Here is a 57,391-nt window from a genome sequence, read left to right as displayed (position 1 = left end):
CTTCCTCATCGTGCTGCTGGGCACCGCCACCGTGCTGCTCATCCGCAACATGAACTCCCGGCTGCGCCGCCTGCCCGACCACTTCCCCGCGCCCGGCGAGCCCGCGAACGCGGGCCGGGTCGACGGCGTCGGGGGCGGGCCGACGGCCGCGGAAGCGGGGCGGGCCGACGCCACAGTCGTCGATCCGACAGACGGGACCTTGGGGCACGACTTACGCTCGACCGCCCCGAAGGGCCCCCAGCAGCACGGAAACGGGTGATCGGGGCGTGATTCACGCCGAAGCCGGCCGTCGCCCCCTGTTGCGCTCCCCGGCTTTGGCTTAGCCTTCCGCCGGGGGACCAAAAGTCCCCGGGCCGCGCGGGAGGGGGCACCGATGACCGGGTCAGCGACGGCTGCCCGTTGCGCGGTGCGACGGGCTGCCCGTCATGCGGCGCGCCGCCCGGCTGCCCGCCGTGCGCCGCGCCCGGCCGCCCGCACGGCGGCGTGGCGACCGGTGGACGGGGGAGGTCGGTGACCTCCGCCAGGGCCGACGACCCGCTCGACCCGCCGGAGCCGGTCAGCGCCGTCCCCGGCCCGCCGGAGCCGGTCAGCGCCGTCCCCGGCCCGCCGGAGCCGGTCGACGCTCACCCCGACCGGTCGGCGGAGCGGAGCACCCCGCACCGGGTCCTCGTGCTGACCGTCGCCGTGGCGCTCACCGCCCTCGTGGCCGCCGCGATCGGCCTCACCCTCCCCACCCACCTGCCGCCCGACGACCCGCTCCCGCCGCTCGCCCGGTTCGGCATCGGCGTCGCCGTCGTCGTGGTCGCCCAGCTCGCCCGGCTGCGGTTCCGCACCGCCTCGGGCATGGTCAGCACCACCTGGGGCGAGGCCGCCCTCGTCGTCGGGCTCCACCTGGTCCCCGCCGGCTGGCTCCCGGCCACCACGCTCGTCGGCGCCGGGCTCGCCTGGGCGCTGCTCTCCCTGGCCGCCGACCGCCAGCCGCCCCTGGAGACGGTCCGCATCGCCGCCTCGCTGAGCGCCGGCACCGCCCTCGCCGTCGCGGTCACCACCACCCTCGGCGCGCCCCTGCTCGCCGCCCCCACCCCGGAGCTGGCGCTGGCGCTGGCGGCCGGCGCGGTGACGTACCTGCTCGCCACCGCCTGGCTCGGCGGGGTCGCCGTCGCCCTGCGGCACGGCGTGCCGATGGGGCCGCCGCTGCTCGCCGCGCTGCGCGGCAAGCTGCTCATGTTCGTCGGGAACGTGGCCGTCGGCCTGGCCGCCGTCGCCCTGCTCGAACTCGACGCCCGCTGGCTGCTCGCATTCCCGCCGGTGCTCTGGCTGCTCCAGCAGACCTACCGGCACCGGCTCCGGGCCGACCAGGAGCGGCGCACCTGGCGGGCCTTCGCCGAGGCCACCGCCGCGCTCAACCAGCTCGACGAGCGGGGCGTCGCCACGGCGGCGGTCACCGGCGCGCTGACCCTCTTCGGCGCCGAGCTGGTCGACGTGGACGTGGCGCGCGGCGACGGCCGGTGGCGACGCTACCGGGGCGACAGCGGCGGCCGGGTGACCGACCGCGAGATCGACCCGCCCACCGGCGCCGCCGCCGGCCCGCACGAGCTGGTCCGCCCGCTGACCGTCGGCAGCACCCAGGTCGGCGAGCTGCGGGTCCGCTTCCCCCGCTCGGCGCCGCCCAACGCCCGCGAGCAGGACGCCGCCGCCGCGTTCTCCGACGCCCTCGCCGCCGCCCTGCACGACGCCGCCACCCACCGCGAACTGCGCCTGGTCACCGCCCGTTCGTCGTACGAGGCGGTGCACGACCCGCTGACCGGCCTGCTCAACCGGGCCGCCATGCTCGGCAAGGGCGACCAGGCGCTGCGGCAGCGCGCGCACGACCACCCCGTCGCCCTGCTGCTGCTCGACATCGACCAGTTCAAGGAGGTCAACGACACCCTCGGGCACGCCGCCGGCGACCAGCTGCTGCGGCTGACCGCCAACCGGCTCGGCGCGCTGACCCGCTCCGGGGACCTGCTCGGCCGGCTCGGCGGCGACGAGTTCGCCCTGCTGCTGACGTCGGTCCCGGTGGTCGGCGGCCGGACCGCACCCATGGCGTACGCGCTGCGCCAGGCCCGGGAGATCGCCGAGCGGCTCGCCGCCCCGACCGAGGTGGCCGGAGTGCGGATGTCCATCGAGGCGTCCGTGGGGGTGGTGGTGGCCGACGCCGGCACCGCCGACCTGACGGAGCTGCTGCGCCGGGCCGACATCGCGATGTACCAGGCGAAGGAGGGCGGCGGCAGCGTCGCCGCGTACGACAGCTCGAAGGACGCCGCGAGCACCGACCAGCTCGCGCTGCTCGCGGAGCTGCGGGAGGCCCTCGCCGCCGACGACCAGCTCGTGCTGGCGCTCCAGCCGGCGGTGGACCTCGCCACCGGCGCGCCGACCGGCGTGGAGGCGCTGATCCGCTGGCGGCACCCGCGCCGGGGCTGGCTCGGCCCCGCCGACTTCATCCGGCCGGTGGAGAACAGCGAGCAGCTCGGCACGTTCACCCGGTACGTGCTGGACAAGGCGCTCACCGTGGCCGCCGACTGGGCCCGCGCCGGCCTCGACGTGCCGATCTCGGTGAACCTGTCGGCCCGCAGCCTGCTCGACCCCCGGCTGCCCGTCGAGATCGGCGAGGCGCTGCGCCGCCACCAGGTGCCGCCGCACCGGCTGGTGCTGGAGATCACCGAGACGGTGGTGATGAGCGAGCTGGAGGTCATCGACGAGGTGCTGGCCACCCTGCGGTCGATGGGCGTGCAGCTCGCCGTGGACGACTTCGGCACCGGCTTCTCGTCGCTGGCGTTCGTGACCCGCATCGCCGTGGACGAGCTGAAGGTCGACCGGTCGTTCGTGATCCGGATGGCGGACTCACCGGAGGCGGCGGCCATCGTCCGGGCCACCGTCGGGCTCGCTCACGAACTGGGCCTGCGGGTGGTCGCCGAGGGCGTGGAGACCGCCGAGCAGCGGCTCGCCTTGGCCGAGCTGGGCTGCACGGCCGCCCGGGGCTACCACTTCTTCAAGCCGATGCCGGCCGACAAGATCAGCGCCGTGCTCGGGTCCCTGGTGGACACGTCCCAGGCGAACGTCGTGCCGCTGCGCGCCGACGGCGCCTCCTGACCCGGACGTGAAGCGGCCCCGCGCTCGTCGAGCACGGGGCCGCCATGTTCACACCGTGGAGCGGCCGCTGCCGGGGCAGGTGCCTCGGCTGCCCTGCGCCTGGTGGGACGGGCAGGACCTGCCGACAGCTACGCCGACGCGGGCTCCGCAGACGGAGCACTGACTCTGAGGTGCCATGACTGGACTCCTTCGGGGATCAGATAGTCCGGGTGAGGGTCCTGTGCCGGCTCGGCACCCGCTCCGCTGGCGGACGTGCCACGAAGGTAGATCACCGATTTGTCGTGGGCGGTGATCCGGAGCGCGGCGGCGACCGGCACGTCGACGCCGGGCTGACGGCACAGCTCCCAGCCGGCGAACTGCTCTGGCCGTGCGGCGTCGAGAAGCCGGTGGGCGAACACGAGCACCCGTGCCGCGCGCAGCCTCGGCGGCGGCATCTCGTCGGGCGGCGGCACCGCTGCGGCTTCCCGCGGCGGCACGGCGGCCCAGAGCATCCCGGTCGATCCGGACCGGTGGACGACCTTCACGCCCGGCGGGGACTGGCCGCCGGGCTGGTCGTCCCGGCCGTACCGCTCGACGGCGGTGATGTCCGGGTGCTCGGCGGCCCGAAAGAGGGCTTCCATGATGTCCAGGGCCTGGGATACCTGCACGGTTGCGCTCTCCTGGTGATCGGGAATCGGGGCAGCTCACGGGCCGGGTAAGTCTACCGACGGGTGGCGGAGCCCGGCCCCGGCGCGTGGCCGGCGTACCGGACGGCGCGTCGTCGATCATGTGACCTGCGCTCCCTCGGCTCGCCACGAACTGTCTTCCCCAGTCAGCTTCGGATCGGTGCCGGGTCAGGTACAGGAGGTTCGCGTCCGCCTGCTGTCCGCGCCGTCCGGAGACGGACGGCGCAAGTAAGGTGAGCTTGATGACCGACTATCTCCAGGTGGCCACGGCGACGGACAGCCGCGATAGTGGCGTACTTCTCGCCGAGGGTGCGGTGGCTGGCCGGCTTGCCGCCGCCGCTCAGGTCGTGGGGCCGGTGACGAGCGTGTTCTGGCACCACGGTGAGCGGGGCGTCGGCGAAGAGTGGCAAATCCTGTTCTTCACCACCGCGGCCCGCTACCCGGAGTTGGAGCGGTATCTGCTCGACGAGCACTCGTGGAGCAACCCTCAGGTGACCGCCGTGCCGATCGTGCGTGGTTCTACCGATTATCTGGCGTGGGTGGCGCGGTCGGTGGACGTTTAGCGGCCTCGGCGACCAGAGCGCTGAGTTCGACGACGCAGGGCAGCGCCGCGTGTGGCGACAACCGGTTGAGGACGGCTTCCAGCCGCTGGCCGGGCCGGGGCGAGCCGACATCGGCGGACAGCCGTGCCGCCAGGACGGCGGTTGCGCAGGCCTGCTCGATCTCGTTGGCGTCGAGGTAGGCGTCCGCCAACCAGGACAGGTAGAGGGCCTTGTCCCTGGCGTACGTGTCATCGAAGCGCAGCATCGCCCGCTCAAGGGCGGGGACTGCTCGGACTGGCCGGTGCAACACCGCCCAGCAACGGCCGGTCATGATCTCGCCCTCTGTGGCGTCGACCCAGTACACCCAGTCGGGTTCGGCGTGACCATCGTGCTCGGCGAGACAGGCGATTCCGAGATCGAGATGGCGGTGGGTGGCCCCATCGTCACCAGCGAGAGCCTGGGCCCAGGCGGCACGTAAGTGCAGCAGCGCCCGTACCCGTGGCGTGGCGGTTGTGCCTGCCCTTTCACAGGCCGCAGTGGCGGTGTCGGTGGCCCGGCCGGTGAGAGCGAGCTGCTGATAAGCCAGAAGCGCCAGCCCGTTGCCGGCGAGTGCCGCGTCGTCCGCGTCATGCGCGGCGGAGAGGCTCAGCCGGTAGAGCCGCTCGGCGTCATCGTGACGGCCGGCGTCGAAGGCGGACCAGCCAGCGAGTTGGGCCTGCTCGGCAAGAACGGCAAGGAGTTGACGGCCGGTGTCGTCGCGGTAGGACCCTTCGCGGACAAGGCGCGCGGTCGCATCGACCTCGGCCGCGTACAGGTGGTAGGTGTCGGCACCGCCGAGATGATTGTCCAGGCGGCGCAGGCGTGCGGTGCGTTCGAGGAGTCGAGCGGGGGTGGCCGTGCCGATGCGTCGACCGTGGGTGAGCAACGAGTGGGGCAGCGCTGCGGCCAGGCCGGCGGCGACGAGTTCGCGGCGGCGCAGGCCTGGGCGGGTGCCGGCCAGCGCGACGAGTTCTCCCATGGCGCCCAGGGCGTCGTCGAGCCGGCGAGCCACCTGCGGGCTGGGTGCCTTCGCACCGGTTTCCAGCTCGTGCAGGTAGGACTTCCCGTGGTACGTGAGCTTTGCCAGGCCGCGCAGCGACAGTCCACGCTCGTGTCGGAGCTGCCGCAGGCGGGCGGCGAACGACTGTTCGGTCATGACCGCTCCAGGTAGGGGGCTGGGTGGTGCCCGTCGCCACTGTCGACAGGCACCACGTCGCACGTTACGCGCAGAGCGATCGAACGGCTGCCCTCGGTAGCGTTGTGGCGCGGATGGGTCAGCCGCGGGGGAGGACGTCGTCGACCACGCTGGGCAGGGCCGCCCAGTCGGCCGAGGCGATGCTCGCGTGCGCCCGCGCCAGTTGCGCCACCCGGGCCGCCGCAGCGGTCGCGTCCGTGTTCCCCACGGCCGGGGGGACGTTCTGCGCGTCGGTCATCACCAGCAGGTAGTGGTTGGTGTCGTACCAGGCGGTGTCGATGCCGCCGGTGACGTACGCCGACGCGTCGCCGTCGAAGACGACGAACCAGGGGCGCAGGGCGGTGTCGGCGTAGCGGGTGCGGGGGTCGCCGGCCTGGGCGCGGTGCACCGCCGGGAACGCCTGCGCCGAGCCGAGGGTGCCGGCGGCGGCGAGCGCGGCGAGATGCTGGGCGTACTCGATGTCGGTCCACAGCTTGTCGGTGGGGTTGCTCTCCTCGACGGTGCCGGGGATGAGGTGCACGACGACCCGGCCGGCGAGCTGCTGCCGGGCGGGCCAGTTGTCGGCGCGGGCGGCGGCGTCGAGGGTGGCGTGCCCGCCGAGGAGGTCGGCGGGGCGGAACACGGCCGGGCCGAGCCGGGCGGCGAGCAGCGCGTCGAGCTGCGCCGGCCCCTGCCCGGTGCGGGCGCTGAAGCCGGTCTTCAGCTCCAGTTTGAGGTGCAGCGGGCCGGCGTCGGGGTGGGCGGTGAGCCAGAGCCGGATGTCGTCGAGGCAGTGTTCGAGGTTCTTGTTGCGGGTGCCTGTGTAGAGCTGGGCGGCGCTGGTGGCGGCGACGCAGTTGTTGTTGTTGCCGAGCGGGTTGGAGTGGCTGACCCGCCACTGGTTGGCCACAATGTCGGGCCACACGTCCAGCTCGATCATCCCGGGCCGGTCGTCGAGGGCCTGCGCCAGGTAGTCGTACGTTCCCTTGTCGTACGCGTTGTGGGTGCCGACGGCGGTGGTCGCCGAGAGCCGGGCCCCGGGGTCGACGGCGGCCTCGGCGGGGCCTGCGGCGACGAGCGCCGCGAGCACCGCGATCGACGTGAGCGCGGGCAGGGAACGGGGTCGGCGCATGCGGGTCTCCTCGGCGGGGCGTGCGATGGAACCCGTCGCCACGCCTGGCGTGGCGACGGGCCCCGGCTTCCCGTCGATTGAAGTACAGCGATGGGTCTACTGTCGACCGGTTCCCGGGCGGAGCATGGCCGGATAGAGCAGGGTGGCGTCGCCGCGCCGGTACAGCGCGGCCGGGCGGCCGGTGGGCGGGCTGCGCCGCTGGCCGGTGGGCAGCACGAACCCGTTGACCCCGGTCACCTTGCGGTGGAAGTTGCGTGGGTCGAGGCGGACCTGCCAGACGGCCTCGTAGACCGCGCGCAGCTCGCCGATGGTGAAGGTGTCGCCGCAGAACGCCGTGGCCAGCGGGGAGTATTCCAGTTTGGCCCGGGCCCGCTCCAGGGCGTCGGCCAGGATGGTGTCGTGGTCGAAGGCGAGCCAGCCGTGGCCGAGCCGGTCGTGGTCGATCGGCTCCCACCGGGCCCGCGCCGCGTCGGTGCCGGCCACCGGCACCGGCAGGTCGGGTGCGATGGCCAGGTACGCCACCGAGGCGACCGGGCCGCGCGGGTCCCGTCCCGGCGTCGCGTACGTGCGCACCTGCTCCAGGTGCAGCGTCCGGCCGTCCAGGCCGGTCTCCTCCGACAGCTCCCGCAGCGCCGTGTCGTCCAAATCCTCGCCGGCCCGGACGAACCCGCCGGGCAGCGCGGCCCGCCCCGCGTACGGCGGCTTGCCGCGCTCTATCAGCAGGACCGCCAGCCGCTCGTCACGGATCGTGAGGATCGCCAGGTCGATGGCGATCTGGAAGGCGGTGCGCTGGTCGGACACACCGGAAGGGTAGCGGCCGCGCCACGAGTCGACGCGGCCATCCCGATCAGGCGCGGCTTCGGTCATCGCCGCTGCGGCCGGCGGCCCAGACCCGGTCGAACTCGCGCACGAAGTGCCGGCACCAGACCGGATCGCGGTCGGCACGCAACGTCACCGTCGCTTCCCGACCGTCGGGCCGGTGCGAGTAGATGTCGATCGAGATCCGCCCGGTCGGGTCCTCCGGGTCGACCAGCACCATGCCGAAGGCGGGGACGAAGTGGAGCAGCCGGACCTCCAGCCGCCCGCCGCCGGTCGCCTGCGCCGCCAGGTAGTCCAGCAGGTCGATGGTGGGCTGGACCCGGCGCGCAAACACCTCGCCGCCGTTGGCGTCCAGCCCGTTGCGGCGGGCCGCCTCCTCCGGCGCCGGGCCGGTCGGGTCGATGAGCGCGACCCGCACCGTCGCCCCGTCGGCCAACTGCTGCCGCAGGACGTCGAGCTGGCTGCGGATCGTCCGGCTCAGGGTCACCCCGACCAGTCGGATGTCCCGCGCGCCGGCCAGCACCGCCGCCTCCGGCGCGGCGGCGGTGAGGAGCGGGTCGACGGAGCCGGCCCCCGAAGGGCGCAGGCCGTCGGCCACCCCGCGGAGGACGGACTCGACGCGCCGCAGCCGGCGTCGCCCGGTCAGCAGGTCGAAGGTGATCACGCCGAGCACGGCCAGGGTGGCGGCGGCGACCACGTCCGGGCTGGTCACGTTCAGCAGCCCGAGCGCGCCGACGACCAACGCCGTCCCGGAGACGAGGTACGCCTCCAGCTCCCCGCCGGTCAGCCTGCGGGCCAGGGCAGCCGTCCGGGCGGAAGATCGCCCGGAGCGGCGTACGCCGTCGGCGTCGCTCACCGGTCCTCCTCGACCAGGCGCAGGTAGGGCAGGAGCCGCTCGACGACGAGCGCCGCGTGCCGCGCCGCGAGCTCGTGGTCGGCGTGCCCCTTGTGCCGGTCGGCCCGGTCCGAGATGCCCCGGACGGTCATCCAGCCCCGCAACGCGTGGTCGTCGGCGATCTCCTCGTAGAACGCCTGGGCCACCCCGGCCGCCTCCGTCTCCACGGCCAGGGTCTTCTCGTGCACCTCGGCCAGCCAGGAGCGGATGCCCGAGCCGGCATCGGTCACCACCGCGTTGCCCGAGCCGATCGGCCCCCGGTGGACGCGGAAGGCGCCGTCGGGCCCGGGGCGCACGACCGGGCCGTGCCGGACGAGGAAGTCGTTGATCCGGTGCCGCAGCACCGGCGCGGTCGCCTGGATCCGTCCCCGGCGGCGGGGCCCGTCCTCGGTCTCCCGGCGGCTGTCGTACCAGATCACCTCGTCGGCGAGGACCACGTCGCCGACCGGGACGTCGGCGCGGACCCCGCCGGCGATGCCGACCAGCAGCACGAGCGGCGGCGCGAACCGTCGGCGCAACTCCTGGTAGGCGGAGGCGGCGGAGTGCGTGCCGGGTTCGAGGGCCTGGGCGGCGACCACACGGACCGGGCCGCCGTCGGCTGCGAGGGTGGCCCGGTGCACGGTCCGGCCGCCGTACGTCTGCTCGACCCGGTGGTCGGCCGCCCGGCCCAGCATCTCGACGACCGCCGCCATCTCCTCGGCGAGGACCGTGAGGATCCCGATGTCGGTCGGCCGCTGGGCCCGGCGGTCGGCCGCCGCCAGGGACTCCCGCGCGGCGGCATGGTGGTGCTGGTGCTGGACGGCGTTGACGTTGCCGCCGACCGAGACGGTCCCGCCGGTGACGTGCAGGCCGGTGTTGCGGGCCCCCTCGGCGCTCATCGCCCCGCCCCCGTGCCGAGGTGCGTCTTGTTCGTCTGGGCGCTGGTCACGTTGCCCTGCACCGTGAGGCTGCCGCCGGTGACGACGGCGCCTGCGTTGAGCAGGGTCGCGGCCCGCTGGCGGTACTCGCTGGTGTCCACGCCCCGGTCCTCCAGGAAGTCGAGGACGGCGGCGAGCAGCCGACGCTCGATGATCTGCTGGTGCTTGTCGACCTCCTGGGTCTGGAGGTGGTGCCGGGTGTCGGCGGCCATCCCCAGCTCCCGGACGCTGACGCGGGCCCCGTGGTCGTACCCCTGTCGGGGTGGCCCGGCGGAGCCGAACCAGGAGGAGTTGGCGAGGGCGTCGAGCCCGGCCCAGAAGAGGTTGAGCGGGGCGCGGCCGATGGTCGCGGGAGCGTCGACGAGACCCCGCACCACGGCCCGCAGGTATGCCGCGGGGCCGGTCCCACCGACCTGGTCGACCACCCGGAACCGCTCGTCGCAGGGCGGCAGCGCGGTCGAGGTGAAGTCCATGTAGAGCGACCGGCCCTGGACCGCCACGTGCACGTAGACGGTGGTGACCAGCTCGCCGCGCCACGAGATCATCTGGCAGACCAGGAAGTGCCGGGCCGGCGCGGTGGGCTGGCGGATGATCTCCGGGATCCACTCGGGCCGGGTGTACGGCACGAGGTACGCGACCTCGGTGCCGGCGAGGAAGATCCGGTCGTCGACGGTCAGGCCGGGCAGTTGCCCCTCGGCCTGCCGTTGGTTGGCCAGCGTGCCGAGTTCGTCCCGCAGGTGGGCGATCAGCTCGGCCGCGCCGAAGGGTGCGGTGGGGAACTCCCGTTCGGCCTCCGGCGTCGGGCCGGCCAGCGGGTTGCCGGCCCGGACCAGCCGCTGGGCGAAGCTCCAGTTCTTCAGCACGATCCCCGAGCCGACGAACGGCCGGTAGTCCGAGAAGACGACGGTGTTGCCGCCCTCCTGCTGCCGGATCTCGGTGAACCGGCTGGTGGCGCCCGGGGCCGGTGGGGTCCGGCCCGGGGCGAACCCGTCGAGTTGGCTCTGCCGCACCAGGTTCGCCACGACCGGCGGCGCGAGGGTGAGCACCAGCAGCGCCAGGACGACGGCCGGGTGCAGTCCGGCGAGGGGGTCGACCTCGTCCGAGTACGAGTACGGGGCGGCGGCGTACTTCAGCGTGGCGAACAGGCCCATGGCCGTGCTGACCAGGACGAAGATGAGGGCCGCAGACAGGAGCCGGAACCGCAGGATCGTCGTCTGGCCGAGGATGAGCCCGGCGCTCGCGGACTGGCCGTTGCGGAGCTCCAGGGCGGTCTGCCTGATGACCTGCCAGACGCAGGAGAAGAGGTAGACCAGGGTCAGCAGGCCGATGACGACGGTCGTGGCCAGCGCGGACACGCAGGCGGACAGCAGCAGCATGCCGAGGATCGCCACGTCGCGGACGACGGCGAGCCGGCGCGCCCGGAGGCAGTGGTGCAGCACCGTGGGCAGGTCGAAGCCGTACGACGGGGCGACCAGGCGGTCGCGCTGGTGGTAGACCTCGTTGAGGCTGGCGCGCTGGAACTCCTCGTCGAGGTACGCGCCGGCGCAGAGGTGCCGGGTGGCGCTGGAGACGGGGGGCGGCGGGGTCGGGGCCGGGTGGGCGGCCGGCACGGTCGGGACCGGGCCGGTCGGTGCGTGATTCGTCATGACGTCCCATCTCTGGACTGTCGTGGGTGGCCGTGGAAGGGGTGCCCGCTCGCGCGCGACGCCGCGCGCCGCACGTGTTCATGTGCATCTGACGATAAGTCCACGGTAGGCGTGGGGCGACTTTGTGTCAACAAGACGATTAATGGTGCCCGGGGGGCTGCCCGGGACCGGGGTGCCGCCCCGGCGGGCGCTGGATATGGTCGACCGGTGAACCGACTCGCGAGCGCCACCAGCCCGTACCTCCTCCAGCACGCCGACAACCCGGTGGACTGGTGGCCGTGGTGCGACGAGGCGTTCGCCGAGGCGAAGCGGCGCGACGTGCCGGTGCTCGTCTCCGTCGGCTACGCGGCCTGCCACTGGTGTCACGTGATGGCGCACGAGTCGTTCGAGGACGAGGCCGTCGGCAAGCTGCTCAACGACGGCTTCGTGGCGATCAAGGTGGACCGCGAGGAGCGGCCCGACGTCGACGCCGTCTACATGACCGCCACCCAGGCGATGACCGGGCAGGGCGGCTGGCCGATGACGGTCTTCGCCACCCCGGACGGCACCCCGTTCTTCTGCGGCACCTACTTCCCGAAGCCCAACTTCGTCCGGCTCCTGGAGTCCGTCGGCACCGCCTGGCGGCAGCAGCGCGAGGCCGTGCTGCAACAGGGGGCCGCCGTGGTCGAGGCGATCGGCGGCGCGCAGGCCGCCGGCGGCCCGACCGCCCCGCTCACCGCCGACCTGCTCGACGCCGCCGCCGCCCAGCTCGCCCGGGAGCACGACCGGACCAACGGCGGCTTCGGCGGGGCCCCGAAGTTCCCGCCGCACCTGAACCTGCTCTTCCTGCTGCGCCACCACCAGCGCACCGGCTCCGCCGAGAGCCTGGAGATCGCCCGGCACACCGCCGAGGCGATGGCCCGGGGCGGCATCCACGACCAGCTGGCCGGCGGCTTCGCCCGCTACTCGGTGGACGAGCACTGGACGGTGCCGCACTTCGAGAAGATGCTCTACGACAACGCGCTGCTGCTGCGCGTCTACACCCACCTGTGGCGGCTCACCGGCGACCCGCTCGCCCGGCGCGTCGCCCGCGACACCGCCCGCTTCCTCGCCGACGAGCTGCACCGGCCCGGCGAGGGCTTCGCCTCCGCGCTGGACGCCGACACCGAGGGCGTCGAGGGGCTCACGTACGCGTGGACCCCGGCCCAGCTCGTCGAGGTGCTGGGGGAGTCCGACGGCCGCTGGGCCGCCGACCTCTTCGCGGTCACCGAGTCCGGCACCTTTGAACACGGCACGAGCGTGTTGCGGCTGGCCCGGGACGTCGACGACGCCGACCCGGCGGTCCGGGGCCGCTGGCGCGACGTCGTCGGGCGGCTCCTCGCGGCCCGCGACACCCGCCCCCAGCCGGCCCGCGACGACAAGGTGGTGGCTGCCTGGAACGGGCTGGCGGTCACCGCGCTCGCCGAGTTCGTCCGCCTCGTCGAGACCCTCGGCACCGGCGCGGACGGCGACGAGGCCGACGCCAACCTGCTGGAGGGCGTCACGATCGTCGCCGACGGCGCGCTGCGGGAGACCGCCGAACACCTGGCCCGGGTGCACCTCGTCGACGGCCGGCTGCGCCGGGTCTCCCGCGACGGCGTGGTCGGCGCGCCGGCCGGGGTGCTGGAGGACTACGGCTGCGTGGCCGAGGCGTTCTGCGCCATGCACCAGCTCACCGGCGAGGGGCGCTGGCTGGAGCTGGCCGGCGGCCTGCTCGACACCGCCCTGGCCCGGTTCGCCGCCCCCGACGGCGGGTTCTACGACACCGCCGACGACGCCGAGCAGCTCGTCACCCGGCCGGCCGACCCGACCGACAACGCCACCCCGTCCGGCCGGTCCGCGATCGCCGCCGCCCTGGTCACGTACGCGGCGCTGAGCGGCGAGACCCGCTACCGGGAGGCCGCCGAGGCCGCCCTCGCCACCGTCGCGCCGATCGTCGCCCGGCACGCCCGGTTCACCGGCTACGCGGCGGCGGCCGGCGAGGCGCTGCTGTCCGGCCCGTTCGAGATCGCCGTGGCGACCGACGACCCGGCCGGCGACCCGCTCGTCGCCGCCGCGTACCGGCACGCCCCGCCGGGCGCGGTGCTGGTCGCGGGCCGCCCCGACCAGCCGGGCGTGCCGCTGCTCGCCGACCGGCCGATGCGCGACGGGCGGCCCACCGCGTACGTCTGCCGGGGGTTCGTCTGCCAACGCCCGGTCACGACCGTCGACGACCTCCTCGCCCAGCTGTAAGGAAGGGCCCCCTGTTAACGCTTTCGGTATAGCGGGGTGCCCCGCTCACCCTTCGCCCCGATCCTCGCCGGTGGCGGAGCCGCCGCTAGGCTGGCCCGCGAGATGGATACCCGAACCGGTCTGCCAGTTGTCGGCATGGTGGGGGGCGGCCAGCTGGCCCGGATGACCCACCAGGCCGCGATCGCCCTCGGCCAGTCGCTGCGCGTGCTCGCGCAGGCCCCGGACGACGGGGCGGCCCTCGTCGCCGCCGACGTCCAGTACGGCGACCACACCGACCTCGCCGCCCTGCGCACCTTCGCGAAGGGCTGCGACGTGGTCACCTTCGACCACGAGCACGTGCCGACGGAGCACATCCGTGCCCTCGCCGCCGAGGGCGTGAAGCTCTTCCCGCCCGCCGACGCCCTGCTGCACGCCCAGGACAAGCGGGTCATGCGGGAGCGGCTCGGCGAGCTGGGCGCGCCCAACCCGGCGTGGCGGCCCGTCGCCGATCCGGCCGACCTGGTCGCCTTCGGCGACGCGCAGGGCTGGCCGGTGGTGCTGAAGGCGGCCCGGGGCGGCTACGACGGCCGGGGCGTCTGGCCGGTCGACGACGCCGCGCAGGCCGCCGAGCTGGCGACCACCCTGCTCGCCGGCGGCACCCGGCTGATCGTCGAGGAGCGGGTCGCGCTGCGCCGGGAGCTGGCCGTGCAGGTGGCCCGCTCGCCGTTCGGGCAGGTCGCCGCGTACCCGGTGGTGGAGACCGTGCAGGTGGGCGGCATCTGCGTCGAGGTGCTCGCCCCCGCGCCGGGCCTGCCCGAGGAGCTGGCCGTGGCCGCCCAGCAGCTCGCCATCGACCTGGCCACCGCGCTCGGCGTGGTCGGCCTGCTCGCCGTGGAGCTGTTCGAGACCCCGGCCGGGCTGGTGGTCAACGAGCTGGCGATGCGCCCGCACAACTCGGGCCACTGGACGATCGAGGGGGCCCGCACGTCGCAGTTCGAGCAGCACCTGCGGGCCGTGCTCGACTATCCGATGGGCGACACCTCGCTCGCCGCCCCCGTCGTGGTGATGGCGAACGTGCTCGGCGGGCAGCCGGGCGGCATCTCCATCGACGAGCGGCTGCACCACCTCTTCGCCGCCGAGCCGGGCGCGAAGGTCCACCTGTACGGCAAGCAGGTGCGCCCCGGCCGCAAGATCGGGCACGTCACGGTGCTCGGCGACGACCTGACGGACGTGCGGGCGCGGGCCGCCCGGGCCGCCCACTGGCTGACGGAGGGGACGCCGGCATGACCACCGTCGGTTTGATCATGGGCAGCGACTCGGACTGGCCGACCATGCAGGCCGCCGGCGAGGCCCTCGCCGAGTTCGGGGTCGGCTACGAGGTGGGCGTCGTCTCCGCCCACCGCACCCCCGGCAAGATGATCGAGTACGGCCGCACCGCCGCCGACCGGGGCCTCAAGGTGATCATCGCCGGGGCGGGCGGGGCGGCCCACCTGCCCGGCATGGTCGCCTCGGTCACCCCGCTGCCGGTGATCGGCGTGCCGGTGCCACTGAAGCACCTCGACGGCATGGACTCGCTGCTGTCCATCGTGCAGATGCCGGCCGGCGTGCCGGTGGCCACCGTGTCGATCGGCAACGCCCGCAACGCCGGGCTGCTCGCCGTCCGCATCCTCGCCGCCGCCGACGAGGAGCTGCGGGCGCGCATGGTGGCCTACCAGGCGAGCCTGGAACAGCTCGTCGCCGACAAGGAAGCCGCCCTCCGCGCCTCCTTGAGGTGACCGCCCGGCCCGCTGGACCCTGACCGGCGTGCGGACCCGGCCCGCTGGACCCTGAACGGCGTGCGGACCCGGCCCGCTCTGCGCGACAAGGCACCCACGCCGCAGGGCCCCTCCGCTTCATCTCATGCCGCGCAGGGCCGTCTGGAGGCGGTCCTGCGCGCGGCGGCGGCGCTCGTTGCTCGCCCCGAGCACCAGCAGCACCAGCCCCACCGGGATCAGCACCAGCCAGGGGCCCAGGCTGAACAGCGCGTGCACCGCCGCGATCGCGGTGACCGTCGCGCCGACGATCACCGGGGCCTGCTGCTGGCTGGTGGTGCCGAAGATCAGCACCGCCACCGCGCCGAGCAGCAGCAGCACCTGCCGCAGCATGCTGGAGTCGGTGGCCAGCACGATCGCCAGGGTCGGCACGAACGCGGCCACCAGCGCCGGCCCGTACGCCACCCAGCTCGACAGGTCCGGCCGCTGCCGCAGCTCCAGCACCCCCACCAGCAGGGCCAGCGCCGCGAACGGCAGGGTGTACGCCTCCGGCAGCGCCACGTCGGCGACCCGCATCAGGATCCACCAGGCGACGATCTCGCAGCAGACCACCGCCCAGAACAGGATCCGCCGCTCCACCGGCTGCCGGCCGGGCCGGGCCGCCGCCACCCCGAGCACGGCGCCCCAGGCGGCCAGCAGCGCGGCGATGTGCCGGGGCGAGTCGAAGGCCAGCGCCAGGGCGATCAGCGCGGCGGCGAACCCGCTCCACTCCACCGTGGCCGCCTCGCGGCGGGCCTCCGGCCGGCGCAGCCGGGGCAGGGTCGCGGCGAACACCTGGAGGGCCGCGCCGACGGCCAGCACCCCGAACGCGGACCAGACCGCGGCCAAGCCCACCACCAGGCCCACGACCAGCACGAACAACTGCGCCGTCAGCGAGGCGAACAACCAGCCGAGGATGCGGGCCCGCTGCGTGGTGCCGTACAGGGCCGCGACGACGCCCACGCCGACCGCCCCGCCCAGCGTGAACAGGGTCAGCTCCCGGGTGGCCAGGCTGCCCAGCAGCCCGGCCCCGCCGCCGGCCAGGCCGATCACGAAGACCAACACCCGGGCGGTACGCAGCGACCGCGCCCGCTCCGCGACCGGCGGGGGCGGGCTGAGCGCCAGCCCCAGCATCGAGATCGTGAACACCGACAGGGCGGCCAGCACGCTCACCGGCCAGCCGTGGCCCAGGGCCGTCGGCGTGATCAGCAGGGTCACCGCCGCCCCGGGCAGCACCACCGGCACCGCCCGGGACCGCCGCCCGCCGCTGAGCCCGACGGCGGCCAGCGCCGCGGTCAACGTGAGCAGCAGCGCGGTCAGCACGTGCGTCGGGTCGACCGCGTCGGCGGGCGGGGCGAGCAGCTCCGGCGGCGGCCCCTGCCACACCCGCCCCAGCGCCCGGTACGGCTCGACCAGCGCCACCTCCAGCGCGGGCGCGAGCGAGAACACGGCCAGCGCGACGGGCAGCGCCGCGGCGGCCAGCGCGCCGGCCGCCGGACTGACCCGCCAACGCACCGCCGTCCCGTCGTCGTCGGGGGCCCGGCGCAGCGCGCCGTCGAGCAGCACCGTCCAGCGCCGGACCCGTTGCGTCGAGCCGGCCGGCGGCACGGTCGACGCGCGGACCAGCTCGGCGAACACCCCGAGCAGCGCGGCGGCCGCCGCGTAGACGCCGGAGGGCAGCCCCGCCACGATGGCGGCGACGGCGCTGACGGTCGCGCCGCCGACGATCGCCGCGCTGGCGTACGGAAGGTATTGGGGCACCTGCCGGCGGACCGCGGCGACCGCGGCCAGACCCAGGCTCGACGCGGCCAACGCGGCCGTCAGCACCACCTCGGGCGACCGGCCGGACTCGGCGGCCAGCGCGGCCACCGCGCCGGGGAGCGCGAGCAGCGCCGCCCCGGCGGCGACCCCGCCGATCTGCACCAGGTGCGGCGGCATCCCCTCGGTGGTGACGTCGTCCACCAGCGGGGCGGCGAACACCCGGGACAGGGCGGCCACGACCACGCCGATGAGCGCGATGCCGCCGAGCGCCAGCGCGGTCGTCCACGGCCGGACGAGCCCGGCGCCGGCCGCGTGCAGGGCGACCGCCCCGGCCACGGCCGCCCGGGACAGCCCGGCGCGCGGGTCGAGCGACGCGGCGGCGGCCGTCCCGAAGGCCGTGGCGACCGCCAGGCCGACCAGCACCGGCGACCACCAGGGCAGCTCGAAGGCGGCCGGGAGGCCGATGGTGGCGAGCACGGCGGCGACGCCCGAGACGTCGTGCTTCCACGGATGCGGCAGCAGCACCCCGGCGGCGACCCCGAGCAGGGCCAAGGCGACCGGGGCCTGCCAGGTGGACCCGCCGGTCGGCGCGGCCGGCCAGCCGGACAGGTCGCCCGCCCAGATCGGGCCGGGGACGGCCAGCACGCCCCAGCCGCCGCGCAGCGCGCTCCAGCCCGCGAGCAGCCCGATCAGGGTGCCGCCGACGGCGAGGCCGAGGATCGGCCCGCGCCGCCACTCCTCCGGCATCGCCCGCGCGACCACCGCGACCACCGCCACCAGCGCGGCGGCCACCACGAGCTGCCCGCCCGGGGTGAGCACCGCCGCGACCCGGACCAGGGTCGCGACCAGCGCCGCGGTGACCGCCGCCGTGGCCAGGTCGGAGCCGTCGAGTGTCAGGTCCGCGCGCCGCCCCGCGTCGATCGACGGGGCGAGGAAGACCAGCAGGCCGGCCACGAACAGCAGCGCGCCCACCCAGGCGTCGGCGGCGGTGCCCCCCGGCGCGGTGAACGCGGCGGCCGTCACCACCAGCGCCCCGAGCCCGGTGCCCAGCGCCAGCGGCATGGGGATGCGCCGCTCGGAGACCTGCACGAGGGCCGCGTAGCCGAGGGTGACGCAGACCGCGAGGAAGCTCGCCGCCAGCACCGGCACCGTGACCACGCGCAGGCTCGCCGGGGTCGGCGTCGGATCGGTCGGCACGGTCGCGGCGACGAACGCCGCCACCGACCCCGGCAGCGCGAACGCCGCCCCGCCGGCGGCCCAGTTGGCGACGGTGTCCGCGGCGGCTGCGGCGGTCATCCGGATCCGGGGCACCACCGCCACCAGCGCGCCGCCCACGAAGAGGGCGAGCAGCACGGCGGCGGTCAGCGCCGGGCGGGCCAGCCCGGCGGCCGCGCCGAGCAGGCCGACGACGGCGGCGGCGACCGCGTGCACGGTGGCGGACCGGGTCGTCGTGGCGGTGAGCCCGACCGCGCCGATGCCGATCGCGGCGGCCACCAGCGGCCACGGCGCGGCCACCCAGCCCAGGCCGAACGACGCGGGGACGGCCAGCGCGGTCAGCGCCGCACCGGCCACCGCGAACTCGCGGCGGATCTGCGCGGGCAGCGCCAGCACGGCGGCGACGGTGAGCAGGAAGGCGCTGGCGGCGAGCTGCCAGGCCGCCGGGCCGACGGAGGCGGCCAGCTCGGCGGGGTACCGGTCGAGGTCGGCCGTCCAGGCCGGGACGGCGGCCAGGGCCGGGGCCAGCCCGGCGCGCAGCGCGCCGACGGCCACCACCAGGCCGCTGACCGTGAGCGCCGCCGCCGAGGCGAGCTGCGGGCCGCGCCGGGCGGCCTCCGGCAGGGCCCGCACCGCCAGGCCGGTGAGGGTGATGACGGCGGCGACGAGCAGCAGGGCCCGGCCGGGGAACGCCACCGACGCGACCCGGCCCAGCGCGCCGATCACCGCGAGGGTGAGCACGCCGGCGGCCACGTCCGGCAGCGGCGGCCGGCGCAGCACCAGCGCGCCGCCCAGCCCCACCAGGGCGGCCAGCAGCAGCACCGTGCCCGCCCCGGCCGCCGTCGGCAGCGAGGCGGCGCGCAGGACCGCCGTCACCGCGTACGCCAGGGCCAGCGCCACCGCGACGCCGTGCAGCAGCCAGGTCAGCTCGCGCAGGGCCGGCACCGGGCGGGCCGGCGGCTCGCCTGCCGGCACCCCGGCGGAGGCGTCGAGCACCTCGCCGGCCTCCTCCGGGTCGCCCTCCGGCCGCCGCTCCCCGCCGGGCCGGGTGGTCCGGCCGGCCCGGGCGGGCCGGTGCACGGCGTCCTCGGCGGACAGGTCCGCCCCGGCGGGGCCGTCCTCGGCGGGTCGGCGGGGCGGCGGAGCGGGCGGGCCGAGCCGGCCGTCCGGCAGGTTCTGACGCACCGGCCGCTCCACCGTCACCGGCGAACGGGCCAGCCAGAGGTCGACCACGGCGACGGCGGTCAGCACCAGGGCCCAGCCGATCGGCCCGGACACCCGGTCGTACGCCAGCAGCGGCAGCACCGGCTGCGCGGCCAGCACGGTGGCGAAGCGGGGGGCGCGCAGCCCCGTGAAGAGGGCGTAGCCGAATCCGACGGCGGCGGTGACCAGGAAGATCACCCCGGCGAAGACCGCGCCGGACGCGCCCCCGCCGCCGATGAGGTCCGCCGTCCACAGTGCGTAACCGGCGAGGGGCACCAGCAGCAGGCCGACGGCGGAGATCGTCTCGGCGGTCGAGGTGAGCCCGCGCCGGGCCAGCACGGGCGGGGCGAGCAGCAGCAGCACCGTGGCGACGAGCAGGACCCCGAGCCGGGACAGGGCGTCCATCGAGCTGGTGGCCACCAGGGCGAAGACCACCGCCGCCACGGCGAGCAGCAGCGCCCCCAGCCCGAGGGGGATGTTCTGCACCTCGCGCGACGACGCCTCCGGTGGATTCTCGGGGTCGTCGGCGTCCAGCCAGCGGGCCGCCGACGGCGGCGGGGGCGGCGGCGGATCCTGCGGCGGGGGCGGGGCGGCTCCCTGGCGGGGCACCCGGGGCGGGGCCCCCGTCGTCGCGGTCGGCGGCCGGCGGCCGGGGCGGCGGCGCAGCACGCGTCGGGGGCGGGCGGCCTGCTTGAGGCGTTCCTCGGTGGCGTGGCTCAGGATGTCCCGCTGGAAGAGCGCGGCCTGCATCTTCGCGGCGATCTGGCGCTGCTCGGCGGCGATGGCGGCCTCGCGGGCCTTCATCTCCGCGATCGACCGCTCGACCTCCGCGAGGTGCCCGGCCCACTGGGGCTGGTGCGCGCCGCAGTGCGGGCACTGCGCGGCCGGCTTGATCTCCCGACTGCACGAGGAGCACTGAAAGGTCTGCACGACGACACCCCTCCACCCGGCCGGCCCGCACTGTGGACTACCACTGTCGCAGCATGCCCTGAGGCGGCGCGGATTTCGACACCTGTCGGCGGTTCGGCGGTGACGAATGGGCGACGGGGGAGCCCGTCGGGGTCGACCGGGGTCGCCGCCGGGGCGAAGCGGGCGGCCGGCCGGGGGACCGGACGCGCGACGGCCGGCCCCGGATCTCGTCCGGGACCGGCCGTCGCCGCCGTCGTTCGGGGGTCAGGGGCGGCCCATGCCCCGGTACTCCCAGCCGGCCTGGCTCCACAGTGTCGCGTCGAGGCAGTTGCGGCCGTCGACCACGCGGCGGCCGGCGACCAGCTCGCCGAGGGCCACCGGGTCGGCGTTGCGGAAGTCGGCCCACTCGGTGAGCACGCAGACCAGGTCCGCCCCGGTCACCGCGTCGGCCATCGTGGACTCGTACGTCAGCTCGGGGGCCACCCGGCGGGCGTTCTCGGCGCCCTGCGGGTCGAACACGTGCACGTCCGCCCCGGCCTTGCCGAGCAGCCCGGCGACGGCGAGCGCCGGGGCGTCGCGTACGTCGTCGGTGTTGGGCTTGAACGTGGCGCCCAGCACGGCGATCCGGGTGCCGGACAGGTCCGGACCGGCGGGCCCGGCGCGGCGGCCGAGCAGCTCGGCGGCCAGCGCGATCACCCGGGTCCGGCGGCGCAGGTTGATCAGGTCGACCTCGTGCAGGAAGCGCAGCGCCTCGCCGGCCCCCAGCTCCTGCGCGCGGGCCTGGAAGGCGCGGATGTCCTTGGGCAGGCACGCCCCGCCGAAACCGAGCCCGGCCTGGAGGAACCGGTTGCCGATGCGGGGGTCGTACCCGATGGCCTTGGCGAGCTGGGTGACGTCGCCGCCGGCCACCTCGCACACCTCGGCCATCGCGTTGATGAACGAGATCTTGGTGGCCAGGAAGGCGTTCGCGGCGACCTTGACCAGCTCGGCGGTGGCGAAGTCGGTGACCACCAGCGGGACCTCGCGGTCCTCGGTGGCGGCCAGGTCGAAGACGCCCTTGTGGGCGGCGTAGAGCATGCCGTTGGCCCAGTCGCTCTTGACGCCGACCACGATCCGGTTGGGACGCAGCACGTCGTCGACGGCGAAGCCCTCCTGGAGGAACTCGGGGCTCCACGCCACCTCGACGCCGAGGTCGGGCGGGGTGTGTTTGCCGACGAGCTGCTCCACCCACTCGGCGGTGCCGACGGGGACGGTGGACTTGCCGACGATCAGCGCCTTGCGGGTCAGGTGCTGGGCGAGGCCGGTCACGGACGCCTCGACGTACGACAGGTCGGCGCCCATCCCGTCGGCCCGCTGCGGGGTGCCCACGCAGATGAAGTGCACGTCGCCGAAGTCGGCGGTCTCGGCGATGTCGGTGCTGAACCGCAGCCGGCCGGCGGCCAGGTTGCGCCGCAGCAGCTCGTCGAGGCCGGGCTCGTGGATCGGCACCTCGCCCGCGTTCAGCTTGGCGATCTTGTCGGCGTCGACGTCGAAGCCGAGCACCTCGTAGCCCAGCTCCGCGTAACAGATGGCGTACGTCGCACCGAGATACCCGGTGCCGAGGAAGGTGACCCGGGGGCGGGCCGCGCCCGACGGCGGCGTGACCGCGGCGATGGCCGGCATCGGTTGGGTGTTCGGGTACGGGATCGTCACGCCTGTCTTCTCCGCTCGCGCTGGCGGCGCTTGCTCGCGTCGCATTCGGCTGCGGCGCCTGGCCGGCACCGAAGGGGAATTGTGTCGTTTTCTGCTCGCCGTGCCGCGTCGACCTCCGCGCGCCGCGTCGCGTCGACGCTTCGGTCAGGCCCGAGCCTACGCGCCGGTAAGGATCAACTGAGCGCTGGTCGCTATCCTTCAGTCTGCGCGGTCGGCGGTTCCGAGACGCTACAGACTGGGCATGATAGCCGTGAAGGGGAGGGGCCGACATGGCCGCAGAGCAGTCGTTCGACGTCTACCGGTTGCCCGAGGAGCACGAGGCGGTCCGCGAGGCGGTGCGTGAGGTCTGTGCGGCGAAGGTGGCCCCGCACGCCGCCGAGGCCGACGAGACGGGCGAGTTCCCCAAGGCGTCCTACGACGCGTTGCGTTCCGCCGACTTCCACGCACCGCACATCCCCGTCGAATACGGCGGCGCCGGCGCGGATGCCCTGGCCACGGCCATCGTGATCGAGGAGGTCGCCCGGGCCTGCGCCTCGTCCTCGCTGATCCCGGCGGTCAACAAGCTGGGCACCATGCCGCTGATCCTGGCCGGCTCCGACGAGCTCAAGCGCGCCTACCTGACCCCGGTGGCGGCCGGTGAGGCGATGTTCTCCTACTGCCTCTCCGAGCCGGAAGCCGGCAGCGACGCCGCGTCGATGACCACCCGGGCGGTCCGCGACGGCGACCACTGGGTGCTCAACGGGGTGAAGCGGTGGATCACCAACGCCGGAGTGTCGGATTTCTACACCGTCTTCGCCGTGACGGATCCCACAGCCCGTTCCAAGGGCATTTCGGCGTTCGTGGTCGAAAAGTCTGACCAGGGCGTCAGCTTCGGCGCCCCGGAGAAGAAGCTCGGCATCAAGGGCTCGCCGACCCGTGAGGTCTACCTCGACAACGTCCGCGTCCCCGCCGACCGCATGATCGGCGCGGAGGGCACCGGCTTCGCCACCGCCATGAAGACCCTCGACCACACCCGGGTCACCATCGCCGCGCAGGCCGTCGGCATCGCCCAGGGCGCGCTCGACTACGCCAAGGGGTACGTCCAGGAGCGCAAGCAGTTCGGCAAGGCGGTCGCCGAGTTCCAGGGCGTCCAGTTCATGCTCGCCGACATGGGCATGAAGCTGGAGGCGGCCCGCCAGTTGACGTACGCCGCCGCCGGAAAGTCCGAGCGGGGCGACGCCGACCTGACCTACTTCGGCGCGGCGGCCAAGTGCTTCGCCTCCGACGCCGCCATGGAGATCACCACCGACGCCGTGCAGCTGCTCGGCGGGTACGGCTACACCCGCGACTACCCGGTCGAGCGGATGATGCGGGACGCCAAGATCACCCAGATCTACGAGGGCACCAACCAGGTCCAGCGCATCGTGATGGCCCGCCAGCTGCTGCGCGGCTGACCCGCCGGTCCGGCCCCTGGCGTGGCCCCGGCCGGCGGCGGGGCCGGCAGGGCCCGGGGTGCCGGCGTCCGGCTCACTCGACGTGCCGGGCCAGGAGTGTTGGCGTCTGGCTCACTCGACGTGCCGGGCCAGGAGTGTTGGCGTCCGGCTCACTCGACGTGCCGGGCCGGGGCGCGGCGGCGGGGAGACCCGCGCGCCCCGGGCCCGACGGTGGTCTCGTCAGCGCAGCTCGGTCGTGGTGTCCTCGGCGCGCCGCGGCGGGGCCGACCAGGGAGACTCGCCGGCCGTGCGGCGGGGCAGCGGCTCCGGCGGCGGCTGGTCCGGGTAGCCCAGGGTGAGCGGGGCGGTGTCCCGCTCCGCCGCGCTGCCGCCCGACGGCCAGTCGGTGAGCGTGAAGGTGCCGGGGCCGGTGTCCTCCGGCCGCTGCGCCGGCGCGGGCGCGACCGCCGGCCGGGGCCAGCGCCGCCACCGCTGCCTGCTGAACGTGGCCATCAGCAGCAGCGCGCCGACCAGGAAGAGCGTGCCGTTCTGCACGGGCAGGAACAGCGGCAGCGGGTCGCCCAGCGCCTTCCAGCCCTCCGGGACGCGGTCGCGCACCTCGAACGGCGCGACGAACATCCCGACGTACGGGGCGATCAGCAGCAGCCCGGCGACCAGCGGGCCGAGCGGCGAGAATCGCAGGGTGCCGAGCAGGCCGAGCAGGACGCCGGCGACGGCCAGGTAGACGCCCGGCTCGATCAGGTTGGCCGTGTTGAACGTGCCGATCTCCACCCACCGGGTGATCGTGCGGGTCGACCCGTCCTGCCCGAGCGCGAGCAGCGCCCAGGTGACGGGCGCCACCACCAGCCCGGCGAGGAAGCTCCAGAGATGTCGCATTGGCGCACCGTACCGTTTCCGGCATGACAGATCACCCCTCCGCCGCGCCGCAGCCCTCTGCGCCCCCGCAGGGAAAACCCACGTCGTACTCCCGCGTCACGCTCAGTCGAATCATGACCGCGGTCGATGTCAATCTGTACGGGACCGTGCACGGAGGGGTGTTGATGAAGTTCGTCGACGACGTGGCGGGCGCGGCGGCGGCCCGGCACAGCGGCGGCACGGCGGTGACGGCCGCGATCGACGAGATCGTGTTCTCCGAGGCGGTCCGGGTGGGCGACCTGGTGCACGCGCACGCCCAGGTCAACTGGACCGGGCAGACCTCGATGGAGGTGGGCGTGCGGGTGGTCGCCGAGCGCTGGGACTCGGCCGAGGACGAGCCGGTGCCGGTCGCCACGGCGTACCTGGTCTTCGTGGGGGTGGACGTGGGCGGCCTGCCCCGCCCGGTCCGGCCGGTGCTGCCGGAGACCTTGGAGGACGAGCGCCGCTACCGGGAGGCGGAGATCCGCCGCGCCCACCGGCTGGCCCGCCGCCGCGCGATCCAGGCCCACCGCGAGGCCTGACCCGCCCCGCCCCGCCCCGCCGCCGTCCCGCCCGCCGCCGCCCGCCGGCCGGTGTGAGAAGGGTGCCCTTCTCTACCGTATGCGTTAACAAGGGGCCCTTCCTTGCACCCCACACAGCGCGGGCGGCGGGGGTGTGGGACGGGCACGCCCCGGTGGGTGGGGACCGGGGCGGACAATGTCCCTGCGACATAGGGCAAGATGGCATCACGGCCCACGTGACGGGGCGGTTCGGGGCCTGGAGGAGGGTGGAGCTGTGGGTGACGTGCTGTGGACACCGCCGGCGGACGTGCGCGAGCGGTCCCGGATCGGTGCCTACCTGCGTTGGCTGGCGGAGCACCGGGGGCTGGAGTTCGCCGACTACGCCGCGCTGTGGGAGTGGTCGGTCACCGACCTCGACGGGTTCTGGCGGTCCGTCTGGGACCACTTCGGCGTCGTCGCGCACACCGGGCCGACGGCCATCCTGGCCGACCCGGCGATGCCGGGCGCCCGCTGGTTCCCCGGGGCCACGCTCAACTACGCCGAGAACGTGCTGCGCATGCCGGGGCTCGGCGACGACGACCCGGTGGTGATCGCGCACGGGCAGACCCGCGCGCCGCAGACCCTGACCGCCGCCGAGCTGCGCGAGCAGGTCCGTCGGGTGGCGGCCGGGCTGCGCCGCCTCGGCGTCGGCCCCGGCGACCGGGTCGCCGCGTACGCGCCGAACATCCCCGAGACGTACGTGCTGCTGCTGGCCACCGCCAGCCTCGGCGCGATCTTCTCGTCCTGCGCGCCGGAGTTCGGCACCCGCAGCGTCACCGACCGGTGGCGGCAGATCGAGCCGACGGTCCTCGTCGCCGTCGACGGCTACCGGTACGGCGACAAGCCCGTCGACCGGCGCGGCGAGGTGGCCGCCATCCGGGCCGCCCTGCCGTCGCTGCGGCACACCGTCGCCGTCGCGTACCTCGACCCGGCCGGCCCGGCCCCCGACGGCGCGGTCTCCTGGGCGGAGCTGGCCGCGCCGACCGACGAGCCGCTGACCTTCGCCGGCGTGCCGTTCGACCACCCCCTGTACGTGCTCTACTCCTCCGGCACCACCGGGCTGCCCAAGCCGATCGTGCACGGCCACGGCGGCATCCTGCTGGAACACCTGAAGATGCTCGCCCTGCACCACGACCTGGGCCCCGGCGACCGGTTCTTCTGGTTCACCACCACCGGCTGGATGATGTGGAACTTCCTGGTCTCCGCGCCGGCGGTCGGCGCGGCGATCGTGCTGTTCGACGGCAACCCGGGCCATCCCGACCTGGGCGGGCTGTGGCGGCTGGCCGCCGAGACCGGCACCACCTACTTCGGCACCTCCGCGCCGTTCCTGCTGGCCTGCCGCAAGGCCGGCCTGGTGCCGCGCGAGGTCGCCGACCTGTCCGCGCTGCGCGGCGTCGGCTCCACCGGCGCGCCGCTGCCCGCCGAGGGCTTCACCTGGGTCTACGAGGCGGTCGGCACCGACCTCCAGCTCCAGTCGCTCTCCGGCGGCACGGACGTGTGCACCGGGTTCGTCGGCGGGGTGCCGCTGCTGCCGGTGCACGCCGGGGAGATCACCTGCCGGGCGCTCGGCGCGCGGGTGGAGGCGCGTTCGGCCGACGGCACGCCGGTCCTCGGCGAGCTGGGCGAGCTGGTCATCACCGCGCCGATGCCGAGCATGCCGGTCGGGTTCTGGAACGACGCCGACGGGTCCCGCTACCGGGAGGCGTACTTCGAGCTCTACCCGGGCGTGTGGCGGCACGGCGACTGGATCACCATCAACGAGCGGGGCGGCTGCGTGATCACCGGCCGGTCCGACGCCACCCTCAACCGGGGCGGCGTGCGGCTCGGCACCGCCGAGTTCTACTCCGTCGTCGAGGGCCTCGACGAGGTCGTCGACTCGGTGGTGGTGCACCTGGAGGACGACGAGGGCGGCGCGGGGGAGCTGCTGCTGTTCGTGGTGCTCGCGGAGGGGCTCGAACTCGACGACGCGCTGCGGAGGAAGATCTGCCGCGAGCTGCGTACCGCCCTGTCGCCCCGGCACGTGCCCGACGAGATCCATCAGGTCCGGGCCGTGCCGCGCACGCTGAGCGCCAAGAAGCTGGAGGTGCCGGTGAAGAAGATCCTCACCGGCACGCCGGTGGACGACGCGGCGGCCAAGGGCGCCCTGGCCAACCCGGAGTCGCTGACGGCCTTCGCCGCGTTCGCCCAGCGTCGGCCCGCCCCCGAGGCGCCGGCCCGCTCCTGACCGCTGCCCCGGGCCGCCCCGCCTGCTGCCCCGGGCCGCCCCGCCCGGACGCCCGTCAGGCCAGGGTGCGGGTGACCCGTTCCGTGTCGGCGCGGGCCGGCAGCCGGGCCGGGTCGGCGTTGGCGCACAGCACCGTCGACGCGCCGGCCACCAGCGGGGCGAGCAGCCAGTCGACCGGGTCAGGGTAGGCGGCCACGTCCAGCAGGACCCGGTCGCCCCGGGCGAGCCCCAGCTCCGCGGCCCGGGCCGTCGCGCGGCCCAGCAGCTCCGCGTCGGCCGGCCCACCGGCGGCGTACGGGGTGAAGTGGTCGCCGTGCGCGCGCACGGCGACCACGTAGTCGGCGAAGCCGGCGGGCACCTCGCGCAGCGGCAGGGCGAACGGGGCGAGCGCCAGCGCGTACCGCTCGCCGGCCGGCCAGGCGTCGGCCTCGCCGACCCGGTCGGCGGCCGCGAAGAGCACCTCCACCGCCCCCGGCGCGTCGGCCACCACCAGCCCCGCCGACCAGCAGCCCAGCAGCACGGCGGCGGTCTGCCAGTGCGGTGGGAGCAGCGCCCCGGCCGACTCGCCCGGGCCGGCGGCCACCTCGTCGGTCAGCAGGTTGGCGGTCTTGGCCACCCAGTTCGCCAGCGTCGCGCCGGACAGTTCGGTGCGCTCGCCGGTGGCGTCGTCGTACCAGGTCAGCAGGGGTTGCGCGGGATCGGGTGCGATCGCTGCGGCGAGCACCCGGGCAATGTTGTCGGCCATCGGCGCGAACGATACGCCGCCGGAGTCCGTATCCCTCGACGGTGACAAGTCGACGAACGGTCGGGTCGCAGTCAGCGACCGGGCCGGGCACCGGCGTAGGCTTGCCCGGAGTGTTGTTCCCCACAGATTCGCCACCGCAAGGAGTCGCCCCGTGACCGCCGGTCGTCCGCCCCGCGTACTCATCGACGCCACGAGTGTCCCCGCCGACCGGGGCGGCGTCGGTCGATACGTCGACGGTCTGCTCGGCGCCCTCGGGAAGGTGTGCGGCCACGGGGTCGACCTGGCCGTGGTCGGCCTGCGCACCGACCTGGAGCGCTACTCCCGGATGCTGCCCGGCGCGGAGATCGTCGCCGCCCCGGCCGCCGTGGCCCACCGCCCGGCCCGGCTCGCCTGGGAGCAGACGGGCCTGCCGCTGCTGGCCCAGCAGGTCGGCGCGCAGGTGCTGCACTCGCCCTTCTACACCTGCCCGTTGCGGGCGGGTTGTCCGGTCACGGTGACCGTGCACGACGCGACCTTCTTCACCGAGCCGGAGCACTACGACAAGTCCCGCCGCACGTTCTTCCGCAGCGCGATCAAGACGTCGCTGCGCCGGGCCGCCCGGGTGATCGTGCCCAGCAAGGCCACCCGGGACGAGCTGATCCGGCTGCTCGACGCCGACCCGACCCGCATCGACGTCGCCTACCACGGGGTCGACCACGCCGCCTTCCACGCGCCCGGCGAGGAGGAGAAGGCCCGGGTCCGGGCCCGGCTGGGGCTCGGCGACAGCAGCTACGTCGCCTTCCTCGGCGCGAAGGAGCCCCGCAAGAACGTCCCGAACCTGATCCGGGGCTGGGCGCGCGCGGTCGCCGACCGGCAGGACCCGCCCGCCCTGGTGGTCGCCGGCGGTCAGGGGCACGACGACGATATCGACCGGGCCGTCGCCGAGGTGCCGTCGCACCTGCGCCTGCTGCGCCCGGGCTACCTGCGCTACGCCGACCTGCCCGGCTTCCTCGGCGGCGCGCTGGTCGCCGCCTACCCGTCGTACGGCGAGGGGTTCGGCCTGCCGATCCTGGAGGCCATGGCCTGCGCCGCACCGGTGCTGACCACGCCGCGGCTGTCGCTGCCCGAGGTCGGCGGCGACGCGGTGGCGTACACGAGCGAGGCCCCGGAGCAGATCGCCACCGACCTGGCGGCCCTGCTCGACGACGAGCAGCGCCGGCTGTCGCTGGCCAAGGCGGGCTTCGACCGGGCGAAGGAGTTCACCTGGGAGTCCAGCGCCGAGGTGCACATCGCGGCGTGGACCCGGGCCCGCGCCTGACGCCGCGCGGCGTGACGATGCGCCCGTACCGTGCGGGTTCGGGCATGATGTGCTGATGCTCTACGCCGTCATCCCGGCGGGCGGCAGCGGCACAAGGTTGTGGCCGTTGTCCCGTGCGGGCCATCCCAAGTTCCTCCACCCGCTCACCGGCACCCCCGCGTCCCTGCTCCAGGCGACGGTGGACCGGCTGGCTCCGCTGACCACGCCGGAGCGCACCCTGGTGGTCACCGGAGCCGCGCACGTCGCGGCGGTGGCGCGGCAACTGGCCGGCCTGCCCGAGGAGAACATCCTCGTCGAGCCCTCACCCCGGGACTCCTGCGCGGCCATCGCCCTCGCCGCGGCGGTGATCGCGCAGCGCGAGCCGGGCGCGGTGATGGGCTCCTTCGCCGCCGACCACCTGATCCGCGACGCCGACGTCTGGCGGGCCACGGTCGCCGAGGCGGTGACCGGCGCGGAGCAGGGGCTGCTGATGACGGTGGGCATCACCCCGACGCGCGCCGAGACCGGCTACGGCTACCTGCACACCGGCGACCCGGCCGCCGACGGTCCACTGCGGCCGGTGCTGGAGTTCAAGGAGAAGCCGGCCGCCGAGGTCGCCGAGGCGTACCTCCGCTCCGGGCACCACCTCTGGAACGCCAGCATGTTCGTCTGGCGGGTCGACGTGTTCCTCGCGGAGCTGGCCCGCCAGCAGCCGGCGCTGCACGCCGGGATCACCGCGATCGCCGCCGCCTGGGGCACCCCCGAGCAGGACGACGTCCTCGGCACGGTCTGGCCGACCCTGCCGAAGATCTCCGTCGACTACGCGGTGATGGAGGGCGCGGCGACCGCCGGGCGGGTCGCCACCGTCCCCGGCGACTTCGGCTGGAACGACGTCGGCGACTTCCACACCCTCGGCGACGTCCTGCCCGCCGACGCGGCCGGCAACGTGGTCCTCGGCACCGACGCCAAGCCGGGCGTGCTGCTGCGCGACGCCAGCGGGCTGGTCGTGGTGCCGCACTCCGGCCGGCTGGTGGCCGCCCTCGGCGTGCACGACCTGATCGTCGTCGACACCCCGGACGCCGTGCTGGTCTGCCCCCGCGACCGCGCCCAGGACGTGAAGGCCCTGGTCGACGAGCTGAAGGACCGGGGCGAGGAGAACCTGGTCTGACCCCGGGCGGGCGGCGGCCCACTGTCCGGTTGCCCCGCCGCCCGCCGCCCGGTCGCAGGCCCACTGTCCGGTCGCCCGCCGCCCGGTCGCCCGCCGCCCGGTCGCCCGCAGCTTGGCGGCCGGGCGGGCCGGGTCAGCCGGTGCGGCGGCGCAGGGCGGCCAGGGCTGGGGCGACGAGCTGGGCGGTGCCGCCGGCCAGCGGCTCCGGCAGCCGGTCCGGCGGGAACCAGCCGAGCGCCTCGGACTCGTCGCTGACCCGTTCGGTCGCGCCCGCCGGCGCGAAGACCGCGAACCGCACGTCGTAGTGCAGCGACCCGCCCTGGCAGGCGACCTGGTGGACGTCCACGTCGATCGGGACCGGGTCGACGACCAGGCCGGCGATGCCCGACTCCTCGCCGGCCTCGCGCAGCGCCGCGCCGGCCAGGGTCCGGTCGTCGGGCTCGCAGTGCCCGCCGAGCTGCACCCACTTGCGGAACTTGCCGTGCAGGCAGAGCAGCACCCGCCCGCCGGTCGGGTCGAGCACCAGCGCGCTGGCCGTCACGTGTCCGGCCCGGTGCTCGCGGGCCAGGGCCACCGGCCCGGCGGCCAGCAGCTCCAGGGTGCGGTCCCGCGCCGCGCCGGCCGCCGCGCCGGTCGGCGTCCACCCTTCGAGTACGGCGGTCGCGTCGCCGTGCAGCGCCGCGTAGCTGGGGACATGGCTGTTAAGCGGGGGCCCCTGCTCGACAGAATGCGTTAACAGGGGGCCCTTCCTTGCGTCTGGCACGGGTGCCACCCTATGCGGGTGACCTTGCGACTTGTCGAGTTCGTCGTCGCCGGCAACGAGGCCAGTGATCTGCTGCCGGTGCGCTCGCCGGCCGTGCTCGCCGCCCACCGTGCCCGGCGTGGATTCTGGACCGTCCTCGACGAGGGCCCGGTCGAGCAGTGCCTGGCCCTGCTGCTCGAACACGACGACGGCGAGTGGTCCGCCCACCACGTCGACGCCGACGCCGGCGCCGAGAACGGCCGCACCGAGGACGGTGAGGCGCTGGCCCACCACGACGGCTGGGTCTACGTCTTCGGCTCCCACTTCGGTTCGAAGGCGGGCCCGCTGCGCCCCCGCCGCGCGTTCGTGGCCCGGTTCCGCGAGGACGACGCCGTCGGCGGCCGGCTGCCCGTGCGGGTGGTGCGCAACCGGTTCCGGCTGCACCGGGCGGTCAACGACGCGCTGGCCGCCGCCGAGCTGGCCACCCTGCCGCCGGGCCGGCGGGTGCGGGACCGGTTCATCGGCGAGACGGTGGCCCGGGGCACCGCCCGCGCGAAGGGCTGGGTGAGCCGGCTCGCCGAGGGCGACCTGCCGCTCAACGTCGAGGCGGCGGCGTTCACCCCGCACGGGACGGTGCTGCTCGGCCTGCGCTTCCCGGTGACCGCCGACGGGGAGCCGATCCTGGTCGAGGTGGCCGGGGTGCCGGAGATGTTCGACGGCGGGGCCTGGCCCCGGGCCCTCGGCGCGTACGCCCTGACCGGCGTGACCCCGCCGGGGGCGCTCACCGGCTTCCGCGCGCTCGTGCCGCTGCCCGACGGCGGCTACGCGGCGATCGTCGGCTCGATCGACGCGCTGGGCAAGGGTTCGGTGCTGCTCGACGACCACCCGCAGGGCGGCGACGTCACCTCGCGGCACGTCCGGTTCCGGCTGGAGAAGGCGGCCGGGCACCTCGTGCCGGGCGAACTGGTGGCGGACCTGGCACCGTTCCACCACGTGGAGGGGCTGGCCGAGGCCGACGGCCGCTGCTGGTACGTCACGGACGAGGACCACCGGGTCGCGCTCTGGATCGACTGACCGGGCGCGCGGAGCCGGGCGGGCCTCGGCCCGGCCGGGTTGGCGGACGGGGACACCTCTGCGGAGCAAGGGCCGCAGACCCTCGTGGTGCCGCCCGTCCGCCGGATCCTCCCCGGCCCCGGTGGCTCGGGCCGGCGTCGATGACGGACGGCCCGTGCGGGACAACCCAGAGCATGCCGAAGGCCGACCGGGGACGTCGAGGTTTTTCAGCCCACGCTTAAAAGTGGAGATAACTGCCGCCCGGGTACAGTGCGAACGGTCGGCAGTGCCTCCCTCTCTGCCCGCCGCACGGGAGCGACCCAATGCTGAAGATCTATTTCTCGCCCGACGACGTCCTCCGGACCCGGGTGGCCCCGGGCGCGGACCCGCTCTGGGAGCTGATCCTCAGCGTGCACGTGCTCCAGGTCCGCAGCCCGGACCCGCTGACCTCCGGCTGGCGGCGGGGCGTCTCCCGGGAGCTGCGCCGGCTGGTCGGCGCGGAGCCGCTCCGGCTGCTGTTCGCGCTGAACCCGGGGCGGGGCTACTTCCCCGACTTCCTCACCCCGCACGAGGGCCTTCAGGGGCTGACGGAGGGGCTGGAGGCCGTCCGCAGCACCCCCGTGCGGCTGCTGCACCGCGACATGACCCGGATGGCCGGGGAGCACCCGCTGCCCTCCTCGGCGGCGGCGCTGGCCCGGGGCGAGCCCGAGGTGCTGCGCCACCTGACGGACTCCATGGAGCGGTACCGCGAGCTGGCGCTGAGCCCGTACTGGGCGCACATCCAGGCCGCGATCGAATCGGACCGGATGCGGCGCGCCCGCGCCCTGCTCGACGGGGGCGTCGCGGGGCTGCTCGACAGCTTCCGCCCGCTCGCCCGCTGGGAGTCGGGGGTGTTGGAGATCCACGGCTACCCGGAGAGTCGGGAGCTGCACCTCGACGGCCGGGGCCTGCTGCTGGTGCCGTCGTTCTTCTGCGCCGGCACCCCCGTGGCGCTGGCCGACCCGGACCTGCCGCCGGTGCTCGTCTATCCGGTGGACCGGCTGGGCGGGCTCGTCCCGGCGGAGGTCGGCGGCGGCGCGTCGACCCGGGCCGGCGCCGGGCGGGACGCGCTGGCCGCGCTGCTCGGCCGCACCCGGGCGGCGGTGCTGGAGGCCACCGACGCCGGCTGCACCACCGGCGAGGTGGCCCGCCGGCTGCGCATCTCCCCGGCGGCGGCGAGCCAGCACGCCACCGTGCTGCGCAACGCCGGCCTGCTGGTGAGCCACCGCGACCGCAACACCGTCCTGCACACCCTCACCCCGCTGGGCCGCGCCATCCTCGACGCCTGAGCCCGGCCGGGCGACCCGCAGCGCCAGCGGGCGACCCGCAGCCCCGGCAGGCGGGCCGCAGCGTCAGCGGGCGTCCCACGGCGCCAGCAGGCGGGCCGTAGCCCCGGCAGGCGGGCCGTAGCCCCGGCCGGGAGCCGGCGGGCCGTCCCGTTCGGCTCAGAGCGCCAGGCAGGCGGCGGCCGTGCTGCCCGGCGGGGGCGGCAGCAGGGTCGACGGGACGCCCTCGGCGGCCAGGGCGGTGCGCAGGCGTTGCAGATCCGCGCCGAGGCGCACCAGGCCGGCCGGGTCGACCGGCGTCGGCGGCTGCCCGAGCACCAGGACGGTGGCCCGCTGCGGCCAGCCGGGCACGGTGGCGACCAGCGCCGCGCGTACCTCGGCGTCGGTGACGGGGGTGAAGGCCGTGCCGGGGGCGACCACGCCGGCCACCGCGGCGATGGCCCGCGCCACCGCCGCCGGGTCGGCGGGGGCCTCGCCGGGGCCGTCGGACAGGGTCGCGGCGGCAGCCAGCCCGGCCGCGCGCGCCTCCGCCGTGCCGAGCGAGAACAGGTCCAGCTCCGCGTCCCGGACCAGCGCCCGCGCGCCGACGCCGTCGTCGGGCGCGGTCGCGGTGAGGTAGCCGCGCACCACGGCCACGGGGACCTGGTCGCACTTGCCCTTGATCAGCTCGCCGGCGCCGGCCAGCTCGTCCACGACCGCCATCTGGGTGAGCTGGAGCTCGTTGCCGTACGGGTCGACCTCGCCCCGGTGGTCGCGGATCGCCGGCATCCCGGCCACCCCGAGCGCCACGTCGGTGAGGCCGTTGCGCCAGGGGCGGCCCATCGTGTCGGTGACGATCACCGCGACGTCCAGGTCGTAGCGCTCGCGCAGCGCCGCCCGCAGGGCCCGCGCCGAGGCGTCCGGGTCCTGCGGGAGCAGCACCAGCCGGGTCTTGTCGACGTTCGAGGCGTCGATGCCGGCGGAGGCCATCACGAAGCCGTGGTGGGTCTGCACGATCCGGGTCGCCCCCCGGGTGGCCACCACCCGGGCGGTCTCGGCGGCCAGCGCCTCGTCCCGGGCGGCCAGTCGCTCCGGCCCGTCGGCCGGCACGTCCACCAGCCGCCCCTCCGCCTTGGAGACGATCTTGCTGGTCACCACGAGCACGTCGCCGTCGCGCAGCCACGGCGCGGCGGTGGCGATCAGCGCCGCCAGGTCGTCACCCTCGGTGACGTCGCCGATGCCCAGCACCGGCAGGATCTCCAGCCTCACGCCAGCTCCACCGCCGCCCGCACCATGGCCGCCGTCGCCGCCTCGTCGGTCATCAGCAGCGGGACCGCCCGCACCGGCACGCCCGGCACCACCGTGTCGGCGTCCTCGGGGGCCACCAGCCAGCCGTCCAGCAGCCCGCCGGAGGACCGGCCGCCGTAGAGGCCGCCCACCCCGGCGGCGCTGCACTCGACGCCGAGCACGGCCAGGCAGCGGTCGGCCATCCCGCGCACCGCCGCCCCGCCGACGATCGGGGACACCCCGACCACCGGGGCCGGGCCGGCGGCGAGCGCCTCGCGCAGCCCCGGCACGGCCAGCACCGGGGCGACGCTCACCACCGGGTTGCTCGGCGCGACCAGCACCACGTCGGCGGCGGCGACCGCGTCGAGCACGCCGGGCGCGGGCTTCGCCGCCTCCGCGCCGACGAAGACGAACCGGTGGGTGGGGATGCCGGCGCGGTACCGGATCCACCACTCCTGGAAGTGGATCGCCCGCTGTCCGCCGCCGTCGGGGTCGCTCACCACCACGTGCGTCTCCAGCCGGTCGTCGGTCGCCGGCAGCAGGCGTACGCCGGGCTGCCAGCGCGCCGCCAGCGCCTCGGTGACCGCCGACAGCGGGTACCCGCCGGTGAGCATCGTGGTGCGCACCAGGTGGGTGGCGACGTCCCGGTCGCCGAGCCCGAACCAGGTCGGCTCCGCGCCGTACGCGGCCAGCTCCGACTTCACCGTCCAGGTCTCGTCGGCCCGGCCCCAGCCCCGCTCGGCGTCGGCCCCGCCGCCCAGGGTGTACATGACGCTGTCCAGGTCGGGGCAGACCTTGAGCCCGTGCAGGTAGAGGTCGTCGCCGACGTTGACCACGGCGGTCACCTCGGCGCCCACCTCGCGGGCGTACGCCCGGACGCCGAGCAGGAATCGGGCCCCCCCGATGCCGCCGGCCAGTACGACGATGCGCATGCCGCCCATCCTCCCGCACGCCCCGCGCCGGGGTCGCCGGTGCCCGGGGAGACTAGGCTCACGTCGGCAACTGTCCGTTACCGCCCCGAGGGGGAGTTCGTGACCAGCCCCGCCGAGCCCGCGTCCGGTGACGCGACGCCCGCGTCCCACCCCGCCACCCCGGCCCGTCGCCTCACCGACCCGTTACGCGAGCTGATCGCGCTGGCGCTGCTCGGCGCGAACGCCGTGCTGCTGTTCGTCGGCCTGATCCGGCTGCTCGCCCCGACCGAGTACAGCACCTTCTACAGCCGGGCGGGCAGCGGCTTCTTCTCGTTCGCCGGCCTGGAGGCGGCCGTGCTGCCGGTGCTGGCCGTTCTCCTCGCCACGCACGTCGCCCCGGTCGCGCAGCGGGCGAAGCTGATCGTCCAGGTGGCGCTGGGCGAGTACGCCCTCGCCGCCCTGCTCGCCGCGCTCACCCTGCTGATCTGGACGGTGGACCGGCTCGCCAAGGCGGAGGTGCTCGACGCCTTCCTCGGCCTGCTGACCCGGGCCGCGTGGCTGGCGATCTTCGCGTCCGGCGCGTTCGTGGTCTTCCGGGTCTGGCGCGCCCTCTACTTCATCCCGAAGCCGAAGCCGGCCCCCGGCATGTACGGCCAGCCGCAGCCGGGCTGGCCGCAGCAGCAGCCCGGTCAGCCGGGTCAGCCCGGTCCGCAGGGCTGGGGCCCGGCGCAGCAGGGCGGTTGGCCGCCCGCCGGGCAGCAGGCCGGCTACCCGGTCGCCGGCCAGCAGCCCGGCCACGGCCCCGCCGGCCAGCCGGGCCAGTACGGGCAGCCGGCCTCGCCGTTCGCCCCGGCGTCCGCGCCCCCGGCCGCCGCCCCGCCGTTCTCCGCCCCGCCGGCGTCCGCGCCCCCGGCCTCCGCGCCGCCGTACCCGGCCCCGCCGCAGTCCGGCCCTCCGTTCACGCCGCCCCCGGCGGGCGCGCAGCCGGCCTCGCCGTTCCCCCCGCCGCAGCCCATGGCGGCGTCCGCGCCGCCGTTCGGGCAGCCGCCGTCGGCCGACCCGACCCAGGCGATCCCGCGTCAACCCGGCGAGCCGGGCGCGTCGGGCGGCGAGCGCAACCCTGACGCCGAGGCCGACCGCACCCAGCGCTTCCCGCGCGAGGACTGAGCCGCCGTTCGTCGGGTGGGTTCCCTGGCGGGGCACGGCTGCCGGGAGCCCACCCGACGCGTTTCCGACACAGCGGTCACCGTCGCGTGGCCGAGCGTCACTGTCCGAGGTCGGCGCGTGCCACCCCGCCCGCCCTTTGCTCTGCACCCGGATACGCAGCGCGCTGCGCACCGCGATGCGGTTGCCGAACCCCGGCCATCAACGATCCTGCATCGTCGCAGCCCAGTCCCGGTGTTGCGCCCGTGGGTGCAGAGCAGAGGGAGCCACGGGTGTCTGCCGGGGCCGGTCGGGTGTGACGGACGGTCAGCCCGGGGGAGCCGCCGTGGCCCGCCGCGCGTCCGTCACCGCCCGTGTGCGGTCCGGCCGTCGCGACGAAGCTGACCTGGCCAGCGGATCAGGGCCGGCGGCAGGGCGCATAGGCTGGGCGGATGGTTGATCGCACCGAGCCCCGCCCCACCGCGGCCAGCATCGAGCGCGCCCTGCGCCGGGCCGCCTCCGGGCTCGCGCTGGACGTCGACGAGGCCGCCGCGCTGCTCGCCGCCCGGGGCGGCGCCCTCGACGAGCTGCTCCGCGTCGCCGGTGACATCCGCGACGCCGGCCTGCGCGACGCCGGCCGCCCCGGCGTCGTCACGTACTCGAAGAAGGTCTTCGTCCCGCTGACCCGGCTCTGTCGGGACCGCTGTCACTACTGCACCTTCGCCACCGTCCCGCACCGGCTGCCGGCCGCCTTCCTCGACCGGGACGAGGTGCTGGCCATCGCCCGGCAGGGCGCGGCGCAGGGCTGCAAGGAGGCGCTGTTCACCCTCGGCGACCGGCCCGAGGAGCGCTGGCCGGCCGCCCGGGAGTGGCTGGACGCGCGCGGCTACGACTCGACCCTCGACTACCTGCGCGCCTGTGCGGTGGCGGTGCTGGAGGAGACCGGCCTGCTGCCGCACCTCAACCCCGGGGTGCTCTCCTGGTCGGAGCTCCAGCGGCTCAAGCCCGTCGCCCCGAGCATGGGCATGATGCTGGAGACCACCGCGACGCGGCTGTGGTCGGAGCCGGGCGGCCCGCACTTCGGCTCGCCCGACAAGGAGCCGGCGGTGCGGCTGCGGGTGCTCGACGACGCCGGCCGGGTCGGGGTGCCGTTCACCACGGGCATCCTGATCGGCATCGGCGAGACCCCGGCCGAGCGGGTCGACGCGCTCTTCGCGATCCGCCGCGCCCAGCGCGCGTACGGCCACCTCCAGGAGGTGATCGTGCAGAACTTCCGCGCCAAGCCGGACACGGCGATGCGCGGCATGCCCGACGCCGAGCTGCACGACCTCGCCGCCACGGTGGCGGTGGCCCGGGTGCTGCTCGGCCCCGGCGCCCGGATCCAGGCCCCGCCGAACCTGATCGCCGGCGAATACGATCTGCTGCTGCGCGCCGGCATCGACGACTGGGGCGGCGTCTCGCCGGTGACCCCCGACCACGTCAACCCGGAGCGCCCCTGGCCGCAGCTCGACGAGCTGGCCCGGCGCACGGCGGAGGCCGGCTTCACGCTGCGCGAGCGGCTGACGATCTACCCCGAGTACGTCCGGGCCGGCGACCCGTGGCTGGACCCGCGCCTGCTGCCGCACGTGTCCGCGTTGGCCGACCCGGCGACCGGGCTCGCCGTCGAGACGGCCCGCCCGCAGGGCCGCCCCTGGCAGGAGCCGGAGGAGGTGTTCGGCGGCGGGCGGACCGACCTGCACGCCACCATCGACACCACCGGCCGCACCGGCGACCGGCGCGGCGACTTCGACAACGTCTACGGCGACTGGTCGGAGGTGGCCGCGCAGGCCGACGCGAGCCGCGCGACAGCGGGGGCGACCGCAGCGGCGGCGGCGACGGCGACGACCGGGGACAGCGCCGGGGACGCCGAGCTGCGGGCCGGGCTGCGGCTGGCCGCCGACGACCCGGCGGCGCTGCTGACGCCGGCCCACGAGGCGAAGGCGCTCGCCCTGTTCGCCGCCGACGGGCCGGCGCTGGACGCGCTGTGCCGCATCGCCGACGACGTGCGCCGCGACACCGTCGGCGACGACGTCACCTACGTCGTCAACCGCAACATCAACTTCAGCAACGTCTGCTACGTCGGCTGCCGGTTCTGCGCGTTCGCCCAGCGGGAGCGCGACGCCGACGCCTACCGGCTCTCCGTCGACCAGGTGGCCGACCGGGCCGAGGAGGCGTGGGCCGCCGGCGCGACGGAGGTCTGCCTCCAGGGCGGCATCGACCCGAAGCTGCCGGTCACCGGCTACGCGGACCTGATCCGGGCGATCAAGGCGCGGGTGCCGGGGATGCACGTGCACGCGTTCTCCCCGATGGAGATCGTCACGGCGGCGGCGAAGGCCGGCGTGCCGGTGCGGGAGTGGTTGACCGGGCTGCGCGAGGCCGGCCTCGACACCATCCCGGGCACCGCCGCCGAGATCCTCGACGACGAGGTGCGCTGGGTGCTCACCAAGGGCAAGCTGCCGGCCGCCGCCTGGGTCGAGGTGGTCTCGACGGCCCACGAGCTCGGCATCCGGTCCAGCTCCACCATGATGTACGGCCACGTCGACCACCCCGGGCAGTGGCTGGCCCACTTCCGGGTGCTGGCCGGGGTGCAGGACCGCACCGGCGGGTTCACCGAGTTCGTGGCGCTGCCGTTCGTGCACACCAACGCCCCGATCTACCTCGCCGGCATCGCCCGGCCCGGCCCGACCTGGCGGGAGAACCGGGCGGTGCACGCGATGGCCCGGCTGCTGCTGCACGGCCGGATCGACAACATCCAGTGCTCCTGGGTGAAGCTCGGCGACGCCGGGACGGCGGCGATGCTCAACGGCGGCTGCAACGACCTGGGCGGCACGCTGATGGAGGAGACGATCTCCCGGATGGCCGGCTCGGGCAACGGCTCGGCGCGCACCGAGGAGCAGTTGCGGGCCATCGCGGCGCGGGCCGGACGACCGGCGCGTAAGCGGACGACCGCGTACGGTCACCTTCGGCCGTAGCGTCGAACCTTTCCGGCGTGCGGGCCGTACCACTGCCTGCCGGCGGCGGCTGAGGCCAGAGCCGCGGCCGGCGGCCCCCTGCGGGCCCGGCGGTCGGCCGGCCCCGCCTTTCGTCACCGCGGGCGCGGACGCGCCGCGCGCCGGAAAGGTTGCCCATGTCCAGTGATCAGCGGAAGCGGCGTTGGCCGCGACTGACCCGCCGGCAGACGTTGACCGCCGCGGCGAGTGCCACCCTCGGGGCCGCCGCGCTCACCGTGCCCGGGTTGTCCGCGGCGCAGAACTCCCCGTCGTCCGGCGGGAAGAAGGACGAGCCCATCGTCGTGCACCTGCGCGGCGGCGACGCGATGGACGTCTTCGTCGGCACGTCCCGGATCGAGGTACGCGACCGCGGCCTGGCGGACCGGCTGCGGCGCGCCGCCGGCAAGCGCTGACGCCACCCCGGTCCCGTTTCCCCGGCGCGGGCTCCCGGCGCCGGCCCCTCCACTCTTCCCCTGATCGCTTGCTGCCCAGTGAGGTTGGTCCGCCATGTCTTCCCACCGCGAGGCCCCGGAGATCGCGAAGGATCCGGTCGCCGACAGCTCCGACCTGTACGCGTTCGTCAGCCCCGACCGTCCCGACTCGGTCACGCTGATCGCCAACTACGTGCCGTTGCAGCTCCCCTCCGGCGGCCCGAACTTCTTCGAGTTCGGCGACGACGTGCGGTACGAGATCCATATCGACAACGACGGCGACGGCAAGCCGGACGTCACCTACCGGTTCGAATTCACCACCGAGATCACGAACCCGAACAGCTTTCTCTACAACACCGGGCCGATCGAGTCGCTGGACAGCAAGAACTGGAACCGCAAGCAGTTCTACTCGCTGACCCGCATCGCCGACGGGAAGGAGCACCGGCTGGCCAACAAGCTGGCCTGCCCGCCGTGCAACGTCGGCCCGCTGTCCACCCCGAACTACGCGGCCCTGGCCCGGCAGGCCACGTTCAGCCTGTCGACGGGGGAGAAGGTCTTCGCCGGGCAGCGCGCCGACGGGTTCTTCGTCGACCTGGGGGCGATCTTCGACCTGGGCACCCTGCGGCCGTTCCAGCAGTTGCACGTGGCCGGCAAGAAGCTGTTCAAGGCCGAGGGGGAGCCGGTCAACGCCACCGACCGGATGAACGTGCACACCCTCGCCGTGCAGGTGCCGCTGAGCCGGGTGCGCCGCCGGGCCAACCGGTACGGCACGCACGACCGCGCCTCGGTCATCGGCGTGTGGACGTCGGCGTCGCGGCAGCAGGCGCGGATCCTCGGCAACGGCTCGGCGAAGGACACCGCGACCGGCCCGTTCGTGCAGGTGTCACGGCTCGGCAACCCGTTGTTCAACGAGGTCATCGTGCCGATGTCCAAGAAGGACGAGTGGAACACGCTGCCGCCCACGGAGGACAAGCGGTTCGCGAAGTTCGTCGAGCAGCCGGAGCTGGCCGCCCTGCTCCCGGTGCTGTACCCGGGCGTGTTCCCCAAGCTGGACGCGCTGAACAAGACGAAGAAGGCCCGCGCGGACCTGCTGGCGATCCTGCTCACCGGCATCCCGGCCGGGCTGATCCAGGGCTTCTCCAACAACACCGGCGACGTGCAGGCCGACATGCTGCGGCTGAACACGGCCATCCGGCCCAGCGCCAAGCCGGACCGGTTCGGGGTGCTCGGCGGCGACCTGGCCGGCTTCCCGAACGGGCGGCGGGTCGCCGACGACGTGGTCAGCATCGCGCTGCGGGCCATCGCCGGGGTCACCGTGCCGCTGGTCGACAAGGGGTTCACCCCGGACGCGGCGGCCGGCGCGGTCACGCCGGGGCTGAGCGCCGCCGACGTGACGGCCCCGTTCCTGCGCAACTTCCCCTTCCTCGGCACGCCGTACGACGGGTTCAACAACCCGCCGGCGTCGTCCTGACCCGGACGGAGCGGACCGATGCACGCCCACCATCATCACCACGCGTACGGGCCGACGGAGACCGGCACCGTCGTCCTCGATCTGGGTGGCGACACGGGTGCCCTGATCATCTACACCGGCCGGCAGCTGCACGGCCGGGAGATCGAGATCAGTCGGGTCGACGACGCGGACGCGCCGCGCACCCACGTCGCGGTGCGTGAGCGCATCGTGCAGGACGGCACCTTCCACAGTGCCGTCTACCCCGATCTCGCCGCAGGGCTCTATACCGTCTGGTGGGATGAGGACACACCCGCCGGGACGGTCACCGTGACCGGGGGGACGGTCGCGGAGTTCACCTGGCCCACCAGCGCACCTTCGGTGGCGATCTGACCCACCGCTCAGCTCCGACCGCTGCGCCCCGTCCATCATGTGGACGGGGCGCTGTCGGCGTTGCGGGCGCGATGGCCAGTCTCGGCCAAGTCGCGTTAACCTGTGCCCCACCAAGATCAGCATCGCGTCGTAGCCCCGCCCCCGAGGCCGCGCCGACGGCTTCGCCGGAGCCGCCCGGCGGGCCGCCGCGGCAAGAAAACTCGGGCAACTCGCCGGGGAGGGCGTTACTCGTCCGGGGTCTGAATCGATAGGGCAGGTTGCGAGGCCGGACGGCCGCAAGGGCCGTCCACGGCGTGTCGGGAGGGCGACTCCATTATCAAGTTCGGCTTGACGGCGCACGCATTACACGCGTGTAATTTGAATGGGGTTGTTCGCACGGAACGCAACAAATGGGGACCGGACGGACACGCACGCCTTTCGCGTGGGGGGTTGCAGCGGCGACGACGCCGGTGCGCGACAAGGAGGCATCTTTAGATGGACGGCCAGCTTGAGGTGGCCGACCTGCTCGGGAACGCGCCGGAGTGGCAGGAGCAGGCACTCTGCTCCCAGACCGACCCGGAGGCGTTCTTCCCCGAGAAGGGCGGCTCGACCCGCGAGGCGAAGCGGATCTGCTCGCGGTGCGAGGTCAAGACCGAATGCCTGGAATACGCTCTCGGCCACGACGAGCGGTTCGGGATCTGGGGTGGGCTCTCGGAACGGGAGCGGCGCAAGCTCAAGCGGCGGGCCGCCTGAGCGTCGCCGGGCCGGGGCGGTGGGGGCCGCCCGGCCCGGGCGTCCGGAGCGCGTGTCGGGGGGCGCGCGCCGGGGCGCAGCGGCGCTGCCGGCCGGGGCGGGGCGCCCGGAAAGCCGGGCCGGGCTAGGCCAGCTCGTCCGGGTCGACGCCCAGCAGGTTCGCCACCTGCTCGATGATCACGTCGTGCACCAGGTCGGCCAGGTCCTCGCGGTCCATGGCCCGGAACTCCAGCGGCCGGCGGTAGAGCACGATCCGGGGCGGGACCTCCTGCCGGCCGGGACGCCCCGGCAGCAGCCGGGCCAGCGGCACCTCGCCGTCCTCCAGCACGTCGGAGTCGTAGACGTTCAGGTCGGGCGGCACGTCCTCCACCGCGAACTCCACGCCGGCCAGCTCCTTGGCGAACCGCCGCTCCAGGGTCTCGACCGTGTCGAGCACCAGGTCGTCGAAGACCTCGGCCTTGGTCCGGGCCAGCGGCACGGTCGCCGGCACCAGCCGCCCGCGCAGGCCGCGCCCGTGCCGGTCCCGGTGGGCGCGCCGGCCGGGGCCGGGGCGGCGGTGTTCCGGACTGGTCATGACGCACAGGGTAGCCCGCCGAGTCGCCCCGCCCACGGCTGTGCGGCTGGCCCGGCGCGCCGACCCGCCCGTCACCGCCCGACGCGTCGGATGTTGCGAATTGTGATCTCGATGACGGGCGTGTCGCAACGCGAACCGGTGCGCCGGACCCGGTAATGGAGATACCCTCCCGCCGTGAGGTCACCACGGCGCTGCTCAAGAAACGGCTGCCCCCGGCAAGCGGTCGCCACATTGACCTATGTCTACAACGAGTCGACGGCCGTGGTCGGGCCCCTCGCGGCCTTCGCCGAGCCGCACACGTACGACCTCTGCGAGCCCCACGCGCGCAGCCTGACGGCCCCCCGGGGCTGGAACGTGGTCCGCCACGAGGGCGAGTTCGAGCCCCCGCCGCCCAGCGCCGACGACCTGGTCGCCCTCGCCGAGGCCGTCCGCGAGGCCGCCCGGCCTGCGCCGCCCCGCCCGCCGAGCGACGACCAGGGCGGCGCGCCGCAACACCACCACAACCCGCAGACGGGCCGCCGCGGCCACCTGCGGGTGATCCCGCCGAACCACTGACCGCCGGCCGCACCGCGCACGCCGTCAGCGTGGGCCCGGCCCGCTCAGTGGCCCAGGAAGCGCTGGAACACGGCGGCCCGCCGGGCCGGCCGGCCCGTGCGCAGCTCCGCCCGGTCGGCCGAGAGCATCACCCGTAGGCCCGCGTTCACGGCCAGCCAGCGCAGCGGCTCCGGCTCCCAGCGCGGCGAGCGGTGCCCCACCCACGGCAGGTCGGTCAGGTCGCTGTCCGCGCCGAGGATCAGATCGGCGAGGGTACGCCCGGCGAGGTTCGTCGTCGCCACCCCGTCGCCGACGTACCCGCCGGCCCAGGCGAGCCCGGTCGCCCGGTCCAGCCCCACCGAGGCCGACCAGTCGCGGGCCACGCCCAGCGGGCCGCCCCAGGTGTGCGTCACCGGCACCTGCGGCCCGAGCGCCGGGAACAGCTCGCCCAGCGTCCGGCGCAGCGCGGCGAACACCCGGGGCTCCCGGTCGAACTCGGGCCGCACCCGGGACCCGAAGTGGTAGGGCGCGCCCCGCCCACCGAACGCCAGCCGCCCGTCGGCCGTGCGCTGCCCGTAGATGATCACGTGGCGGTGGTCGGAGAACGTCTCCCGCCCGGCGAGCCCGATCCGCGCCCACGTCTCCTCGGGCAGCGGCGGGGTCGCCACCATCAGCGAGTAGACCGGCGCGACGCTCCGCCGCTGCCCGGGCAGCCCCGGCGTGTACCCCTCGGTCGCCCGCACCACCACCGGCGCGCGGACCGTCCCGGCCGGGGTCACGGCCGCCCCGGCCCGGATCGCGGTCACCGGCGTCCGCTCGTGGACGGTCACCCCCCGGCGCTCGACCGCCCGGGCCAGCCCGCGCGCCAGCCGGGCCGGGTGCACCACGGCGCAGTGCGGGGTGTACGTCCCGCCGCGTACCCCGTCGGCGGCGCAGCGGGCGGCGGCCTCGGCCGCGTCGAGCAGCACCAGGTCGTCGGCGGTCAGGCCGTACGCGTGGACCTGCGCCACCTCCGCGCGGGCCCGGCCGAGCTGGGCCGCGCTGCGGGCCAGCGTCACCGTCCCGCCGAGGTGCCAGTCGCAGTCGATGCCCTCGGCGGCGGCCGCCCGGCCCACCTCGCGGACGGTGGCCTGCATGGCCCGCTGCATCCGCAGCGCCGCGTCGCGGCCGTGCCGGCGGGCGAGCGCCGGCAGCGAGGTGGGGAACAGCGCCGAACACCAGCCACCGTTGCGCCCCGACGCGCCGTACCCGGCGATCTCGGCCTCCAGCATCGTGATGCGCAGCGCCGGGTCGGCGAGCGCGAGGTAGTACGCCGTCCACAGCCCGGTGTACCCGGCCCCGACGATCACGACGTCCGCGTCGGCGTCCCCGCCGAGCGGCGGGCGGGGCGTCAACGGTCCGTCCACGGTGGACAGCCAGTACGACAGCTCCTGGTAGCGCATGAGCCGGACCTGTTCGCGGCGGCTGCGCTACAGCCGGGCCCACGCCTCGGTGAGCACCGCGCGGAGGATCTGCTCCATCTCGTCGAACTGCTGCTGCTCGGCGATCAGCGGCGGGGCGAGCTGCACGACGGGGTCGCCCCGGTCGTCGGCCCGGCAGTAGAGCCCGGCGGCGAACAGCGCGGTGGAGAGGAACCCGCGCAGCAGCCGCTCCGACTCCGCCTCGTTGAACGTGGCCCGGGTCGCCTTGTCCTTCACCAGCTCGATGCCGTAGAAGTAGCCGTCGCCCCGGACGTCGCCGACGATCGGCAGGTCGTGCAGCTTCTCCAGGGTGGCGCGGAAGGCGTCCTCGTTGGCCCGGACGTGCCCGATCAGGTCCTCCCGGGCGAACACCTCCAGGTTGGCCAGGGCCACCGCGCAGGAGACCGGGTGGCCGCCGAAGGTCACCCCGTGGGCGAACATGCCGGTCTCGGTGAGGAACGGCTCCATCAGCCGGTCGCTGGCGATCATCGCGCCGAGCGGGGCATACCCGGAGGTGATGCCCTTCGCGGTGGTGATGATGTCCGGCCGGTAGCCGTAGCGGACCGCGCCGAAGTATTCGCCGAGCCGCCCCCACGAGCAGATCACCTCGTCGGAGACGAGCAGCACGTCGTACGCGTCGCAGATCTCGCGGACCCGCTCGAAGTAGCCGGGCGGCGGCGGGAAGCAGCCGCCGGAGTTCTGCACCGGCTCCAGGAAGACCGCCGCGACCGTGTCCGGCCCCTCCCGCTCGATGGCCCGCCGGATCTCCTCGGCCGCCCACCGGCCGAACGCCTCGGGCGAGTCGCCGTGCTCCGGGGCCCGGTAGAAGTTCGTGTTCGGGACCTTCACCGCGCCCGGCACCAGCGGCTCGAAGTCGGTCTTGATGCCCGGGAGCCCCGTGATCGACAGCGCGCCCATCGACGTGCCGTGGTACGCGATGTAGCGGCTCACGACCTTGTACTTGTTGGGCTTGCCGGTCCGCTTGAAGTAGGCCCGGGCCAGCTTCCACGCCGCCTCGACGGCCTCGGAGCCGCCGGTGGTGAAGAAGACCCGGTTCAGGTCGGCGGGGGTCAGCGAGGCGATCTTCTCGGCCAGCTCCACGGCCTTCGGGTGCGCGTACGACCACAGCGGGAAGTAGGCCAGCTCGCCGGCCTGCTTCGCGGCGGCCTCGGCCAGCTCGGTGCGCCCGTGGCCGGCGTTGACGACGAAGAGACCGGCCAGCCCGTCCAGGTAACGGCGGCCCTGCGAGTCCCACACGTACGCGCCCTCGCCGCGCACGATCGTCGGCACCTCGCCTGCGGAGTAGCTGGCCATCCGGGTGAAGTGCATCCAGAGGTGGTCGGTGGCGTTGGCCATGTCAGCCCCATCGGGTCTCGGGCCGGTCAGGGGTGACACCGGCCGCTCTGCCCACGGTTATCCCACAGCCGCACGCCGAAAGGCAAGTGGTATCGGTGGCACTTGACTCCCTGGGCAACGGATTCGGCGCGCTGCGACGCTGTCGGCAACGGAATCCGCATCGTGATTGATCTCTCGCATCTCCCGGCTCCCTGCGGCTCTCGCGGCCCGCCCTGGCTTTCGCGGGCCGTGCGGGCCATGCGGGCCGTGCCAGCCGTGCGGGCCGTGCGGGCTGCGTGGGTCCTGCGGCTCTGGCCCGTGCGGGTTTCCCGGCTCTCGCCGGGTGCGCGGGTCCTGCGGCTCTCCCGGGCGGTGCCGTTGCGCGGGACGGCCGGGTGCGGGCACGCGGTGGGCCCTAGGGAGCTGAGTCACCAACGACATCACCCGCCCCCGACCACCCCTTCCGCAGCGTCCCCCCATCCCCGCCACTCCTGCCACATCCCCGCGTCGCCAACCGTCGACCGCCGCCCCAGCCATCCCCGCCGCATCGGCCGCATCCCCCGCCCCACGCCGCCCCGGCCGCCCCTCACGCCATCTCCCAGGCACCTCGCCCGCCGCGATCCGGCCGCCCCGAACGCAGGAGCGAGATGGCCCCTCCAGGGGTCGAAATCTTCCAAGATTCACCTGTCCCTGTCCCTGTCCCCGCCCGCTCACGCCCCGCCCTGTCCCGTCCACGCCTGCGCTCACGCCCCGCCCATGCCCCCCGCCCCCGCGCACGTTTCCGGACTGGGAGAGCTGGGGCTGGGGTGAGTCATCTACGACATCAGCTCCCTAGTGGCGTGAGGGACTTCGCCCCGTCGGACGGGCGCCCCTGAGGCCGGGCGGCCGGCTGGCAGGCGGGTGGGCGGCCAGGCGGGCGGGTAGGCGGGCGGGGAGGCGAGGCGGGCGGGGCGGGTGGGGCGGGTGGGGCGGGTGGGTGGTCCGGTGGGTGGTGGACGTTGTCGGGGCATCCGCCGGGCGTTCGGCACCCATCTTGCATGCGCGCGAGACGTGCGGAACGGGTCCCGCCGCCGCTGCCCGGCCGCGGGTCGACCGCGCTGATCAGAGAGGTGGCGACGACGTGGAGCTGACCGACGCGCTGACGGGTGCCCGGTGGCGCACCGCGACCCGCAGCAGCAACAACGGCGGCGACTGCGTCGAGGTGGCCGGCAACCTGCCCGGTCGGGTGCTGGTGCGCGACAGAAGGACCGCGACGGCGGCATCCTCAGCTTCGACCCGGCCGCCTGGCGGGCCTTCGTCGGGCAGGCTCAGGCGGTGCCCCAGCTGTAGGTCTGCTTGCGCAGCTTGAGATAGACGAACGCCTCGGTGGCGAGCACCCCGTCGACGGCGCGCAGCCGTTGCAGGATCTCCAGCAGGTGCGCGTCGTTGCGGCACACCACCTCGGCGAGCAGGTCGAACGACCCGGCGGTGATGACCACGTAGTCGACCTCCTCGAACTCGGCGAGCCGGTCGGCCACCGTCTCCAGGTCCCCGTCGGTGCGCAGGCCGATCATGGCCTGCCGGGGGAAGCCGAGTTGGAGCGGGTCCGTGACCGCGACGATCTGCATCACCCCGGCGTCGAGCAGCCGCTGCACCCGCTGGCGCACCGCCGCCTCGGAGAGGCCGACGGCCTTGCCGATCGTCGCGTACGGCCGGCGGCCGTCCTCCTGGAGCTGCTCGATGATCTGCTTGGCGACGTCGTCCAGCAGAGCGTGACTGGCGCCTTCACGCACGGCGACGCGTCGACCCCCGCCGCCGCCGCTCTCCTGCTGTCGGATGGCCATCGTCAGCTCCCCATGTCCGGTTCTCCACCGGGATCGTAATGCCCTGGCGCAGTCTGGCGTAATTCGTGGTGCATTGCTATGCCCGCAACGGAATCCCTTGTGAGGCAGGTCAGCTCATGTCAGGATCAGTCGTCCATCGCCTGAAGACCCTCCCGCCGTCGGGCCTCCCCCGTCCCGCCCGCCGACGATGACCCCCTAGGAGTCGTCACATGCGAACTCCCCTCCGGCCGCTCACTCGGCGTGGTCTGCTCACCGGCGCCCTCGGCTCGGCCGCGATGCTCGCCACGGCGGGCGCGCTCGCCGGCTGCGGCACCAAGGGCGCCGTGCAGACCGAGGCCGGCTGCGTCAGCGACGACCTCTCCGGCACGGAGAAGAAGCTGGCGTTCTCGAACTGGCCGCAGTACATGGACGTCGACGAGAAGGACGAATCCAAGCGCCCCAGCCTGGACGCGTTCGTCGCGAAGACCGGCATCCAGGTCACCTACACCGAGGACATCAACGACAACAACGAGTTCTTCGGCAAGGTGCAGAACCAGCTCGCGGCCTGTCAGGGCACCGGGCGGGACATCATCGTGCTCACCGACTGGATGGCCGCCCGGATGATCCGGCTCGGCTGGATCCAGAAGCTCGACCCGGCGAAGATCCCCAACGTGACGGCGAACCTGCTGCCGTCGCTGCTCAACCGCTCCTTCGACCCGGACAGCCGCATCGCCGTCCCGTGGCAGTCCGGCCTGGCCGGCCTCGCGTACAACGGGTCGGTCACCCAGGAGATCCGCACCGTCGACGAGCTGCTGACCCGGCCCGACCTCAAGGGCAAGGTCACCGCGCTGTCGGAGATGCGCGACACGATGGGCCTGCTGATGCAGTCCAACGGGCACGACCCGGCGAACTTCACGACCGCCCAGTTCGACGACGCGCTCAACAAGCTCAAGCGGGCCGTCGACTCCAAGCAGATCCGCAGGTTCACCGGCAACGACTACGCTCCCGACCTCGCCAAGGGCGACATCGCGGCGTGCATCGGCTGGTCCGGCGACGTCATCCAGCTCTCCGGGGAGAACGACAAGATCAAGTTTGTCGCGCCCGACTCCGGCGTGATGCTCTTCAGCGACAACATGATGGTGCCCAACAAGGCCACCCACAAGGCGAACGCCGAAGAGCTGATCAACTACTACTACGAGCCGGCCGTCGCCGCGAAGCTCGCCGCGTACGTCAACTACATCTGCCCCGTGCAGGGCGCGAAGGCCGAGATGGAGAAGATCGACCCGGAGTTGGCCGCCAACCCGCTGATCTTCCCCGACGAGGCGCTGCTGTCGAAGTCCAAGGTGTTCATGGCCCTGGACGAGAAGCAGGAGAAGGAGTTCGAGGGCAAGTTCCAGCAGGTCATCGGGGCGTGACGGGGATGAGCGCGAAGACGACGGGACACGACGCGCCGGCCGGCGACCTGCGGCTGGTCAACCTGACCAAGAGGTTCGGCATCTTCACCGCGGTCGACGACCTCGGCCTGACCATCCCGCAGGGCTCCTTCTTCGCCCTGCTCGGGGCGTCCGGGTGCGGCAAGACCACCACCCTGCGCATGATCGCCGGCCTGGAGCAGCCGACGAGCGGGCAGGTGCGCCTCGGCGACCGGGACATCGCCCGGCTGCGCCCGTACAAGCGGCCGGTCAACACCGTGTTCCAGAGCTACGCGCTCTTCCCGCACCTCGACATCTTCGACAACGTGGCGTTCGGGCTGCGCCGGCGCGGCATCCGCTCGGTCGACGACGAGGTCAACCGGATGCTCGCCCTGGTGCAGCTCGCCGACTTCGGCCACCGCCGGCCAGCCCAGCTCTCCGGCGGGCAGCAGCAGCGCGTCGCGCTCGCCCGGGCGCTGATCAACCGGCCGCAGGTGCTGCTGCTCGACGAGCCGCTCGGCGCGCTCGACCTGAAGCTGCGCCGGCAGATGCAGATCGAGCTCAAGCGCATCCAGACCGAGGTCGGCATCACCTTCGTGCACGTCACGCACGACCAGGAGGAGGCCATGACGATGGCCGACACCGTCGCGGTGATGAACGCCGGGAGGATCGAGCAGCTCGGCGCGCCCGCCGACATCTACGAATACCCGGCCACCGCGTTCGTGGCGAACTTCCTCGGCCAGTCCAACCTGCTCGCCGCCGAGGCCGCCGGGACCGCCGGGTCCGACGTGCCGGTCACCGCCCACGGCGCGCGCTACTCCGTGCCCGCCGGCCGCGCCCGCGTCGCCTCGGGCCCGGTCTACCTGGGGGTACGCCCCGAGAAGCTGCACCTCGTCGACGCCGCCGACCGGGTGCCCGCCGGCCACCAGTACGTGACCGGGGTGGTCACCGACGCCTCGTACGTGGGGGTCAGCACCCAGTATCTGGTGCGCACCGGGTGGGGCAGCGAACTGACCGCGTTCGCGGCCAACAGCGGCCTCGGCGGCCGGGTGCCCGTCGGCGCGTCCGTGGTGGCGCACTGGGACCCCCAGCACGCGTTCCTGCTGCCCCGCCCGCCCGGCGCCGACGACGCCACCGCCGGCCTGCTCGACGAGCCGGTGGGTGCGTCCTCGTGACCGCGCTGGCCCACGTTCCCACGTCGACGGGGCACCCCGCGACGCCCCCGCCGCCGCCCCGGGGCGGGCGGCACCGGCTGCTGCCGTACCTGCTGCTCCTGCCGGGCGCGGCCTGGCTGCTGCTGTTCTTCGCCGTGCCGCTGTTCCAGCTCGCCGCCGCGAGCCTCTACGACCCCGCCGGCTCGCTCTCCACCGGGTACGCGCTGACCTGGGCGTTCGGCAACTACCCGGACGCGGTGCAGGCGTACTGGCCGCAGCTCGGCCGGTCGTTCCTCTACGCCGGCATCGCGCTCGTGCTGGGCCTGCTGATGGGCTACCCGCTGGCGTACGCGATCGCCCAGAAGGCCGGCCGGTGGAAGAACCTGCTGCTGGTCTGCGTCGTCGCCCCCATGTTCACCAGCTTCCTGGTGCGCACCCTGGCGTGGAAGACGATCCTGTCCGACAACGGCGCTCTGGTCGGGCTGCTGCGCGACGTGCACCTGCTCGGCCCCGACGGCCGGCTGCTCGCCACCCCCGTCGCGGTGGTGCTCGGGCTGACGTACAACTTCCTGCCCTTCCTGGTGCTGCCGCTGTACGCGAGCCTGGAGCGGCTCGACTACCGGCTGCTGGAGGCGGCCGGCGACCTGTACGCGAGCCCGGTGCAGACGTTCCGCCGGGTGACCCTGCCGCTGTCGATGCCCGGCCTGATCGCCGGCACGCTGCTGTTCTTCATCCCGGCCACCGGCGACTACATCAACGCCGAGCTGCTCGGCACGCCCAACGAGTACATGGTCGGCAACGTCATCGACTCGGCGTTCCTGGTCCGGCTGGACTACCCGCAGGGCGCGGCCCTGTCGTTCCTGCTGATGGCGGCGATCCTCGCGGTGGTCTTCGTCTACCTGCGCCGCGCCGGCACGGAGGAGGTGCTGTGAGATTCTCCCGCTGGCTCGCCGACCACTGGGTGATGGGCGTCGCCCTGCTCGTCCTCGGCTACCTGTCGCTGCCCATCGCCGTGGTCGCCGCCCTGTCGTTCAACCGCCCGTCGAGCCGCCTGTCGTACGACTTCAACGAGTTCACCCTCGACAACTGGCGGCAGCCCTGCGCCACCTCCGACATGTGCGACGCGGTGGTGCGCAGCGTGCAGATCGGCTTCATCGCCACCGTCGTCGCCACCGTGCTCGGCACGCTGATGGCGTTCGCGCTGGTGCGGCACCGGTTCACCGGCCGCTCCGGGATCAACGTGCTGATCTTCCTGCCGATGGCCACCCCCGAGCTGGTCATGGGCACCTCGCTGCTGGCCCTGTTCGTCTCCGCCGGGGTGCCGCAGGGCTTCTGGACCGTCGTCATCGCGCACGTCATGTTCTGCGTGTCGTTCGTGGTGGTCACCGTCAAGGCCCGGCTCGCCGGCATGGACCGCCGGCTGGAGGAGGCCGCCGCCGACCTGTACGCGAGCCCGTGGCAGACGTTCCGCCTGGTCACCCTGCCGCTGGTGCTCCCCGGCATCGTGGCCGCCGCGCTGCTGGCGTTCTCGCTCAGCTTCGACGACTTCATCATCACCAACTTCAACGCCGGCACCACCGTCACGTTCCCCATGTACGTCTGGGGCGCCGCCCAGCGGGGCATCCCGCCGCAGGTCAACGTCATCGGCACGGCCATGTTCGCCGTCGCGCTGCTGCTCGTCGGGCTCAGCTCGCTGCGCGGGCGGCGGGCCCGCCGGCACACCCTCCCGGTGACACCGGCGACCGGCCGGCGGGCGAAGAGCCCGTCATGATCCTCCCGCATACCGGCCGGGCGCTCGCCGACGCGACGCCCGTCCCGTACTGGCTCGACCGGCCCGAACGCCCCGACCCGCTGCCCCCGCTGACCGGCGCGCACACCGCCGACCTGCTGGTGATCGGCGGCGGGTACGGGGGGCTCTGGGCGGCCCTGCTCGCCAAGCAGGCCGACCCCGACACCGACGTGCTGCTCGTCGACGCCGGCACCTGCGGCTGGGCCGCGTCGGGGCGCAACGGCGGGTTCTGCTCCGCCTCGCTCACCCACGGCCTCGCCAACGGCGTCGCCCGGTTCCCCGGCGAGGTCGCCGAGCTGGAACGCCTCGGCCGGGAGAACCTCGCCGCGATCGCCGCCACCGTCGACGCGTACGGCATCGACTGCGACTTCGAGCGCACCGGCGAGCTGGCCGTGGCCGTGCGGCCGTACCAGCTCGCCGGGCTCGCCGAGGACGCGGAGCTGGCCCGCAGCCACGGCCACGACGTGCGGCTGCTCGGCCGCGACGAGGTGCGCGCCGAGGTGGACTCGCCGACGTACCTCGGCGGGATGTGGGACCGCGACCGGGTCGCCATGCTCGACCCGGCGAAGCTCGCCTGGGGCCTGCGCCGCGCCTGCCTCGACCTGGGCGTCCGGATCCACGAGCACACCCGGGTCACCGGGCTGCGCGGCGACGCCGCCGCCGTGGCCGCCAGCACGGCCGGCGGCGTCGAGCAGGCCCCCGGCGTCATCCGCGCCCGCCGGGTCGTGCTCACCACCAACGCGTTCCCGCCGCTGCTGCGCCGGCTGCGCGCCTGGGTCGTGCCCGTCTACGACTACGCGCTGATGACCGAGCCGCTGACGCCCGCCCAGCGCGACGCGATCGGCTGGCGCAACCGGCAGGGCCTCGCCGACACCGGCAACCAGTTCCACTACTACCGGATCACCCGCGACGGGCGGATCCTGTTCGGCGGCTACGACGCCGTCTACCACCACGGCAACCGGGTCGCCCCCGAGCTGGAGCAGCGCCCGGCCACCTTCGCCGCCCTCGCCGAGCACTTCTTCACCACGTTCCCGCAGCTCGCCGACGTGCGGTTCAGCCACCGCTGGGGCGGCGTCATCGACACCTGCACCCGGTTCTGCCCGTTCTTCGGCACCGCCTACGGCGGCCGCCTCGCCTACGCCGCCGGCTACACCGGCCTCGGCGTCGGGGCCACCCGGTTCGGCGCGCGGGTCATGCTCGACCTGCTCGCGGGCGCGGACACCCCGCTCACCCGGCTCGCCCTCGTCCGGGGCAGGCCGCTGCCGTTCCCGCCGGAGCCCGTCCGGGCCGCCGGCATCCACCTCACCCGCTGGTCGCTGGCCCGCGCCGACGCGCGCGACGGCCGGCGCAACCCGTGGCTCCGTACGCTCGATCGTCTTGGTTTGGGGTTCGATTCCTGATGCGTATCCTGCTCGTCGGCGCCGGCGGGGTCGGCTCCGCCGCCGCCGCCATCGCCGCCCGCCGAACATTCTTCGACACCATGGTCGTCGCCGACGCCGACGCCGCCCGCGCCGCGCGGGCCGTCGCCGGCCACGGCGACCGGTTCGTCGCCGCGACCGTCGACGCCTCCTCCGCCGACGCCGTCGCCGCGCTGTGCCGCGAATACCGGATCACCCACGTGCTCAACGCCGTCGACCCGCGCTTCGTCATGCCGATCTTCGACGGCGCGTACGCGGCCGGGGCCGACTACCTCGACATGGCCATGTCCCTGTCCCACCCGCACCCGAAGCGCCCCTACGCCGAGACCGGCGTGAAGCTCGGCGACGAGCAGTTCGCCGTCGCCGACCGGTGGGCGTCCGCCGGCCGGCTCGCCCTGTGCGGCATCGGCGTCGAACCGGGCCTGTCCGACGTCTTCGCCCGCTACGCCGCCGACGAGCTGTTCGCCGAGATCGACGAGATCGGGGTACGCGACGGCGCGAACCTGACCGTCGAGGGCTACGACTTCGCCCCGTCGTTCTCCATCTGGACCACGATCGAGGAGTGCCTCAACCCGCCGGTGATCTGGGAACGCGACCGGGGCTGGTTCACCACCGAGCCGTTCAGCGAGCCCGAGGTGTTCCGCTTCCCCGCGGGCATCGGCCCCGTCGAGTGCGTCAACGTGGAGCACGAGGAGGTGCTGCTCATCCCGCGCTGGGTCGACGCCCGGCGGGTCACCTTCAAGTACGGCCTCGGCGAGGAGTTCATCGAGGTCCTGCGTACCCTGCACAAGCTCGGCCTCGACTCCACCGAGCCGGTCACCGTGCGCGGCGTGCGGATGTCCCCGCGCGACGTGGTCGCCGCCGCCCTGCCCGACCCGGCCACCCTCGGCGACCGGATGCGCGGCAAGACCTGCGCCGGCACCTGGGTCACGGGCGTGGGCAGGGACGGCCGGCCCCGCGAGGTCTACCTCTACCACGTCGTCGACAACGAGTGGTCCATGGCCGAGTACGGCCACCAGGCCGTCGTCTGGCAGACCGCCGTCAACCCGGTCGTCGCCCTGGAACTGCTCGCCACGGGCGAGTGGGCCGGCACCGGGGTCATCGGCCCCGAGGCGCTGCCCCCACGCCCGTTCCTCGACCTGCTAACGGGCTACGGCTCCCCGTGGGGCCTGGAGGACCGGCGGTAAAGGAAGGGAACCTTGTTAACGCTTTCGGTATAGGAAGGGCCCCCTGTTAACGGCCCCGTACTGCCGGAAGGCCGGCCGCGTCGACCCCGTGCGGCGGCTCCGCGCCGACCCGTACGAACGTGCCCGCCCGGATGGGGCACGATGCCGCCTGCCCGGTTTCCGCCCCGGACTGTACGTATCGGCCGGTGTGCCGATCGACGTCGTTGAGGATCGGTACGGCGGTTACCGAGCCGCCCCTCCCTGGTGACACTCGGTGTCGTGACCCATCAGCCGCCGTACCACCGAAACCCCGCCGCCCCCGTCGCGCCGTCCGTTGCCCGGGTGGGATGGTTCCGTCGCCTCCAGCCCGGGCAGCGGGTCGGTGTCGTCCTGGGCGGCGTGCTGTTGTCGACCGTGCTGCTCTGCTGCGCGGGAGCCGCCGTCGTCGGGACCCTCGCCGACGACCCGGGGCAGGGGCGTACCGCCGTGGCCGCCAAGGCCAGCCCGCCCGTCGCCGCCCCCGAGCCGGTCGTGTCCGAGGCGGCCGCGCCGGCGACCACCGTCTCCACGCCTCCGCCGTCCCCGACAGTCGCGCCCCCGACAGTCGCGCCCCCGACCGTGGAGACGCGCACCGAGCAGGAGACGCAGACGATCCGGCACGCCGAGCGAACGGTGAAGGACCCGTCCCTGGCCGAGGGCAAGCGGGTCGTCCGCACCAGGGGAGTCAACGGGGTCCGCACGCTGACGTACCAGGTCACCCTGACCGACGGGGTGCCCACCGGTCGGAAGCTGCTCCGGTCGGCCGTCACGAAGCAGCCGGTCACGCAGGTCGTCGCGGTGGGCACGAAGCAGGAGCGCCGGTGCGACCCCAACTACAGCGGCTGCGTGCCGATCGCCAGCGACGTCGACTGTGCCGGTGGCGGCGGCAACGGCCCCGCGTACGTCACGGGCCCAGTGAAGGTCATCGGCGACGACATCTACGACCTGGACCGCGACAACGACGGCTACGGCTGCGACGACTAACCCGCCCCCGCCCCCGCCCCCGCCGCCCCACCCCAAGTCGCCGCCGATCTTGCACTTTGGGCCCCGTCAAAAGCCGCGAATCGCCCACTTTTGGGGCCGCAAGTGCAAGATCGCCGAGGGGTGGAGGGGGAAGGGGAGGGGGAGGGGAGAGGGGTTAGCACAGTGGGGCGGGGTTGGGGGGTTGTCCACAGGGGCGGTCGTTGTCCACAGGGTCGGAGGTTGGTCAGGCGTCGGGGGGTGGGTCGCCGGGCAGCCTGCCAGGATGGAGAACCAGCTTTGGCGTACGACGTCGGTGTTGAGGTCGACCAGCCGGAAGCGGCTTCGGAACCGGCTGGCGAAGGGGCAGGTCGTGCGGGCGCGACGAGGCGTCTACGCGGACGGCCCCATCGAGGATCTCGACGCGCTACGAGCGCTGCTGCTGTGCCTGCCGTCCGAGGCGATGCTGTCCCGCCACACCGCGGCTCGCCTGCACGGCTTCGGCGTCCTTCCCGAGGGTGCCGTGCATGTGCAGTTGCCTCCTGAGGTGCCCCGGCCCCGGCTGCCAGGTGTGGTGGTTCATCACTCGGCGGTGCCAGTCGAGCCGGTCCTGGTGAGAGGGCTGCCCTGCGCGCCGGCCCCGCGCTGCGCGGTGGATCTGGCGCGTACGGTTCGGAGACTGGACGCCTTGCCGGTGCTGGATGCCGTGCTGCGGGCGGGCGTGGTGAGCCGAGATGGCCTCGTCGAGGAGGTGTTGTCCCACGGCGGGCTTCCGGGCGTGCGTCAAGCCCGCTCTCTGGTGCCGCTGGCCGACGGGCGGGCCGAGTGTCGTCAGGAGAGCCAACTGCGGCTGGTGCTGATCGATGGCGGCCTTCCAGTTCCGGAGCCGCAGGTCTGGGTGCTCGACGAGGACGGGGCCAGGCGCTACCGGCTGGATCTGGGGTACCGCCGACGGCGGATCGGCATCGAATACGACGGTTTGTCCCACCTGGACCGCGAGCGGCTCCGATATGACCGGGACCGCGCCAACTGGCTTGCCTCCGAGGGCTGGACGATGCGCCACTTCACCGACCGTGACCTCTACCGCCGCCCCGCCCACATAGTCACGACGATCCGTGCGCTCCTCCCCTGACCGCCGGTCGCAGTGCTCCGGCGATCTTGCACCTTGGGCCCCGACGAAAGCGACTATTCGGGCATCATGAGGGCCGAAAGTGCA

Annotated in this window: 46 protein-coding genes and 1 pseudogene (1 of these 47 only partly in view); 29 read left to right on the top strand and 18 right to left on the bottom strand. The window is 74.5% G+C overall.

From position 1 onward, the window contains the following. On the top strand, window positions 1–259 hold the 3' portion of the coding sequence (locus HDA31_RS24275) for a hypothetical protein (RefSeq protein WP_178063435.1). 80 nt of this gene lie to the left of the window's left edge; only the last 259 of its 339 coding nucleotides appear in the window; its start codon lies beyond the left edge, outside the window; it ends in the stop codon at window positions 257–259. Between the two features lie 410 nt (window positions 260–669). Then, a complete protein-coding gene (locus tag HDA31_RS24270; RefSeq protein ID WP_376701465.1) occupies window positions 670–3,132 on the top strand; it encodes a putative bifunctional diguanylate cyclase/phosphodiesterase in 2,463 nt (820 codons plus the stop codon). A gap of 128 nt (window positions 3,133–3,260) precedes the next feature. On the opposite strand, the gene HDA31_RS24265 is transcribed toward HDA31_RS24270, so the two are convergent. After that, window positions 3,261–3,779: a hypothetical protein gene (locus tag HDA31_RS24265; RefSeq protein ID WP_178063436.1), complete on the bottom strand. Its 519-nt coding sequence runs from the start codon at window positions 3,777–3,779 to the stop codon at window positions 3,261–3,263. A 260-nt stretch (window positions 3,780–4,039) separates the two neighbouring features. Between HDA31_RS24265 and cutA the strand changes: the two genes are divergently transcribed. Beyond that, entirely contained in the window at window positions 4,040–4,360 is a 321-nt protein-coding gene (gene cutA, locus HDA31_RS24260) for a divalent-cation tolerance protein CutA (RefSeq protein ID WP_178063437.1), read from the top strand. Here cutA and HDA31_RS24255 read toward each other — a convergent pair. The 6 genes from HDA31_RS24255 to HDA31_RS24230 form a co-directional block, all read right to left on the bottom strand. Continuing rightward, window positions 4,317–5,534 carry a helix-turn-helix domain-containing protein gene (locus HDA31_RS24255; RefSeq protein ID WP_178063438.1) on the bottom strand — a complete coding sequence of 406 codons (1,218 nt, stop codon included), beginning with the start codon at window positions 5,532–5,534 and terminating at the stop codon, window positions 4,317–4,319. The genes cutA and HDA31_RS24255 overlap by 44 nt on opposite strands. A gap of 118 nt (window positions 5,535–5,652) precedes the next feature. Then, a complete protein-coding gene (locus tag HDA31_RS24250) occupies window positions 5,653–6,684 on the bottom strand; it encodes a phosphatidylinositol-specific phospholipase C domain-containing protein (protein WP_178063439.1) in 1,032 nt (343 codons plus the stop codon). A 96-nt stretch (window positions 6,685–6,780) separates the two neighbouring features. Beyond that, a complete protein-coding gene (locus HDA31_RS24245; protein WP_246384413.1) occupies window positions 6,781–7,485 on the bottom strand; it encodes an NUDIX hydrolase in 705 nt (234 codons plus the stop codon). Window positions 7,486–7,531: 46 nt separating this feature from the next. Then, window positions 7,532–8,359 (bottom strand): DUF5919 domain-containing protein, encoded by an 828-nt coding sequence (locus HDA31_RS24240; protein ID WP_178063441.1) that lies wholly within the window; start codon window positions 8,357–8,359, stop codon window positions 7,532–7,534. Beyond that, window positions 8,356–9,276, bottom strand: coding sequence for a 5'-methylthioadenosine/S-adenosylhomocysteine nucleosidase family protein (locus tag HDA31_RS24235; RefSeq protein ID WP_178063442.1), 921 nt, complete (start codon window positions 9,274–9,276; stop codon window positions 8,356–8,358). The genes HDA31_RS24240 and HDA31_RS24235 overlap by 4 nt, the downstream gene beginning before the upstream one ends. Next, the gene (locus tag HDA31_RS24230) at window positions 9,273–10,961 is read right to left on the bottom strand and encodes an AbeC-like domain-containing protein (protein WP_178063443.1); all 1,689 of its coding nucleotides are present in this window, start codon (window positions 10,959–10,961) and stop codon (window positions 9,273–9,275) included. Before HDA31_RS24230 ends, HDA31_RS24235 begins: the two co-directional genes overlap by 4 nt. Before the next feature lie 207 nt (window positions 10,962–11,168). Here HDA31_RS24230 and HDA31_RS24225 point away from each other — a divergent pair, with 207 nt between their 5' ends. The 3 genes from HDA31_RS24225 to purE all read left to right on the top strand — a co-directional run bounded on the left by HDA31_RS24225 (window position 11,169) and on the right by purE (window position 14,965). Further along, the gene (locus HDA31_RS24225) at window positions 11,169–13,211 is read left to right on the top strand and encodes a thioredoxin domain-containing protein (protein ID WP_178063444.1); all 2,043 of its coding nucleotides are present in this window, start codon (window positions 11,169–11,171) and stop codon (window positions 13,209–13,211) included. Between the two features lie 102 nt (window positions 13,212–13,313). After that, complete coding sequence (locus HDA31_RS24220) at window positions 13,314–14,477, top strand: 5-(carboxyamino)imidazole ribonucleotide synthase (protein WP_178063445.1); 1,164 nt, start codon at window positions 13,314–13,316, stop codon at window positions 14,475–14,477. Beyond that, entirely contained in the window at window positions 14,474–14,965 is a 492-nt protein-coding gene (gene purE / locus HDA31_RS24215) for a 5-(carboxyamino)imidazole ribonucleotide mutase (protein ID WP_178063446.1), read from the top strand. Before HDA31_RS24220 ends, purE begins: the two co-directional genes overlap by 4 nt. Before the next feature lie 117 nt (window positions 14,966–15,082). On the opposite strand, the gene HDA31_RS24210 is transcribed toward purE, so the two are convergent. Both HDA31_RS24210 and HDA31_RS24205 read right to left on the bottom strand, forming a co-directional pair. Next, window positions 15,083–20,089: an SCO7613 C-terminal domain-containing membrane protein gene (locus tag HDA31_RS24210; RefSeq protein ID WP_178063447.1), complete on the bottom strand. Its 5,007-nt coding sequence runs from the start codon at window positions 20,087–20,089 to the stop codon at window positions 15,083–15,085. Between the two features lie 243 nt (window positions 20,090–20,332). After that, on the bottom strand, window positions 20,333–21,760 hold the full coding sequence (locus HDA31_RS24205) for a UDP-glucose dehydrogenase family protein (RefSeq protein ID WP_178063448.1): 1,428 nt from the start codon (window positions 21,758–21,760) through the stop codon (window positions 20,333–20,335). Between the two features lie 269 nt (window positions 21,761–22,029). Here HDA31_RS24205 and HDA31_RS24200 point away from each other — a divergent pair, with 269 nt between their 5' ends. After that, window positions 22,030–23,193 carry an acyl-CoA dehydrogenase family protein gene (locus HDA31_RS24200; RefSeq protein WP_178063449.1) on the top strand — a complete coding sequence of 388 codons (1,164 nt, stop codon included), beginning with the start codon at window positions 22,030–22,032 and terminating at the stop codon, window positions 23,191–23,193. Between the two features lie 219 nt (window positions 23,194–23,412). On the opposite strand, the gene HDA31_RS24195 is transcribed toward HDA31_RS24200, so the two are convergent. Continuing rightward, a complete protein-coding gene (locus HDA31_RS24195) occupies window positions 23,413–24,069 on the bottom strand; it encodes a hypothetical protein (protein ID WP_178063450.1) in 657 nt (218 codons plus the stop codon). A 23-nt stretch (window positions 24,070–24,092) separates the two neighbouring features. Here HDA31_RS24195 and HDA31_RS24190 point away from each other — a divergent pair, with 23 nt between their 5' ends. Beyond that, a complete protein-coding gene (locus tag HDA31_RS24190) occupies window positions 24,093–24,629 on the top strand; it encodes an acyl-CoA thioesterase (RefSeq protein WP_074476619.1) in 537 nt (178 codons plus the stop codon). A 253-nt stretch (window positions 24,630–24,882) separates the two neighbouring features. Further along, entirely contained in the window at window positions 24,883–26,871 is a 1,989-nt protein-coding gene (locus HDA31_RS24185) for an acetoacetate--CoA ligase (protein ID WP_178063451.1), read from the top strand. 55 nt (window positions 26,872–26,926) lie between these two features. Here the strand turns inward: HDA31_RS24185 and HDA31_RS24180 are convergent, their stop codons facing one another. Further along, a complete protein-coding gene (locus tag HDA31_RS24180; protein ID WP_178063452.1) occupies window positions 26,927–27,616 on the bottom strand; it encodes a TIGR03089 family protein in 690 nt (229 codons plus the stop codon). Between the two features lie 151 nt (window positions 27,617–27,767). On the opposite strand from HDA31_RS24180, the gene HDA31_RS24175 reads away from it, so the two are divergent. Together HDA31_RS24175 and HDA31_RS24170 are read left to right on the top strand one after the other, a co-directional pair. After that, window positions 27,768–28,913, top strand: coding sequence for a glycosyltransferase family 4 protein (locus tag HDA31_RS24175; protein WP_178063453.1), 1,146 nt, complete (start codon window positions 27,768–27,770; stop codon window positions 28,911–28,913). Window positions 28,914–28,968: 55 nt separating this feature from the next. Then, window positions 28,969–30,060 (top strand): mannose-1-phosphate guanylyltransferase, encoded by a 1,092-nt coding sequence (locus HDA31_RS24170; protein WP_074476786.1) that lies wholly within the window; start codon window positions 28,969–28,971, stop codon window positions 30,058–30,060. A 133-nt stretch (window positions 30,061–30,193) separates the two neighbouring features. On the opposite strand, the gene HDA31_RS24165 is transcribed toward HDA31_RS24170, so the two are convergent. Continuing rightward, window positions 30,194–30,799: an NUDIX hydrolase gene (locus HDA31_RS24165; protein WP_178067117.1), complete on the bottom strand. Its 606-nt coding sequence runs from the start codon at window positions 30,797–30,799 to the stop codon at window positions 30,194–30,196. Window positions 30,800–30,841: 42 nt separating this feature from the next. Here HDA31_RS24165 and HDA31_RS24160 point away from each other — a divergent pair, with 42 nt between their 5' ends. Further along, on the top strand, window positions 30,842–31,876 hold the full coding sequence (locus HDA31_RS24160) for a hypothetical protein (protein ID WP_178063454.1): 1,035 nt from the start codon (window positions 30,842–30,844) through the stop codon (window positions 31,874–31,876). Between the two features lie 302 nt (window positions 31,877–32,178). Continuing rightward, window positions 32,179–33,183 (top strand): winged helix-turn-helix domain-containing protein, encoded by a 1,005-nt coding sequence (locus tag HDA31_RS24155; RefSeq protein WP_178063455.1) that lies wholly within the window; start codon window positions 32,179–32,181, stop codon window positions 33,181–33,183. A 156-nt stretch (window positions 33,184–33,339) separates the two neighbouring features. On the opposite strand, the gene HDA31_RS24150 is transcribed toward HDA31_RS24155, so the two are convergent. Then, the gene (locus HDA31_RS24150; RefSeq protein WP_178063456.1) at window positions 33,340–34,428 is read right to left on the bottom strand and encodes a coenzyme F420-0:L-glutamate ligase; all 1,089 of its coding nucleotides are present in this window, start codon (window positions 34,426–34,428) and stop codon (window positions 33,340–33,342) included. Further along, window positions 34,425–35,378: a 2-phospho-L-lactate transferase gene (gene cofD, locus HDA31_RS24145; protein ID WP_074476613.1), complete on the bottom strand. Its 954-nt coding sequence runs from the start codon at window positions 35,376–35,378 to the stop codon at window positions 34,425–34,427. Before cofD ends, HDA31_RS24150 begins: the two co-directional genes overlap by 4 nt. Before the next feature lie 99 nt (window positions 35,379–35,477). Between cofD and HDA31_RS24140 the strand changes: the two genes are divergently transcribed. The 6 genes from HDA31_RS24140 (at window position 35,478) to HDA31_RS24115 (ending at window position 42,532) form a co-directional block, all read left to right on the top strand. Further along, window positions 35,478–36,524: a hypothetical protein gene (locus HDA31_RS24140; RefSeq protein WP_178063457.1), complete on the top strand. Its 1,047-nt coding sequence runs from the start codon at window positions 35,478–35,480 to the stop codon at window positions 36,522–36,524. Between the two features lie 428 nt (window positions 36,525–36,952). Next, window positions 36,953–39,511 (top strand): bifunctional FO biosynthesis protein CofGH, encoded by a 2,559-nt coding sequence (locus HDA31_RS24135; protein ID WP_178063458.1) that lies wholly within the window; start codon window positions 36,953–36,955, stop codon window positions 39,509–39,511. Between the two features lie 155 nt (window positions 39,512–39,666). Then, a complete protein-coding gene (locus HDA31_RS24130) occupies window positions 39,667–39,942 on the top strand; it encodes a hypothetical protein (RefSeq protein WP_043961986.1) in 276 nt (91 codons plus the stop codon). Window positions 39,943–40,036: 94 nt separating this feature from the next. Beyond that, a complete protein-coding gene (locus tag HDA31_RS24125; protein WP_178063459.1) occupies window positions 40,037–41,431 on the top strand; it encodes a DUF4331 domain-containing protein in 1,395 nt (464 codons plus the stop codon). Between the two features lie 18 nt (window positions 41,432–41,449). Further along, on the top strand, window positions 41,450–41,800 hold the full coding sequence (locus HDA31_RS24120) for a phospholipase (RefSeq protein WP_074476609.1): 351 nt from the start codon (window positions 41,450–41,452) through the stop codon (window positions 41,798–41,800). Between the two features lie 474 nt (window positions 41,801–42,274). Then, on the top strand, window positions 42,275–42,532 hold the full coding sequence (locus tag HDA31_RS24115; RefSeq protein WP_007074725.1) for a WhiB family transcriptional regulator: 258 nt from the start codon (window positions 42,275–42,277) through the stop codon (window positions 42,530–42,532). Window positions 42,533–42,656: 124 nt separating this feature from the next. On the opposite strand, the gene HDA31_RS24110 is transcribed toward HDA31_RS24115, so the two are convergent. Further along, on the bottom strand, window positions 42,657–43,106 hold the full coding sequence (locus HDA31_RS24110) for a metallopeptidase family protein (RefSeq protein ID WP_007455785.1): 450 nt from the start codon (window positions 43,104–43,106) through the stop codon (window positions 42,657–42,659). Window positions 43,107–43,280: 174 nt separating this feature from the next. On the opposite strand from HDA31_RS24110, the gene HDA31_RS24105 reads away from it, so the two are divergent. Further along, window positions 43,281–43,661 (top strand): DUF3499 domain-containing protein, encoded by a 381-nt coding sequence (locus tag HDA31_RS24105; protein WP_043961989.1) that lies wholly within the window; start codon window positions 43,281–43,283, stop codon window positions 43,659–43,661. A 44-nt stretch (window positions 43,662–43,705) separates the two neighbouring features. On the opposite strand, the gene HDA31_RS24100 is transcribed toward HDA31_RS24105, so the two are convergent. Then, window positions 43,706–45,082 carry an NAD(P)/FAD-dependent oxidoreductase gene (locus tag HDA31_RS24100; protein WP_178063460.1) on the bottom strand — a complete coding sequence of 459 codons (1,377 nt, stop codon included), beginning with the start codon at window positions 45,080–45,082 and terminating at the stop codon, window positions 43,706–43,708. 27 nt (window positions 45,083–45,109) lie between these two features. After that, the gene (locus HDA31_RS24095; RefSeq protein ID WP_074476606.1) at window positions 45,110–46,456 is read right to left on the bottom strand and encodes an aspartate aminotransferase family protein; all 1,347 of its coding nucleotides are present in this window, start codon (window positions 46,454–46,456) and stop codon (window positions 45,110–45,112) included. Window positions 46,457–47,573: 1,117 nt separating this feature from the next. On the opposite strand from HDA31_RS24095, the pseudogene HDA31_RS24090 reads away from it, so the two are divergent. Further along, window positions 47,574–47,764, top strand: a pseudogene (locus tag HDA31_RS24090) (DUF397 domain-containing protein). On the opposite strand, the gene HDA31_RS24085 reads toward HDA31_RS24090, so the two are convergent. Further along, window positions 47,743–48,258: an Lrp/AsnC family transcriptional regulator gene (locus HDA31_RS24085; protein ID WP_074476604.1), complete on the bottom strand. Its 516-nt coding sequence runs from the start codon at window positions 48,256–48,258 to the stop codon at window positions 47,743–47,745. The pseudogene HDA31_RS24090 and the gene HDA31_RS24085 overlap by 22 nt on opposite strands. 209 nt (window positions 48,259–48,467) lie before the next feature. Between HDA31_RS24085 and HDA31_RS24080 the strand changes: the two genes are divergently transcribed. From HDA31_RS24080 to HDA31_RS24045, 8 genes are all read left to right on the top strand, one after another. Further along, a complete protein-coding gene (locus HDA31_RS24080) occupies window positions 48,468–49,652 on the top strand; it encodes a polyamine ABC transporter substrate-binding protein (protein ID WP_178063461.1) in 1,185 nt (394 codons plus the stop codon). Between the two features lie 5 nt (window positions 49,653–49,657). Next, on the top strand, window positions 49,658–50,824 hold the full coding sequence (locus tag HDA31_RS24075; RefSeq protein ID WP_178063462.1) for an ABC transporter ATP-binding protein: 1,167 nt from the start codon (window positions 49,658–49,660) through the stop codon (window positions 50,822–50,824). Further along, window positions 50,821–51,735 (top strand): ABC transporter permease, encoded by a 915-nt coding sequence (locus HDA31_RS24070; RefSeq protein ID WP_178063463.1) that lies wholly within the window; start codon window positions 50,821–50,823, stop codon window positions 51,733–51,735. Before HDA31_RS24075 ends, HDA31_RS24070 begins: the two co-directional genes overlap by 4 nt. Continuing rightward, window positions 51,732–52,574, top strand: a complete 843-nt coding sequence (locus HDA31_RS24065; protein ID WP_246384414.1) for an ABC transporter permease — start codon at window positions 51,732–51,734, stop codon at window positions 52,572–52,574. The genes HDA31_RS24070 and HDA31_RS24065 overlap by 4 nt, the downstream gene beginning before the upstream one ends. Beyond that, window positions 52,571–53,992 (top strand): NAD(P)/FAD-dependent oxidoreductase, encoded by a 1,422-nt coding sequence (locus tag HDA31_RS24060; RefSeq protein WP_178063464.1) that lies wholly within the window; start codon window positions 52,571–52,573, stop codon window positions 53,990–53,992. The genes HDA31_RS24065 and HDA31_RS24060 overlap by 4 nt, the downstream gene beginning before the upstream one ends. Then, window positions 53,992–55,197 carry a saccharopine dehydrogenase family protein gene (locus HDA31_RS24055; protein ID WP_178063465.1) on the top strand — a complete coding sequence of 402 codons (1,206 nt, stop codon included), beginning with the start codon at window positions 53,992–53,994 and terminating at the stop codon, window positions 55,195–55,197. The genes HDA31_RS24060 and HDA31_RS24055 overlap by 1 nt, the downstream gene beginning before the upstream one ends. Before the next feature lie 321 nt (window positions 55,198–55,518). Beyond that, complete coding sequence (locus HDA31_RS24050) at window positions 55,519–56,199, top strand: G5 domain-containing protein (protein WP_246384415.1); 681 nt, start codon at window positions 55,519–55,521, stop codon at window positions 56,197–56,199. Window positions 56,200–56,461: 262 nt separating this feature from the next. Continuing rightward, window positions 56,462–57,307, top strand: coding sequence for a type IV toxin-antitoxin system AbiEi family antitoxin (locus HDA31_RS24045; protein WP_178063466.1), 846 nt, complete (start codon window positions 56,462–56,464; stop codon window positions 57,305–57,307). The last annotated feature ends 84 nt before the right edge of the window (window positions 57,308–57,391 follow it).

The organism is Micromonospora carbonacea, from assembly GCF_014205165.1.
Taxonomy (GTDB): Bacteria; Actinomycetota; Actinomycetes; order Mycobacteriales; family Micromonosporaceae; genus Micromonospora; species Micromonospora carbonacea.
This window is presented reverse-complemented; position numbering and strand designations above follow the sequence as displayed.

Excerpts from the sequence above, each read along its gene's own strand:
- cutA (WP_178063437.1), top strand. The coding sequence starts at position 4,040 with ATGACCGACTATCTCCAGGTGGCCACGGCGACGGACAGCCGCGATAGT.
- HDA31_RS24255 (WP_178063438.1), bottom strand. The coding sequence starts at position 5,534 with ATGACCGAACAGTCGTTCGCCGCCCGCCTGCGGCAGCTCCGACACGAG.
- HDA31_RS24250 (WP_178063439.1), bottom strand. The coding sequence starts at position 6,684 with ATGCGCCGACCCCGTTCCCTGCCCGCGCTCACGTCGATCGCGGTGCTC.
- HDA31_RS24235 (WP_178063442.1), bottom strand. The coding sequence starts at position 9,276 with ATGAGCGCCGAGGGGGCCCGCAACACCGGCCTGCACGTCACCGGCGGG.
- HDA31_RS24230 (WP_178063443.1), bottom strand. The coding sequence starts at position 10,961 with ATGACGAATCACGCACCGACCGGCCCGGTCCCGACCGTGCCGGCCGCC.
- HDA31_RS24220 (WP_178063445.1), top strand. The coding sequence starts at position 13,314 with ATGGATACCCGAACCGGTCTGCCAGTTGTCGGCATGGTGGGGGGCGGC.
- purE (WP_178063446.1), top strand. The coding sequence starts at position 14,474 with ATGACCACCGTCGGTTTGATCATGGGCAGCGACTCGGACTGGCCGACC.
- HDA31_RS24200 (WP_178063449.1), top strand. The coding sequence starts at position 22,030 with ATGGCCGCAGAGCAGTCGTTCGACGTCTACCGGTTGCCCGAGGAGCAC.
- HDA31_RS24195 (WP_178063450.1), bottom strand. The coding sequence starts at position 24,069 with ATGCGACATCTCTGGAGCTTCCTCGCCGGGCTGGTGGTGGCGCCCGTC.
- HDA31_RS24190 (WP_074476619.1), top strand. The coding sequence starts at position 24,093 with ATGACAGATCACCCCTCCGCCGCGCCGCAGCCCTCTGCGCCCCCGCAG.
- HDA31_RS24180 (WP_178063452.1), bottom strand. The coding sequence starts at position 27,616 with ATGGCCGACAACATTGCCCGGGTGCTCGCCGCAGCGATCGCACCCGAT.
- HDA31_RS24170 (WP_074476786.1), top strand. The coding sequence starts at position 28,969 with ATGCTCTACGCCGTCATCCCGGCGGGCGGCAGCGGCACAAGGTTGTGG.
- HDA31_RS24155 (WP_178063455.1), top strand. The coding sequence starts at position 32,179 with ATGCTGAAGATCTATTTCTCGCCCGACGACGTCCTCCGGACCCGGGTG.
- cofD (WP_074476613.1), bottom strand. The coding sequence starts at position 35,378 with ATGCGCATCGTCGTACTGGCCGGCGGCATCGGGGGGGCCCGATTCCTG.
- HDA31_RS24135 (WP_178063458.1), top strand. The coding sequence starts at position 36,953 with ATGGTTGATCGCACCGAGCCCCGCCCCACCGCGGCCAGCATCGAGCGC.
- HDA31_RS24130 (WP_043961986.1), top strand. The coding sequence starts at position 39,667 with ATGTCCAGTGATCAGCGGAAGCGGCGTTGGCCGCGACTGACCCGCCGG.
- HDA31_RS24125 (WP_178063459.1), top strand. The coding sequence starts at position 40,037 with ATGTCTTCCCACCGCGAGGCCCCGGAGATCGCGAAGGATCCGGTCGCC.
- HDA31_RS24120 (WP_074476609.1), top strand. The coding sequence starts at position 41,450 with ATGCACGCCCACCATCATCACCACGCGTACGGGCCGACGGAGACCGGC.
- HDA31_RS24115 (WP_007074725.1), top strand. The coding sequence starts at position 42,275 with ATGGACGGCCAGCTTGAGGTGGCCGACCTGCTCGGGAACGCGCCGGAG.
- HDA31_RS24110 (WP_007455785.1), bottom strand. The coding sequence starts at position 43,106 with ATGACCAGTCCGGAACACCGCCGCCCCGGCCCCGGCCGGCGCGCCCAC.
- HDA31_RS24100 (WP_178063460.1), bottom strand. The coding sequence starts at position 45,082 with ATGCGCTACCAGGAGCTGTCGTACTGGCTGTCCACCGTGGACGGACCG.
- HDA31_RS24095 (WP_074476606.1), bottom strand. The coding sequence starts at position 46,456 with ATGGCCAACGCCACCGACCACCTCTGGATGCACTTCACCCGGATGGCC.
- HDA31_RS24085 (WP_074476604.1), bottom strand. The coding sequence starts at position 48,258 with ATGGCCATCCGACAGCAGGAGAGCGGCGGCGGCGGGGGTCGACGCGTC.
- HDA31_RS24080 (WP_178063461.1), top strand. The coding sequence starts at position 48,468 with ATGCGAACTCCCCTCCGGCCGCTCACTCGGCGTGGTCTGCTCACCGGC.
- HDA31_RS24075 (WP_178063462.1), top strand. The coding sequence starts at position 49,658 with ATGAGCGCGAAGACGACGGGACACGACGCGCCGGCCGGCGACCTGCGG.
- HDA31_RS24060 (WP_178063464.1), top strand. The coding sequence starts at position 52,571 with ATGATCCTCCCGCATACCGGCCGGGCGCTCGCCGACGCGACGCCCGTC.
- HDA31_RS24055 (WP_178063465.1), top strand. The coding sequence starts at position 53,992 with ATGCGTATCCTGCTCGTCGGCGCCGGCGGGGTCGGCTCCGCCGCCGCC.
- HDA31_RS24045 (WP_178063466.1), top strand. The coding sequence starts at position 56,462 with ATGGAGAACCAGCTTTGGCGTACGACGTCGGTGTTGAGGTCGACCAGC.